This window comes from Natronococcus sp. A-GB1, from assembly GCF_029688845.1.
Classification (GTDB): Archaea; Halobacteriota; Halobacteria; order Halobacteriales; family Natrialbaceae; genus Natronococcus.
Window position 1 is genome coordinate 1 of the sequence record NZ_JARUKW010000025.1, and the last position, 45,487, is coordinate 45,487.

At 60.2% G+C, this 45,487-nt stretch carries 36 protein-coding genes and 3 pseudogenes; 23 read left to right on the top strand and 16 right to left on the bottom strand.

The window, feature by feature from the left end; translation table 11 throughout:
* Window positions 1–449: 449 nt before the first annotated feature.
* Window positions 450–953, bottom strand: a pseudogene (gene tnpA / locus QA600_RS20640) (IS200/IS605 family transposase).
* A 53-nt stretch (window positions 954–1,006) separates the two neighbouring features.
* Here tnpA and QA600_RS20645 point away from each other — a divergent pair.
* The 3 genes and pseudogenes from QA600_RS20645 (at window position 1,007) to QA600_RS20655 (ending at window position 4,099) form a co-directional block, all read left to right on the top strand.
* Complete coding sequence (locus QA600_RS20645; protein ID WP_278293814.1) at window positions 1,007–1,162, top strand: DUF2080 family transposase-associated protein; 156 nt, start codon at window positions 1,007–1,009, stop codon at window positions 1,160–1,162.
* Window positions 1,159–2,488: pseudogene (locus tag QA600_RS20650) on the top strand (transposase). Before QA600_RS20645 ends, QA600_RS20650 begins: the two are co-directional and overlap by 4 nt.
* Before the next feature lie 258 nt (window positions 2,489–2,746).
* Window positions 2,747–4,099 carry a polysaccharide deacetylase family protein gene (locus QA600_RS20655; protein WP_278293815.1) on the top strand — a complete coding sequence of 451 codons (1,353 nt, stop codon included), beginning with the start codon at window positions 2,747–2,749 and terminating at the stop codon, window positions 4,097–4,099.
* A 169-nt stretch (window positions 4,100–4,268) separates the two neighbouring features.
* Here the strand turns inward: QA600_RS20655 and QA600_RS20660 are convergent, their stop codons facing one another.
* Window positions 4,269–4,721, bottom strand: coding sequence for a hypothetical protein (locus QA600_RS20660; protein WP_278293816.1), 453 nt, complete (start codon window positions 4,719–4,721; stop codon window positions 4,269–4,271).
* Between the two features lie 129 nt (window positions 4,722–4,850).
* Entirely contained in the window at window positions 4,851–6,020 is a 1,170-nt protein-coding gene (locus QA600_RS20665; protein ID WP_278293817.1) for a mechanosensitive ion channel family protein, read from the bottom strand.
* Window positions 6,021–6,328: 308 nt separating this feature from the next.
* Here QA600_RS20665 and QA600_RS20670 point away from each other — a divergent pair, with 308 nt between their 5' ends.
* The 5 genes from QA600_RS20670 (at window position 6,329) to QA600_RS20690 (ending at window position 11,502) form a co-directional block, all read left to right on the top strand.
* The gene (locus QA600_RS20670; RefSeq protein ID WP_278293818.1) at window positions 6,329–6,682 is read left to right on the top strand and encodes a hypothetical protein; all 354 of its coding nucleotides are present in this window, start codon (window positions 6,329–6,331) and stop codon (window positions 6,680–6,682) included.
* Window positions 6,683–6,857: 175 nt separating this feature from the next.
* Window positions 6,858–8,180 (top strand): phenylacetate--CoA ligase family protein, encoded by a 1,323-nt coding sequence (locus QA600_RS20675; RefSeq protein WP_278293819.1) that lies wholly within the window; start codon window positions 6,858–6,860, stop codon window positions 8,178–8,180.
* A gap of 57 nt (window positions 8,181–8,237) precedes the next feature.
* The gene (locus tag QA600_RS20680) at window positions 8,238–9,653 is read left to right on the top strand and encodes a polysaccharide biosynthesis C-terminal domain-containing protein (protein WP_278293820.1); all 1,416 of its coding nucleotides are present in this window, start codon (window positions 8,238–8,240) and stop codon (window positions 9,651–9,653) included.
* A gap of 432 nt (window positions 9,654–10,085) precedes the next feature.
* Entirely contained in the window at window positions 10,086–10,301 is a 216-nt protein-coding gene (locus tag QA600_RS20685; protein ID WP_278293821.1) for a hypothetical protein, read from the top strand.
* A 103-nt stretch (window positions 10,302–10,404) separates the two neighbouring features.
* Window positions 10,405–11,502: a glycosyltransferase gene (locus QA600_RS20690; protein WP_278293822.1), complete on the top strand. Its 1,098-nt coding sequence runs from the start codon at window positions 10,405–10,407 to the stop codon at window positions 11,500–11,502.
* On the opposite strand, the gene QA600_RS20695 is transcribed toward QA600_RS20690, so the two are convergent.
* The 5 genes from QA600_RS20695 to QA600_RS20715 form a co-directional block, all read right to left on the bottom strand.
* A complete protein-coding gene (locus QA600_RS20695; RefSeq protein ID WP_278293823.1) occupies window positions 11,491–12,765 on the bottom strand; it encodes a hypothetical protein in 1,275 nt (424 codons plus the stop codon). The two genes, QA600_RS20690 and QA600_RS20695, sit on opposite strands and share 12 nt — an antisense overlap.
* 1 nt (window position 12,766) lies before the next feature.
* A complete protein-coding gene (locus QA600_RS20700; RefSeq protein WP_278293824.1) occupies window positions 12,767–13,879 on the bottom strand; it encodes a glycosyltransferase in 1,113 nt (370 codons plus the stop codon).
* A 79-nt stretch (window positions 13,880–13,958) separates the two neighbouring features.
* Window positions 13,959–14,804: a glycosyltransferase gene (locus QA600_RS20705; RefSeq protein WP_278293825.1), complete on the bottom strand. Its 846-nt coding sequence runs from the start codon at window positions 14,802–14,804 to the stop codon at window positions 13,959–13,961.
* Window positions 14,801–15,868: a sugar transferase gene (locus QA600_RS20710; RefSeq protein ID WP_278293826.1), complete on the bottom strand. Its 1,068-nt coding sequence runs from the start codon at window positions 15,866–15,868 to the stop codon at window positions 14,801–14,803. Before QA600_RS20710 ends, QA600_RS20705 begins: the two co-directional genes overlap by 4 nt.
* 668 nt (window positions 15,869–16,536) lie before the next feature.
* A complete protein-coding gene (locus tag QA600_RS20715; protein WP_278293827.1) occupies window positions 16,537–17,544 on the bottom strand; it encodes an O-antigen ligase family protein in 1,008 nt (335 codons plus the stop codon).
* Between the two features lie 940 nt (window positions 17,545–18,484).
* On the opposite strand from QA600_RS20715, the gene glmS reads away from it, so the two are divergent.
* The 3 genes from glmS (at window position 18,485) to QA600_RS20730 (ending at window position 22,707) form a co-directional block, all read left to right on the top strand.
* Window positions 18,485–20,272 (top strand): glutamine--fructose-6-phosphate transaminase (isomerizing), encoded by a 1,788-nt coding sequence (gene glmS / locus QA600_RS20720; RefSeq protein ID WP_278293828.1) that lies wholly within the window; start codon window positions 18,485–18,487, stop codon window positions 20,270–20,272.
* A gap of 53 nt (window positions 20,273–20,325) precedes the next feature.
* Window positions 20,326–20,550, top strand: coding sequence for a mechanosensitive ion channel domain-containing protein (locus tag QA600_RS20725; protein ID WP_278293830.1), 225 nt, complete (start codon window positions 20,326–20,328; stop codon window positions 20,548–20,550).
* A gap of 1,374 nt (window positions 20,551–21,924) precedes the next feature.
* Entirely contained in the window at window positions 21,925–22,707 is a 783-nt protein-coding gene (locus tag QA600_RS20730; RefSeq protein WP_278293831.1) for a hypothetical protein, read from the top strand.
* Here QA600_RS20730 and QA600_RS20735 read toward each other — a convergent pair.
* The 6 genes from QA600_RS20735 to QA600_RS20760 form a co-directional block, all read right to left on the bottom strand.
* A complete protein-coding gene (locus tag QA600_RS20735) occupies window positions 22,694–24,157 on the bottom strand; it encodes a flippase (protein WP_278293832.1) in 1,464 nt (487 codons plus the stop codon). The two genes, QA600_RS20730 and QA600_RS20735, sit on opposite strands and share 14 nt — an antisense overlap.
* 40 nt (window positions 24,158–24,197) lie before the next feature.
* The gene (locus QA600_RS20740; protein WP_278293833.1) at window positions 24,198–25,433 is read right to left on the bottom strand and encodes an O-antigen ligase family protein; all 1,236 of its coding nucleotides are present in this window, start codon (window positions 25,431–25,433) and stop codon (window positions 24,198–24,200) included.
* Between the two features lie 167 nt (window positions 25,434–25,600).
* Entirely contained in the window at window positions 25,601–26,494 is an 894-nt protein-coding gene (locus tag QA600_RS20745; protein ID WP_278293834.1) for a glycosyltransferase, read from the bottom strand.
* A 142-nt stretch (window positions 26,495–26,636) separates the two neighbouring features.
* On the bottom strand, window positions 26,637–27,542 hold the full coding sequence (locus QA600_RS20750; RefSeq protein ID WP_278293835.1) for a glycosyltransferase family A protein: 906 nt from the start codon (window positions 27,540–27,542) through the stop codon (window positions 26,637–26,639).
* A 268-nt stretch (window positions 27,543–27,810) separates the two neighbouring features.
* Window positions 27,811–28,938, bottom strand: coding sequence for a glycosyltransferase family 4 protein (locus QA600_RS20755; RefSeq protein ID WP_278293836.1), 1,128 nt, complete (start codon window positions 28,936–28,938; stop codon window positions 27,811–27,813).
* A gap of 1,191 nt (window positions 28,939–30,129) precedes the next feature.
* The gene (locus QA600_RS20760; protein WP_278293837.1) at window positions 30,130–30,951 is read right to left on the bottom strand and encodes an undecaprenyl-diphosphate phosphatase; all 822 of its coding nucleotides are present in this window, start codon (window positions 30,949–30,951) and stop codon (window positions 30,130–30,132) included.
* Between the two features lie 209 nt (window positions 30,952–31,160).
* On the opposite strand from QA600_RS20760, the gene QA600_RS20765 reads away from it, so the two are divergent.
* The 5 genes from QA600_RS20765 (at window position 31,161) to QA600_RS20785 (ending at window position 37,441) form a co-directional block, all read left to right on the top strand.
* Window positions 31,161–31,505, top strand: coding sequence for a hypothetical protein (locus QA600_RS20765; RefSeq protein ID WP_278293838.1), 345 nt, complete (start codon window positions 31,161–31,163; stop codon window positions 31,503–31,505).
* 387 nt (window positions 31,506–31,892) lie between these two features.
* Entirely contained in the window at window positions 31,893–32,543 is a 651-nt protein-coding gene (locus QA600_RS20770) for a hypothetical protein (protein ID WP_278293839.1), read from the top strand.
* Complete coding sequence (locus QA600_RS20775) at window positions 32,540–33,772, top strand: DUF393 domain-containing protein (RefSeq protein WP_278293840.1); 1,233 nt, start codon at window positions 32,540–32,542, stop codon at window positions 33,770–33,772. The genes QA600_RS20770 and QA600_RS20775 overlap by 4 nt, the downstream gene beginning before the upstream one ends.
* A 534-nt stretch (window positions 33,773–34,306) precedes the next feature.
* Complete coding sequence (locus QA600_RS20780; RefSeq protein WP_278293841.1) at window positions 34,307–34,774, top strand: hypothetical protein; 468 nt, start codon at window positions 34,307–34,309, stop codon at window positions 34,772–34,774.
* A 1,287-nt stretch (window positions 34,775–36,061) separates the two neighbouring features.
* A complete protein-coding gene (locus tag QA600_RS20785; RefSeq protein WP_278293842.1) occupies window positions 36,062–37,441 on the top strand; it encodes a hypothetical protein in 1,380 nt (459 codons plus the stop codon).
* Window positions 37,442–37,810: 369 nt separating this feature from the next.
* Here QA600_RS20785 and QA600_RS20790 read toward each other — a convergent pair whose 3' ends face one another.
* Both QA600_RS20790 and QA600_RS20795 read right to left on the bottom strand, forming a co-directional pair.
* Complete coding sequence (locus QA600_RS20790; protein ID WP_278293843.1) at window positions 37,811–37,939, bottom strand: hypothetical protein; 129 nt, start codon at window positions 37,937–37,939, stop codon at window positions 37,811–37,813.
* Between the two features lie 1,181 nt (window positions 37,940–39,120).
* Window positions 39,121–39,753, bottom strand: a complete 633-nt coding sequence (locus QA600_RS20795; protein ID WP_345782044.1) for a universal stress protein — start codon at window positions 39,751–39,753, stop codon at window positions 39,121–39,123.
* Window positions 39,754–40,698: 945 nt separating this feature from the next.
* Between QA600_RS20795 and QA600_RS20800 the strand changes: the two genes are divergently transcribed.
* The 7 genes and pseudogenes from QA600_RS20800 to QA600_RS20830 all read left to right on the top strand — a co-directional run bounded on the left by QA600_RS20800 (window position 40,699) and on the right by QA600_RS20830 (window position 45,411).
* Entirely contained in the window at window positions 40,699–41,358 is a 660-nt protein-coding gene (locus tag QA600_RS20800) for a helix-turn-helix domain-containing protein (RefSeq protein WP_278293845.1), read from the top strand.
* A gap of 66 nt (window positions 41,359–41,424) precedes the next feature.
* Window positions 41,425–41,775 carry a hypothetical protein gene (locus tag QA600_RS20805; protein WP_278293846.1) on the top strand — a complete coding sequence of 117 codons (351 nt, stop codon included), beginning with the start codon at window positions 41,425–41,427 and terminating at the stop codon, window positions 41,773–41,775.
* Between the two features lie 457 nt (window positions 41,776–42,232).
* A pseudogene (locus QA600_RS20810) lies at window positions 42,233–42,715 on the top strand (AAA family ATPase); the annotation flags it as partial.
* Between the two features lie 119 nt (window positions 42,716–42,834).
* Window positions 42,835–42,990, top strand: a complete 156-nt coding sequence (locus QA600_RS20815) for a hypothetical protein (protein ID WP_169331748.1) — start codon at window positions 42,835–42,837, stop codon at window positions 42,988–42,990.
* On the top strand, window positions 42,987–43,379 hold the full coding sequence (locus QA600_RS20820) for a PIN domain-containing protein (RefSeq protein ID WP_278293847.1): 393 nt from the start codon (window positions 42,987–42,989) through the stop codon (window positions 43,377–43,379). Before QA600_RS20815 ends, QA600_RS20820 begins: the two co-directional genes overlap by 4 nt.
* Window positions 43,380–43,700: 321 nt before the next feature.
* A complete protein-coding gene (locus QA600_RS20825) occupies window positions 43,701–44,921 on the top strand; it encodes an AAA family ATPase (RefSeq protein WP_278293848.1) in 1,221 nt (406 codons plus the stop codon).
* Between the two features lie 223 nt (window positions 44,922–45,144).
* Entirely contained in the window at window positions 45,145–45,411 is a 267-nt protein-coding gene (locus QA600_RS20830) for a hypothetical protein (RefSeq protein ID WP_278293849.1), read from the top strand.
* Window positions 45,412–45,487 lie beyond the last annotated feature (76 nt).

Below are 45,487 nucleotides of genomic sequence, written 5' to 3' on the forward strand. Positions count from 1 at the left end.
TTTCGGCCGAACAACTATGAGTCTTTCTTTAGGTCCCGAATATCTAAAATTGAAGCATCGTATACGAACCAGGATGAGATGCACCGGAAGCAAAACTCGGTTGAGGAAGTGCCGTCCGTTCCCACCTGGTTGGTAGATTCTTCCAATAAGCAGTGTTCAGGATACGTCTGAGTGATACAAGATTAATATTGTTTCTTACAGAAGTTATTAGTGTAGGAACGAGTAGAGTGTATACTGTCGGGGTGTCGGTGCCTGTTCAGGCGACCCGCCCCGACTACCCTGTCAGGTAGGTCCGAAAGCGAGGGATCGCGGTCAATCCCTCGCCCTCGGGCACCAACACTGCGATAGGCGTGCCGACTCGGCGACACCGGGCTTTGGTCGGACTTCTACAGGCGGAGCAGGCCGAGTGCCTCGGGGCTTGACCCCGAGGGTGAAGGCCGTACGCTCCGTTAAACGTGTTCCGTCCGCTCGATGTACTGCTCAATCGTGCCGGTCGAAACGTCACTTGCCGTCCCCACGTAGTACGATTCCTTCCAAAACCCACCGCCCCACAGGTACTTCTCCAAGAACAATTCGTATTGTTCCCACATTTCCCGTGCCGTGATACTCTTAACCGTTCGTACAATCTCACTCGGTGCGTGCTTCGGGTGGGCCGAAAGGAACAGATGTACGTGGTCGGGAGAAATGTGGAGTCGTTCGAGAGACGGAGTCTCTCGTGATCCCGAAAATCTTCGATTCTCGGACGATGACAGTATCTCGTATCCGTATTCGTCGCACACGTCGCGGAAACTCGCTTCCAGGGAACTCTCGATTGGTTCGAGAATCACGTGCCGGTACTAAGCGGGATCTCCGATCCCGCGAGGTACGCAAAGCTTCGCTTTGCTTGACTTCGGACACCACACGAAGTGATAGTTGACGTTGTACACCGTGTGGTTCGACCGCTTCTCACCCATATTGAGAACACTTTACCGACACAGTCAAGTATATCTAAAGGATATACACAGGTATGGCGAACCGCTTTGAAATCGAGGGTGAGGAAATTCTCGACGGTGAGGTCAAGCCGTTCGGGAACAGTGCCCACGTCACCGTCCCCAAACGCTGGCGAGGGGCCGACGTAAAAATCGTCCGGACCTCAGAACCCACCGAACAAGACGAAGAATGACCGACTCACAGGCTCTCGTCAAGACGTTGGTCTTCCAACTCGACATCCAGAGTGACAACGAGAGCCTACTGTACGACGCTACGCTCGAAGCCCGCCGGGTGTACAACGAAACCATCCGTCTCGCCAAGCAAGGCGTGGATTGGGACGCAATTCCCGACAGCGTGGCCGACGACGCCGACCTTGTGAAGAACACGACTCAGCGCGTCGTCGCCAAAGCACTCGGCGCGGTGGAGAACTACTACGAGTACGACGACTTCGGCAAACCCAGTCACACCAAGGACGGCACATACCCGCTTCGTGCGAACTACGAGGAAGGGTACAACCTGTCTCTCACCGACGACGGTGATGTGACGTTCCGAATCAGCGCGAAGCCGTACAAGCACGTCAAGGGCGTTCTTGAAGGCGACGACGCCCACCTTGACGTTCTCAAAACTGCGCTCACAGGTGACGAGTGGAAGATTGGGACTGCTGAAACCCTATTTCACAACGAGAACGCCGAGTTACACGTCAACGTCACCAATACCAAGCAGACCGTCCGAGACAAGCAGGACTCACGGACGGTTATCGGCGTGGACATGAACGAGGACAACGTGTCCCTTACCGCTCTCTCCGAAGGTGGCGTCGAGGACACGTTGGTCATCGACTTCCAGAAATCAAGTTCGAGCGACACTGCTACTTCACGATGCGGAAGCGCGTGCAGAACGCTGGAAAGGACAGCATCCACGACACGTTGGAAGGGCGTGAGGAACGGTTTGTCCGTGACCGACTCCACAAAGTGAGCCGTCACATCGTGGAGTGGGGCCGTCAGTTCGAGAAGCCATGTATCGTCTTTGAAGACCTCAAAGAGATGCGCGACAGTATCGACTACGGTACGCGGATGAATCGGCGCTTGCACCACCTCCCGTTCCGCGCCCTTCAGTTCTATACATCGTACAAGGCATTGTTCGTGGGGATTCCGACCGCGTGGATTGACCCTGCGTACACGAGTCAGCGGTGTCCGATGTGTGGTCACACGGAGCGTGCGAACCGCAACAAGAAGCGGTTCAAGTGTCGGTCGTGTGGGCATCAAGACCACAGTGACCGTAGTGCAAGCGTCAATATCGCTGTGCAGGGCGTGAAGAAACTCGATTGGAATGTGCCTGCTCTCAACAGCCTTCCCGTTGTTCGGAAGGTGCGACGTTCACAAGAGCGAAGCTCTTTTGCAGCCCGCAAAGTCGCTACGCGACTTTGAGACGGCGGGCATCGGGGGCTGTGGACGCCCCGTCCGTGACCCACGACACCGTTCGAGGGTATCAGACCGATGGTGTCGCGGGAGTGTCCGACTAATCCACGGGAAGCCTCGGGGTCGTACGGAAGATCTTCGATCTTCCGTGATAACGAGAGAGCTTTGCTCTCTCGAACCACTTGACCCCGAGGCGGTTCACTCGTGAGGAGTGGACGCGCCTGCAGCAGGTGACCCCAACCGGTCGTGTGGCGCGGTCGGGCTCTCGATGAGCGTTCTCTCCCAGTTGCCCAAGGGCACACCTTTCCATCTTCCTTCTAATTCCAAAATACTAAAATAATGCTTCTTCTAACACCTATTCAATGGTGGAACGTTCGCGGTTCCGACGACAGTTTCTGGCAGCGTCCGGTGGGACGATGGGGATGGCTCTGGCCGGTTGTATGGATCAGATCAGTTCCGGCTCTTCGGACGAGGAGGGCAACGAGTCGTCGAACGAGACTGACGGTGAGGACACCGAGACCGAAGGCACTGAGAGTGCGGACTCCGACGACGTCGACTCGCCCGAACTTACCGTCGAGACGGAGTACAACAGCCGCGAGGAGTACCGACAGCCCGGCGAGGCGTTCGTCGACTTCGAGAGCCTCGAGGAGTGGGAGCTACTGGAGGGCTCGGGTGACGCCGAGACGGACGTCGTCTTCGATGGGGACCAGAGCCTGCGGCTGACCGCCGAGGACGAGGACAACGCCGTCGTGGCGACGGAGTTCGAGGCGACGGACCTGAGCGACCGTGACGTCTCGATGGCGGTCCGGACGACGACGCCGGCGAACATCGCCCTCGAGATCCAGCTTCGGGATATCTACGGCGGCTACGCGAGCTACATGCTGCAGTCGGTCTCCTACGGCAGCGACGAACCCGGCTGGTTCCGAACCTGCCCCGGTTTCGCCGACGAGAGCACGACCCCCGTCGAGCAGGACGCGATCGACGAACTGCGTGTCGTGGTTCACAACACCGGTGACGAGGCCGAGGTCTGGGTCGATGATATTCGTACACACGAGAAGCCCGACCAGGGTTACGTCATCCTCTGTTGGGACGATGGGTTCGAGGACTTCTATGAGCCGGCGGGGCCGATCCACGACGAGTACGACGTCACCGCGGTCCAGGCGGCCGTTCGTCAGTGGACCCGCGATCAACGTGATGGCATCATGACGACCGACCAGCTCCTCGAGCGCCAAGAGGCCGGCGATCAGATCGTTGCCCACGGCACTCACACCGAGTTCGCCGACATGGAGCCCGACGAGCTGCGGGACTCGATCGAGACCGATAAGAACTGGGCGGTCCAGAACGAGTTTCAGGGCGGCCATTACCTCGTGTTCCCTCACAACAACTTCAACCGGGAGGTCCTCGAGTTGGTGTCGGACTACTATTATGCTGGTGGGTTCAACCAGGCCGGGAACGTCAACCTTACCGGCGTCACCGGCTACGATCCGCTCGTCCTCCCGCGGACGATCGGCCACGACCTCGAGATCGCGGCACAGTGTGTCGACGCCGCTGCCGCCCACCGGCAGTGTACAATCCTGAACTTCCACGCCTTCGATCTGGACAACACGATGGACGCCGACGACTACGAGGACCTGGTCCAGTACATCGCGGAGACCGACGGCGTCGAGGCCATCGACTTCGACGACCTCTGGGCGATGCGCCGGGCAGGACACTGAGACGGGGCGGCTCAGAACCGACCGATCCGTCCCCGATCGACTACGAACACGAGGTGATGATCGTCGCTGGTAGACAGCGACCTGCGAGAGTCGGGTATCCGGCTATGTATGAGATAGCGCTCGAGCAGTCGGTCACCCCGATGGCCAGACGGGTGGTGAGAGCCAGTCGCTACTGGAGGTCCGCGTTGTCAGGATGCTCTTCATCGGGTGCCTGTAATGCGTGGCGGAGCCGGTCCACCTCGGCATCGAGTTCCTCGATTCGTTGTTCGACCCCAATGAACCGTTCGGGTATCTTGCGCTCGAGGTCGGCGACCGGGAACTGCCCGCCCTCGCAGTCAGTGTAGTACAGCGTCCCGTCGAGGGAGTGGACTTTGAGACGCTCGTGCCAGGCGAGTTTTTCCAGTCGACATGCCACGAGCGCGATCCGCGATGCGTTGGTGGCGTCCTCGGCGAGCAACGCGTCCGGAAACACCTCGGGCGTCGTCTCTACGAGTGACTCCGTGATCTCTGCGGGCGTGTACGCCAGCCCCGAACGCGCCCGGAGAAACCACTCGAGTTCCACCTCCAGCGTATCGACCCGTGTACTCCGTTCCCACCGATCCGACTCGACGTCAACTGGCATTGACCGCCCGTTCAATGCCGATATATATTAATCCTCTTCCAGTAATCGAATTAATCATCATATCCTAGTAGATAGTATGGCGAACCAACTGTGGTCACGCAGGGTGTGACCGCCCTCACAGCCGTGGTCTCAATCCTGTTCGTAGCTGGAGACCATCTGCTTGTCCCTCGTCGGTTTCGCGTCCGGGACCGAGCGGAGGTGTGGGTACGGAATGTTGATTCTGGCGTCCTCGAGCGCCGTTTTCACCGCCTCGAGCACCTCGTCTTCGGCCTTCCACATCTTCTCCGTGTTGGGTCTATCGACCCAGAACCGGATTCGGAGGACGACCGACGAGTCGTCTAACTCCTCGATGCGGACCGACGGAAACGGGGTTTCCTCGACGATCTCGAGCGAGTCGACGGCCTCCCGTGCGACCTCGCGGGCGGTTTCGAGATCGGCGTCGTAGTCGACACCGACATCGACGGCGAACCGGAGCCGGTTTTCGTTGCTGCGGTTGCGGATCGTTTGGCTGCCGACCACCTCGTTCGGGATGATGACGTGTTCGCCGTTTGGCCCGCGGATCCGGGTGTGGACGATCGTGATGTCGGTGACGATCCCCCGGTCGTCGCCGACGACGATCCAGTCACCGATCTCGAACGGCCGCGAGAACATGAGAATAAAGCCCGCGATGACCGAGCCGAGCGTTTCCTGTGCGGCGAAGCCGAGAATCACTCCGATGACGCCCGCGCCGACGAGCAGTCCCGAGATATCGAAGTTCCACAGGGTGAGAACGAACAGCACCGCTGTGAGCAACAGCGTGAGCTGGAGGACCCGCGTGATTATCTCCCGGTCGTGGCGATCGATTCCGGGGGTGTTCGCCGAGAGCGAGTCCATCCACGAGGAGACCGCCAACCCCCCGAAATACGCCGTGATCAGCACGGCCCCGCTCGCGACCATCCGCGAGAGGGTCGGCCACATGACGGTGAGGATCTCGATCGTGTACCAGATGGGTGATTCGTACCCCCAGAGGTGAAGCACGCCGACGGTGCCACCGACCACGACGGCCAGCTGGCTGAGCCGCACGATCGCGTGGGTGAGCCGGCCGACCGGGAGATAGCCCTCGAGCGTCTCACCCCATTCACGTTCAGTTGCGTTCTCGAGTATCGCCTTCAGCCGCTGGATGCCACGCGGGAGTACCGCCAGGAGGAGCCCTGTCACGAGGAGGACCGCGACCGTCAGACCGAGGAGCTGTTCCTGGGTCGTGACGAACGGCAGGGAGGAGACCGTCTCGTCGGCGATCGTCTGACCGCTGTCGCTCATTGGCCGCGGTAGCAGTCACAGCCCCAAACATCTACTGAAACGAAGTGACTGGGATGGCGAACACTCCCGGCGACGATCCGTGTCGCTGGGAGTGAAGAGGTGACCGCCGGCTGGCCCGTTTTCACCCGCAGCTGACGGTGGGACGGCTGGGAACCATGGGGTGGTCCGGCAGCGAGGAGTTGGCCGCGCGTCGCGGATAGTAACGGCTATATGTCGCTTTGATGATGGTGAAGCTACAGCTTGTACCCACTTTCGAAGCGAACCCTGTGCGGCGTCGACCATCCCCATTGCGACCCCTGCCGGACGCCATGATCGAGCAACCACGACTGGCGGCGCTCGGCATCGCGATGATGCTTTTCGGGGTGCTCTGGATAGGTGTTTCGTACCGCTTAGGGAGCGATGCCGACTCCGAAAAGAGCAGCTCGCTCGACGACACAACAGACAGTGACCACGCTCCGGAGCCGGCTGCCGAGACGCCATCTGAAACCGATGCCAGTGAGACCGACACCGAGACGACGGCCACCCCTACTGAGGCGGACCCAGCGGCTGAGGGCCGGTCGGTCGGGGCGGACGATGTCCCGGTTGATACCGAATCGCTGGCGGCTACTGACGACTGCGGCCCTCCGGATACGTCGGCTTCGGCCTCCGACACCAATCTTTAGGCACGCAGCGTCCGCTTTGGCCGGGCGTGTACGATCCCCTCGAGTCTCTGTGGACGCGTTTGGCGGGTAGCGCCGAGTGGTTCCGGCCCGACCCGTCCGTTCTACGCCGGCGGACCGACGGCAGGTCCTGTTCAAAAAGCAGTACATCTAAGATCAGCTCTCCCCACGAACCAGTATGGCATTGAGAAAGTATTTATGGAAACCAATTCTTAATTATCGCCATTCTGTCATCGATAGATACACCACTATCGAGAGCTGGGAGTCTCTTTCGGAGGAAGAAATCGCCGCGCTCTCCACCAGACGACTGCAGTCGCTTCTAGATCACGCATACGAGAACGTGCCCTACTACCGGGAAGCGTTCGATGCACGACCGGCAGCGACGAACCTGACCGAGCTGCCGGTCCTCGAGAAGGGGGACCTCCAGCAGAACTTTGAGGGGTTGAAAAGTAACGACCTCCCCTCACGTGACTGGTATAAAAACGCCACCAGCGGATCGACGGGACAGCCGACGACGTTCGTCCAAGACAGCCACTACGCGTCGTTTCGTGACGGACTGAAACTGGTGTTCGACGAATGGGGCGGACGGGACATCTCGGACCCGAAGGTCAAGGTGTGGGGGGCGCAAGACGATCTCTCTACCGGTACATCTGTGCGGACGAAGGTAGGCAACTGGCTGCGAAACCTCACCTGGATCAACGCCTATTCGATGTCCGAGGACGATCTCCGGCGGGCTGGCAGGGTGATCAACGACGAGAAGCCGGTGACCGTACACGCGTACGTCGAGGCCGTCACGAACCTCGCCAGCTTTCTCGAAGATCACGACCTCTCGGTTCACTCACCGGCGTCAGTAATGACAACTGCGGGAACACTTCGCCCAGAGATGCGAGCGCAGATCGAGCGCGTGTTTGACTGTCCCGTTCACAATCGGTACGGCTCACGTGAACTCGGGACCGTTGCAAGCGAGTGCCGGTACGGAACGGGACTTCACTACTGTCCAATGCTCCATCATATCGAGATTCTGGATCCGACCACTCTCGAGCCCGTCGAGCCGGGGGAAACGGGTGAGATCGTGGTTACACTGTTGACGAACTACTCAATGCCACTCATCCGGTACCGTATCGGAGACGTTGGCTCTTTCCGTAAGGTGCAGTGTGACTGTGGCTGTCGCTGGCCACTGCTTTCGAACGTCCAGGGGCGGGTGACCGATCATTTCGTTACGCCTGACGGTACCCTCGTTTACCCCGGCGCACTTCGGAAAGCACTGTATCACTATGACTGGATCGATCGCTTTCAAATCCACCAGACCAGTACCGAGACCGTCGTCTTCCGGCTCGTCTCGAAGCAACACTCACCGCCGGAATCGGACCTCGAGGCGATCTCGTCCCGGGCCAAAAACGTCCTCGGTACGGATGTGACAGTCGAATTTGACTTTCCGGATGAGATCGAACGCGCGGATTCGGGGAAGTACCGATATACGATCTCTGATGTTTCGGTCTAGCTAATACTACCGGCGAGTCGGAATATATATCTAAGACACTCTCTGCAATTCTTGATAATGGATCTTCTCAGATCTGGTGCCAAGCTCCTATCCGCCCGGACGTTGTCTTCGATACTCACCTTTCTTGGGCTGGCGTACTTCGCTCGGACCGTCGGTGCAACGGAGCTTGGGGTCTTCTTTATGTTTCAGGCGCTGCTGTCCTTTCTCGTCATTCCCTCGAACCTGGGCCTGCGGTTGGCTCTCGAAAAACGGATCAGTGAATCCAGCGATAACAAATCAGCGTATCTGACGACTGGGCTACTGATGAAGGTCGCTCTCCTGGCTGGTGTCGCACTGCTGGTTCTCGCTCTCGATACGTATATCACCCAGTACCTCGGTGCGGATCTCACCCTTTATCTCATCATTGCACTCGTCTGCCGGGAGCTGGGCGAGTTGATGGTCGGAGTTATTCGTGGGGAGCTCAGAGTCGGAGAGACAGCGATCCTGCAGCTGGCATATTCGACTGGGTGGATCGGAACGGGTGTCGTGCTCACGACGATCGGGTACGGTCTTTACGGCCTCGTCTATGCCCTCATCGTCGGGTATCTCGCAAAACTTCTCTGGGCGATCCACCGACAACGAACACCGTTTGGGAAACCGAATCTCGCGCTCGGTTGGTCGCTTGCCGGCTACGGTGTCTACAGTATTATTCCGTCGATCGATGGCGAGGTTCACAACTGGATGGATATCTTCCTGATCAGCCTCTTTATGACGCCGGCAGCTGTCGCTGCGTACGAGTTCGCCTGGCGGATCTCGGAGGTGTTCAAGGTCCTCATCAGCGCGATCAGCGAGACGATATTCCCACAGATCAGCGCCTGGGACGCAGAAGGGTCCGTTCAGCAACTCGAGGAAATGATTCCACGAGCGATCACGCCCGGACTCATCCTCGTTATTCCTGCTACAGCCGGCGCGTGGCTCCTCGGCGAGGAACTGCTGGAAATAGTTTTCGGAGCCGAATACGCCGTCGCCGGCGGCGCACTCGTGATTCTCCTCGCCGGAAAGGCCCCACGAATGATTCGAGCGGTGGTCGGAAAATGTCTTCTCGGAATCGATCGAGCGGACCGCGTCACTATCGCAGCCGTCGTCGATATCGTCGCAAACGTGGTGCTCAACATTATTCTCATACAGTTGTTCGGGCTCGCCGGCGCGGCGCTTGGAACCACGCTGTCGCTTCTCATCGGCCTCGGAGTGAGATGGTGGTTCTTATCGCAAGAGCTGACCGTCTCGGTCGAGTGGCGGTCTGCCGTCTGGTCGCTGGGCGCCAGTGGCGTTATGTTCGTCGTGCTCTGGGCCGTGCTCTCGTTCGTCGAGATCTCTGGACTCGTGTCGCTTCTTCTCGCCGTTGCCAGCGGAGCGATGATCTACTTTGCGACCCTCTCACTGAACGATCGTCTCCGAACTGACGCTCGATCACTCTTCCAGGCGTTCCTTTGATGTGAACGAACAAAACCACACGTCGTACTCGTCCGTTCCGGGCTGTCGGTTCTGGCGGTGACACCGTACACTCACCTGGTCACCTCCGGTTTATCCGGCTGACAAGGAGCGTTCGGCCAAAGCCACACCTCCCGTCCGAATTCGGTTTTTACTCCCACAGGGGGCGGAGCCAGAGCCGTTTCGGCTGACGGTCTCATACAGCAACCCCCTCTAATTCATAGTTTCTTTCCATAATATTTTTGTATCTAAGTGATAGTGTATTATCTATTCAAACAAGATGGATATTCCTTGGTCAATAGCAGTCAACCGTATTATGGAACCGCCCCACGAACGGGGTCCGCTGTCGACCGGGACCGACAACCACCTGTGTCACTGGCGGCTCAGCCTCCGGTCTCGAACGTCTACGAGCGGGACCGCCCGCCAGAGGAGAGCATGACGGACTCGATCTCCCTCGAGTGGACGCCCGCGAACGCGCCTCGACGGCGGCTCGTCTTTAGATCGCTGGATGCAGGCGGCTGGACCTGCCTCACGATGGAACAGCGGGGTGATGGGTGGCAGCTTGCTGACCAGGAGATCGTCACCGACGTCGAGTTTGACCAGTCAGCGTCAGAAGACGGGTTTGGGATCACCGGATATCACGGACCGTAGCCCCTCGAGTGAGTAGCTTACGCGTTCGTGTTCGTTCTCGGTCCGCGTCACGGTTGGTAATCGAAACCCGTATGCATCCGATACGTCTCTGCACGAGCGCTCCATGGTGAACCACGACCGCGTCGCGCTCTTCGTTCCTGGACTGTTCGGTGGCGGAGCGGAACGGATGATGATTCATATTGCCAATCGGCTTTCAGAGGACTACACCGTCGACTTCATCGTGAATACTGTCGAGGGAGAGTACGCCGATCAGCTTCGAGACGGGATCACGGTCCACGAACTCCAAGCACCGTATCTGTTCGCCGCTGTCGGTCCCCTGGCTCGCTATCTGTGGAAGCAGCAGCCGTCCACTCTCCTCTCGACGATGGACTCCGCCAATCTGGTCTCGATCTGGGCTAAGTCTCTCGCCAGATCCGATGCGACGCTCGCGATTCGGATTCCAAACACCATGTCACAGCGGACAGCCGACTACGAGACGCTCCGGTACAAGCTGATCCCGCGGCTCGCGAGGCTGTTCTATCCGCTTGCGGACGAAATTATCGCGATCTCTGAGGGTGTCGCCGTGGATCTCGCCGAGATCACCGGACTGCCGCCTGAGGAACTCTCCGTTGTCTACAACCCGGTGGTGACCGACGAGCTGTATGACCTCGCCGCCGAACCGGCGCCACATCCGTGGCTGGCCGAGGACATCCCAGTTATTCTGGGCGCCGGACGGCTCGTCGATCAGAAGGACTTCGACACACTGATCCGCGCACACGCACGCCTCAGCGAGCGTCGAGCCGTCCGCCTTCTCATCATCGGGAAGGGAGAAAATGAGGACTCGCTCCGGAGGCTCGCCGGCGAGCTTGGGACCGAACACTCGGTTTCGTTTCCGGGCTTCGCCAGCAACCCCTATGCATATATGGCCCATGCAGACGTGTTTGCGATGTCCTCTGCGTGGGAGGGGTTCGGTAACGTATTGGTCGAGGCGATGGCCTGTGAGACTCCAGTCGTTGCGACCGACTGTGAAAGCGGACCGGCAGAGATCCTGGAGGACGGTACGTACGGCCCGCTCGTTCCGGTCGGTGATGCCGACCGCCTTGCAGGTGCGCTGGCGTACCTCCTCGAGAACCCGACCACCGACCAGCAACTAGCCCACCGTGCGGAGGACTTCACGCTGGATTCGATCATCCCCCAGTACAGGCGCGTTTTAGGTCTCTGAGCCGAACTCCACGACGTAGGTGTTCCGGGAGCCCTCATGGGCCGAGTCTATCGAAATCGCCTCTCCGGTCCGATCCCACCGAGGGTGTAGGTCGCATCTCGTTTCCCCCTCGTACTCCAGTGGGGCTAGAAACCTGCCGAGCGTGGCCGTCTCCTCCCGTACTCGATCGTAGAGCAACAGATGCCGCTGGCGTGCGCGGTCGGGATAGGTGTCCGTCACCACCACCCGTTCGTTGGGCGAGATGCTGGGATGGCCGTCCCCATACCGGTTCAGTTCGGCATCGCCGAACGGCTCGACCGTGTGCTCGGTGACGTCTACCCGGTAGTAGCCCGTTTCACCCTCTGGCCCCTGTCCCCAGACGACGAGCGAGTCCTCGTCGAGCCAGCAGTAGTGAGAGACGATACGGGTATCCAGCAGGAGGTCAAGCGACCCGCTTCGATCACCCAGATACAGCCTCGAGAAGCGGCCATCATCCCCCTCCCACCGGTGCATGAACACGAACCGGGCGCCACCGGGTGCGTAGAGTGCATGGTTGACCCAGTGGGTGGCGTCAGCCATCTCTGGGCGGGGTTGATTCCTTCGCAGGCGCTCGAGATCGACAAGCAGTTCCGACTCATCCGTTTCGAGATCGAGCCACCAGAGCCCATCTCTGGTGGGCGGCAACTCGGCGTCGAACCGCTCCGAAGGGGGGGTGTAGCCGTACTCGGGGCGGACCGCCGCGAGACGACGATAGTTGAGCGACAGCGCCTGGGATCCGTCCGGATGGACGGTCTGAATCGGGGTCGTCAGCTCGCGGACGGGCCTCCCACTCGGCGTGACGATTCGGCTTCCGTACTCGCCGTCGACCAGATCGTTGTAGATGAGCGTCGCATCCGGTCCCGGAAGCCACTGAGTCATCGCCCCCTGTTGGTAGTTCCAAAGAGGGGTCTCGTCGATAACCGTCCGCTCACCGTCGGCGAGTACGACGATCTCTGCGGTCGACCGGTCGTCCTGTACCCGGTGGACGACCGCACGCTCGCCGCTTGGCGACCACGGTACCTTATCGAAGTAGCCGAAGAACACCTCTCCTGAAAGCGGTGGACAGTCGAACGTCTCTGCAAGCGTGCGAACGGTGGCGTCCGGATGCGCCGTCGCCTCGAACCCCCGCTCACGAAAGAGGTGGTAGTTCGATCGTTGGTAGTATCGTTTGATTCGGGACTTGAGCGTCGGGTGCTGCTCGAGGAGCCGTGCGACCGAGCGCTCGATCGGGTTGTACGTTGCCATGTTATCTGCCGATAGCGTCTTTGTAGAGCTGCTGGTAGTTTTCCGACATCGACTTCGCACTGAGTTCGTTCTGTGCAATCTCGACCGCCGCCTGGGAGTGCGCGCCGTCCGTCTCTGCCAGCAGCGCGTCGAGCGCGGTCGCGAGTTCGGTCTCGGTTTCCAGGTGGAACATCGTTCCGGCTTCCGGATTATACTGGAGGATCTCCCTGTGTGGCCCAATATCGGACAGACACACCGGTAAGCCGGTCGCCAGCGCCTCCATTACCGAGTTGGGGAGCCCCTCGGCTTTCGATGGGGAGAGAAAGCAGTCGGCCGCACGGAGGTACTCCTTGACGTTGTCTACCCAGCCTTCGAGTCGGACGTTGTCGTGTGAGGCAGCAATCGATTCACAGTCGTCTCTGAGCGGTCCGTCGCCGAGGAGGACGAGCGTCGACTCTGCGGCGCTGTCGCTCCGTAGAAAGCCACGAATAGCCGTCTGTGGATCCTTTCTCGGAATCAACGACCCGGTGAACACGACGACGTTGTCCGCTCGTGTAAGCCCTAGCCGTTCTCGGATTTCGTGCCGTTTAGCCGCAGACGCTGGTTGGTACTGGGTACAGTCAACCCCGTTCTGGATCGCGTCTGCGGTGATCCCAAACTCGCTGACCTGGTCGGCGATCGTCTGTGAGCAGGCGACCGTTCGGTCTAACCGGCGGTAGGTGTCGAGGTGTTTCCACGCCATCACTTTTCCCTGCAGTTCGCCGTACTTTGCCGGATAATCCTTGTGCGGATTGTTTCGGATGGTCGTGAGTCGAGTGTATCCGCGGAGAAAGTGTGCCGAGAGCGTGTCCGCTCTGATCCCCTGTGTATGGATGAGATCCGGATCGATCGTCTCGACCGCCGACCGGAGCCGAAGCGGACCGACCGTCGCACCGGCAACTCGTGAGAGGTTCAGTGACCCGAACTCGGCCTCAACGTCTTTGAACTGTTCGGCTGCTGAATCGTCCGGTTCTGGGGAGAGTGTGAGGACGAACGGATCAAACTCCGCGGAGAGATGGTCGAGAAGGCTGTATAACTGATTCGTAGGGCCGCTTTGTCGGAGTGTTGAAACGATGTAGAGGGTGTCGATGGTCATAGATTGAAGTGCGAATCCACCAGTCTGCCTGTGTTGTTCCCTACAGTATAAATTAAATGTTTTATATGCGCACTGATCATTATCTCAATAAGTTATTGTAAATAAAGCCTCGAACCGGTTTCGGTGCAAGTCTGACCGGAATCCGATACAGAATGTTCACTATAAATGCTAAGAACGTGATGTAGCCGGACTGTAGAAACTCGTAGTAGAGCAAAAACTCCGTTTTGGCGTACTCGAACCCTCCCCGTCGATCGTACAGCTCCGCGCCAGCCCGAGCTTTTACCAGAACCTCCGGCAGATTTGTGATGGTGTATCCGTGATCGAGGAGGCGGATCCACAGCTCGTGATCCTGCATCGATCGTCGGTCTCCGTACCCGCCGGCGGCCAGAATAGCGCTCTTTCGGTACATGACCGTCGGATGATTGAGGGGACAGCGGTACGCTGCTCGCTCGGCAGCCTCCTCAGAGTCCGTTGGCACGGACCGGATGCCGTCGATCTGGTCGGGATCGTCACTGAACTCGGCGATATAGCCACCCAGAACGTCCACGTTCGGGTTCTCAGTCATAAACGTCACCTGTTTTTCTAACCGTGTCGGTACCGAGATGTCGTCCGCATCCATCCGTGCAACTAACTCGTACGAACAGTGTTCGAGGCCGACCTGTAGTGCCCGTCCCAGCCCCTGGTTCTCGTCGAGTACAACGATGTTGACCGTCTCCGGGTGTTTCTGTTGCCACGTCGTGAGTACCTCGGCCAACTCCTCATCGATCGGCCCGTCTTGTACAATTACGAGCTCCGTCGGTTGTCGTGTCTGCCAGAAAATGCTCTCGATAGCGGTATCGACGTGTCCGGGTTTGTCCCCCGAATATACCGAGAGCAGCATCGATATCTCCGTCCCCGACGCATCGTTCGTATTAGGCTCGTTCATTGCTCAGTTGAGTCAGTTTGCTCGTTTGATGATAGACTCGATTCGTCCTGTGGATCCTGGCCGGTGAGCAGGTCACAGCTATCGGTAGCGACCTGCCACAGTTGAAGTGCAACAATACGGAGATCGAACCACATTGATTGCTTTTCGATATACTCTAGATCGCACTGGAGCTTTTCCTCCGCATCGGTGCTATCGATATCGCGGATCTGGGCCAGTCCTGTGAGACCGGGGGTTACGGCCCACCGTTTCGACCAGCAATCGATGTCTTCCCGCAGTAGTCGTTCCTCTTCGGTCCACACCGGTCGCGGGCCAACGACGCTCATCTCTCCCGTCAGGATTGATAACAACTGCGGTATTTCATCGAGGTGTGTTTTCCGGAGCACGTGACCGACAGGAGTAATCCGGTCCCGACAGCAGCCCGGGTTCGCATCTTCGCTCTCCGGCAGCATCGACCGAAACTTCCAGACCGAAAACGTGCCGCCCAGTCGTGCTGTTCGTCGCTGTCCATAGAGGAGCGGACCGGGGGAGTCGAGCTTGATTGCGACAGCGATGAGCACCAGGAGTGGTGCTGTAACTACCAACGCTAGCGTAGCAAAGACCAGATCGAACAGTCGCTTTGCCAGCCGACCGTACCACGGCCAGGGCTGCAAATCCACCCGCAAGAACTCTCCAGTAGCGTTCTCGGTGGTAAGAACCTGTGTTGCGAGTGAGTCGCGGACCAGCGCGTTCACATTCTGCTCGCGGCATATCCGTAACGTTCCGAACCGCTCTGTCCGATCGTAACGCTCGAAGGCGAGCACGACAGTATCGATATCGGACTCCCGTAGAACGTATGGAAACTGCGAAAGTCCCCCAACGCGTTCGGTTCCGGAGATTCCCTCGAGTCGGTTCGTTGTTCGAACTCCACCGTCGGTCACGACAGGGGTCGTTGGATCAGATGTTTCTTCTTCCGAGTGGGTCATCTCAACCGATTGATCGACGAGCGCGGGGGAAAGGAATCCGACCGGGGCGGTCGGTGCGGACTGGATCGCTGCTCTGATGTGCCCGGGGTTGTTGCCGATCACCAGCACTCGGTGGTCTCCGGCGTAACGCCGACACACTACGTACCACACAGGTAGCGATAGGAATAGAAGAGTCCCGGTTACAGCCGTTGTTAGTACTCCCGGTGCAGTCGCGATTCCTACCGTACTAAGCCCCAACAGTGTGATACAGGCGATTCCAAGTTGCTTTCCGGTTTGCTGGAGTACCGTCACCACTGAACGTGGCTGCGGTGTATAGAGGGGCGCAAGCGACAGACCTACAACAACGCTAATCAGTGTGATGGAGGGAAGAGTGGCTGTCCCGGGGACGGAAAACGTCGGACTCGTTCCTAGAGAGCTACCGAGGAACCCTGCCCCGAATGCAAGCAGCACTGTCCCCCCTACTGCTGCTCCGCGATATTTCCACCCGAATACCATTCAATGTGTTTCCTCTGCAAAGGATCATATTAAAGCTTGTGAGATAGTTGTGGATGATAGAAATCGGCTCTATACAACAAGAAACCATGAGCGGTGTGGCTCTGCTACGTACTCGAGGAACATGTCGCGCTCCCCCTCGAATATGGTGTCACCGAATCTACCGGTCATGGGCTCGATGCTACCGTGCCCACTGCCCTATTCCTTCGTCTGACCGAGTTAGAACGCACACAGTTGCCTCCGGGACGTCGTCTCAGCTCTCCGTCTCAACCGCAAAATCATCCATCGGTTCCGGACAGCCCCTCTGTCAGTAAATAGCCGACGATCAGTGCATTGAGGACCGACGGCGCTTCGTAGCCGACAATCATATGCGATTCCATAAGTTGGATTACAAGGAAGCCGACGGCCAGTGCAACAAGCCCGGGGTCGAGCTCCGGACGACGGAGATACTCAATAAGGCTTCCGACAACGACACCGACATAGGCCGTAAGTCCGACGAGTCCACTGATCAGCCCCATTCGAAGGTAAGAGTTGTGAACACTATCGCCAGCAAAACGCTCACTTTCGTAATACGGTGCGATCATCTCTGCTGAGTCACCCAGCCCGTGACCTATAACTGGACGCTCAGCGATTGCCTGCGTAGCAGCGTCCCAAAGCAACGGGCGGGCACTAAAAACGTACTCTGCTCCCCCGCTGTAGAGCCAAATCACGACCGAGAGGAGACTCGCTAGTGCAACTGTCGCACTTCCGATAGCTCCGACAAGTAACCGTCGACCGCCGATTCGGTATGCGCACAGTAGTCCGGCAGCGAGAAGGGTTGCTGCCCAGGTCACCCGACTCTGTGTCCAGAACAGACCAATCCCATTGATGCCAGCCAGAACAGCGAAAAACGAGCCTCTAGAGGATTGAAAACGAACCACGGATGCAATAAAGCCGACAAAGAGGATTCGAGCGAGGATATTCGGGTTTTCAGTTATTGAGAGAAGATGAGAAAGTTCCCAGCCGTTGTACGAGACTGTAGCTGTCGTCCCATAATGAACAGTTGGAGCGAGGCTTGGAAGGGCAAACGCAGAGAGCCACAGTGGAATCGTCACAACCACGAGAAGTGCGGACACGGCTGCAGCCACCCCTAAAAACCACTTGAGCGGGATAATCCGAGGAAGAACGAACAGGTTCATCGAGACGATTACGATGGCGGCGATTCCAGAGATAATGTTGGTCGGACTTTGATAATTTCCGCTCAAAATATGCACGACATAGAGGGCACCGATTATCGCGATTGCCACAGTGGCATACCGTGGTGGCGGGTCCTGGCGAAGCCAATCAAACCAGCCGTGGAGTGAAAGAAGCCAAAGACTGGCTAGACCAAGTACACCGTACATCCCGATCACGAGGAGTGACCCGAACCGGCCGGGAACTATCTGAGACTGAGTAAGTATCGATGCCAGAATCGCTCCAAACAGTAGCCAACCCACCCATTCGGGAGGAGTCTCGATTTGATTGTGGCGGGAAGAAGACACAGCCACCAGTCAGCCACCAGTGATTATCAAGGATTCGGTTTTCACAACTGATCGCAGAAATGTTAGATGAAGCACTGATTAATGTGTTATTAGTGCTGGATCATGAGTCGATTTCTGTGCGTTCTAGCCGAACCAAATTAATTTTAGGTATTGTACCACCGTCTGGTTCAGCACCTCGTCGGCAGGTGTTTGCCTATTGAGCAGCTGATGCGGTCTTTGAGGTCGTATCAGTGATCGTGTCTGCTGTTAGCCAGACAAAAGTATCCGGTTCCAGGCCACGTCATGAGAGCGTTCAACGCCTAATTCAGCGAGAGTCGGTGGCGTCTCGCGAAGCGAACGACCGATCTGATGGATCGGACGGCGACCGTCCCGATGGGTGTCGCCGCCCGCTCGTTCCCCCGGGATTCTTCTACATTCGACCGTCGCTCTCGCTGAGTAGGTCTGTGAGCAATCTGGCCACTTACTCAACGACCTGTTCACTTCTCAAACTGGCTCATCTATACGGTGTCACTCGATCAAATATCTGTTCCGCAGAGTACTCTCCCTGCATAGGATCCACACAGACCAGGTACTGATTCTTCACTAACCAATGACCGAAATAAATAAACAACATCTCTCTCATTAGTATTGGTATGTCGATTGGACAGACTATCTGCGACTTACATCTTGCCACGAAAAGTCAACCAAATAATCGGGGAGAGAGCTGATGTGTGGGATTATCGGTTACACGGGTGCTGGAAACACGCTTGATATTCTATTAACGGGACTCGACGGGTTGGAGTACCGGGGGTACGACTCGGCGGGCGTCGCCCTCGCGGCGGACCCGATAGCCGTCACCAAACGCGAGGGCGACGTCGCGACGCTTGAGTCGGCCCTCCCCGCGGCGGGCCTCGACGGGGTGGCCGGCCTCGGCCACACCCGCTGGAGCACCCACGGACCGCCCGCCGACGAGAACGCCCATCCCCACACCGACTGCGAGGGCCGCGTCGCGGTCGTCCACAACGGGATCATCGAAAACTACCAGACGCTTCGGGACGAGCTCGCCGCGCGCGGCCACGAGTTCACCAGCGAGACCGACACCGAGGTTATTCCCCACCTGATCGAGGAGCGTCTCGCGGCGGGCGCGGACCGCAAGACGGCGTTTCGCCAGGTCGTCGACCGCCTCGAGGGGAGTTACGCCGTCGCGGCGGTGTTCGAGGATACCGACACCATCTACGCGGCACGCCACGAGTCGCCGCTGGTCGTCGGCCTCGGCGACGAGGGGAACTACCTCGCGAGTGACGTCCCCGCGTTCATCGAGTACACCGACCGCGTGATCTACCTCGCGGACGGCGAGTTCGCGACGCTGACGCCCGACAGCGTCACCGTCACCGACGCGTCGGGGAGCGTCGTAGAGCCGACGGTCGACGAGGTCGCCTGGGAGCCCGAGGACGCCGGCAAGGGCAGCTACGATCACTACATGAAAAAGGAGATTCACGAACAGCCCCGTGCGATCCGGAACTGCCTGCGGGGCCGGGTCGACGCCGCCGCGGGTCGCCTCACCCTCGAGGAGCTGGCCGATCTCGAGGCGCCCAGCCGGGTCCAGCTCGTCGCCTGCGGGACCTCATATCACGCCGCCCGCTACGGGGCACGGCTGTTGCGCGAACACGACGTCCCGGCCCAGGCGTTTCTCGCCAGCGAGTACCGTGCAGAGACCGTCCCGGTTGGCGGCGAGACGCTCGTCATCGGTGTCACCCAGAGCGGCGAGACCGCCGACACGATGCGGGCGCTCCGGGAGGCGAACAGCGCCGGCGCGGTGACGCTGGCACTGACCAATACCGTCGGGAGCTCGGCTGCCCGCGAGTGCGATCACGTCTGTTACATCCGAGCCGGCCCCGAGATCGGTGTCGCGGCGACGAAGACGTTCGCGAGTCAGCAGGTCGCGTTGGCCCTAGTTACCGGCACGCTGGTCGATACCCCCGACCCGGCGTTGCTTGATGCCCTGGCCGGGCTGCCCGCCCAGATCCAGACCGTCCTCGACGAGTCCCAGGCGCGGGCGATCGCCGACGCGTACGTCGACGCCGACGCCTACTTCTTCATCGGCCGGGAGTACACCGCTCCGGTCGCCCTCGAGGGCGCCCTGAAGATGAAGGAGATTTCGTACAAACACGCCGAGGGGTTCGCTGCCGGCGAGCTCAAACACGGCCCGTTGGCGCTGGTCACCGAACGAACGCCGGTGTTCGCACTGTTGACCGCGGGCTCGCGTCTGGAGAAGACCCTGGGCAACGTCAGGGAGGTCCAGGCCCGGGGTGCCCCCGTCATCGCGGTCACCGACGTCCCCGATCGGGTTCGTCACTCGGCCGACCACGTCCTCGAGGTACCCTCCACGCATCCCCATCTGACGCCGATTCTGGCCAACATCCAGCTGCAGCTGGCGTCGTATTGGATCGCGAACCGCCTGGAGCGCTCGATCGACAAACCACGAAACCTCGCAAAGAGCGTCACGGTCGAGTAACCGGCCGGTACCGAGCAGTGAGGATCATCTGTGTGAATCGTCGTTACGAGGCAGTGAAACGGATCGTTCTCGAGGTGTGTGCCGACACGCCGATGATTCAGGAGACGCCCCAACCACGGGTGTTGTTTACCGAGTTCGGCGACTCCGCGCTCGTTTTTGAGGTTCAGGCTTACGTGGCCCATCCGCTAACTGAGAACCGAGCAATCGATCAACTCAACCGCCGACTCTCTGACCGATTCGCCGCAGCGGGGGGTCACGATCCCGTTCCCCCAGCGTGAACTGTCCCTTCTCGAGCCCGTCGAAGACACCGGTCGGTCTCCGGGGAGCCGTGACTCGGAACCGACCGAACCGCCGTCCGATCTCGACCCTGACAGATGAGACGGAGTACTGTCCCTATGTGGTGATCCAACTGTGCTACTCGAACCACTCGGTGTACTCATCACAGGATTCACACGTTGCCTGAGTCACCCACTCGTTGCCCCGCTCATGTTCGCTCGGAGAGACTCGCACCAAATTCATCTCAGTCGAGTTACACTCAGGACACTGCGGCGGTATCGATTTGCTCATGCGAGTTGCATTTTCTGTATTAATATAAATAACTGGTCATAGCAAACATACCACGATTACCGTTACAACGATCACGATGCTGCTTGGAACCATTGTATACCGTAGAGGTCGAAAAGCGAGTCGACTCTTCGGCTATCGTCGCCGACAGGAGTGACCGGGGCAAGTGAGTTGTACGGACGAACGGAATCGACTACCCTCGTTGCGACTTCTACTTCCGGCAGAGATGTGCTACGTGACAAAGGCGTGTCCACCCAAGCAGCTGACCGGATGAGCTGGGTGTACGCACCCGCGTGCGGTTTCGGGCTGTCGTCACCGCCTCCCACAAACGGGACGACCGTCCGTAGGAGTCGACTGCCGGCGCCCATTCGGCCGAGACCGAAGGCGTCTGCTGGAAACTAGGTAGTGAACGGCGATACTCTCCGGGAGCGTATTTTGCAGAGCCGGTCTCGCTGTGTTTCGGTGGTGGGATTGGGGAACAAAGCCGACTGATTCGAACGGTCGCAGGACCCCACCCCTCGTTGCTGTCGCGGCCCGCGAGCGGAGCACGGGTCCGGCTGTTCAGCCGGGCACCGACCGACCGTGGTCGGAGCCACAGCCGAGAGCGAGGAGAGCCGGCTCGCCGAGCTGATCACCAGTCGTTTCCGTTGGCTGCACTCCGAAGTGGGGGCTTGGTCATCCGAACCATTCGGTGTACTCATTGCACCCCTGGCAGCTGACATGAGTTGCCCAGTCGGGACCCCGGTCGTGCTCTCCTGGAGCAACTTTTGTCACCTGGACGTCCAAAGAGTTACACTGAGGACACTGGGTGGGAATCGGCTGGCCCATTCTCTCTTCCTGTTCGTGCCCACTCATATACCTGTATCGGTCGGGCGGCTACACGGAAGGCTATCACGGCTCCGATCCGGTAGTATCGGGTCTGGCGGACCGTCTCAGCCGTCTTTCCGCACGTCGTGACCATCAGATTTCATGGCTACCGAAAGAGTCAGGCCCATTGGCACGATAGCCGTCAGTACTCCGTAATGCCGAGTCTTGCCTCAGTCGCTCGCTATGCCGATGCCGGTGGGTTATCATTAGTTGCAGCACGGATGGTCGAGAAGGCGGTCTTCGAGGGGCCGCTCTCGCTCACACCGCTCGAACGAGCGTACTGGGCGGCCGCGCCGCGCTACTATCGGGCGCTCAGCACCGAGGCGGAGCGGTACCCACGCGACGTCGAGCCCTTCGCACTCGCGTGGGTCGATCCCACTCACATCAGTCGCTTCACCAAGCGACCGTACCCGTTCTGGCTCGGTATCAAACACCGGTTCGGAACCGTTCGAGACGGAACGTGGGACCGCCGGGACGAGCCCCCGATCGAGCCGACGTACGACGGCACACCGCCGGAGCTCTACCTTGCGGATCGGTTCGAGGACACGGTGTTGCACCGCTCCCTTCGCGACCGGTTCTGTCATGGGATCCCATGGGACGAGACAGAGTTCGTCACCACAGCCACCCGTATCGTTTCGAACGGCGGCACAGTCTGGAACGGGTGTCAGAACGAAGCCGATATCGAGGCCACCTGTGCCGGTCTCGACCAGCTGTATGAGTCGATGCGAACGCAGGGTTGTCTGTCATACCGTCAGCTCCTCCGACGCCGCGACGCCCTTTCCGTGGATTTCCTCAAGTGTCTCGAAAACGAGATCGTCGTCGACATCGGACGGGACGGGAGCCTCCTCTTCGTCGACGGCCGACACCGGCTCTCGATTGCGAAACTGCTCGGGCTCGATCGGGTGCCGATCGCCGTTCTCGTGCGCCACGAGGAGTGGATGCAGTCCCAGGATCCCGGTGTTGCCCGGCAGATCACCGGGCATCCTGACCTCACCGACCGATAACCGTCCGAACGTGCTGTCTCTCGACGAACCCCAGCACGTAGCTGAGTGCGAGCCAGATCGCCACCCCGAGACCGACCACGCCGAGCAGTGAGAGCAGGCCGGCGATCGAACCACTGAGGATGGCGACGACCAGAGCCATAGCGGCCGTGATCGCGACGATCTGCCCGAGATCCCGCCCGATCCGCCGCCAGCTGAGCGTGAGTTCGAGATGCATGATATAGACGTTGAGCAGTGCGTACACGCCGTAGGCGATCACCGTCGAGATCGCCGCCCCGATGATCCCGATCGTCGGAATCAACAGGAGGTTCAGGACGAAGTTACCGATCGCGACACCACCCTTTGCGTAGGCTCGCAGCGTTGCCTGGCCGAGATAGTCCAACCCGCTACTCGTCACGTAGGTCACCGTCTGTGCCACCAGAAACAGCGAGAGCACCTGGAGAACGGGTACCGCACCGGTGTACTCGGTTCCGAACACCAGCTCGATCGTCGGTCCGGCGACGAGAATCAGCCCCGCCGTCGCCGGAACGTACACCAGGAGCATCCCGGTGAGGGCGTCCTCGTAGAGGCGAGCAGCCCGGCTGACGTTGCCCTGCTCGTACTGCTCTTTGTACCGCGGCGAGATCGCAAACCCCAGCGAACTCGCCGGGAACTTCGCGAACTTGACGAGCTGTTTGCTGATCGTGTAGTAACTCACGAAGACGGGCGTGAGAAAGAACCCGACCAGGATGATGTCGACCCGTTTGATGAGGATGTCGCCGCTGGCCGTCAGCGAGAGCGGCATCGCGTACTCGAAGAGTCGGCGCCGAAGTCCGTCCTCGATTCGTGTGCGCTCGTACGCACGGTACTGGCGATACGTGAACGCAGCACCGAGGAGTCCGGCAACGAGCCCACCGAGTACGTAGCCGAAAAACGCGCCGATCGGACCGTATCCCAGTGTCGCCAACGCGATCGCGACGATCGACTTCAGCACGGCGTCGGTGACCATCACCATCGCACTCAGTCTGATCTGTTTGAACCCCTGCAGGACGCGACGTGTGTATTTCACCGTCGTACTGCCGACGAGAAAGACGGTCCCGAGGAGGAGAAACGGTTCGAGACCGGGCTCGCCCAGAAACGTCGTGAGCTCGGCGGCAAAGAACAGGAGTACGCCGGAGATGATCGCTAGCGGCACGGCCGTATACAGGATCGAGCTCTCGATAATATGGGGAACCTGACCGGCGTTTCGTTCGTCGTACTCCGTCAGGTACCGTGCCGCGGATCGCCCGAAGCCGAGGCTACTAAGCAGGGTCCCAACGGCCAGAATCGAGAGCGCGAAGTACAACAGGCCGTAGCTCTCGGGGTCGAGCAGCCGTGCCAGGACGATGATGAGGATCCCGCCCGAGACGATATCGGCCGCCTTTGCGACCGCTTCCATCCGAAAGCCGGCAGCGATCTTCTCTTCGAGCGTCATTGTTTCAGCGTTGGTGCGGTGGGTGGGGTCTCGGTCATGGTCACTGAGCCAGCCGGGTTCGAAGCCGGCCTGCGGTCTCGGTCACCCGAACCGGAGCCGACGAATCGACGACCAACAACAGTGCTGTGCTGGCAAAGAGCATCCGGTTCGTGGAGATGTCGCCGGTAATCATCGCGTTGGCGAGCAAGTAGAGGTAGAGCGATACCGTTGTGCCGACGAGCACCGGGTCGGTGTCTGCGTTGAGCGCCACCCACAGACACCATGCGGAGAACGCCAGGAAAAGCACCACCCCGACTAACCCAGCCTCGACGCCGACCTCGAGGACGATGTTGTGAGGGTAGTAGCGTTCGTCCTCGCCGGAGTAGAGAACGGGAAAGCTCCCGATCCCGTGGCCGATCAGCGGCTGGTCGAGCCAGTACCGGACGGCGCTGGTGAACAGATCGACACGCGCCGCACCGCTGACCTCCTCGTCCCAACGGAACAACCGCAGCATCCGTTCGACCGTCGTCCCTGCGGTCACAACGAGGACGCCGAACCCGACGATCGAGCTGGCGGCCGCGGCCACGAGCTGTGAGCGACTCACCGAGATATCGAGTTGAAGATACAGCCAGCCGGCAAACACGACGAGCGCTCCGACGAGGGCGACCAACGGGCCCCGCGCTCCCGTCTGAAACATCGCAACCACCATTACGAACACGCTGCCGGCGAGTACGGCCCGCACCACTCGGCGATCGGTCATGACGAGGAAGTACGCCGCGAGGATGATGCCCACGCCGATCGGGCGGGAGCTGAGGATGTAGTTGACGTCCAGATACGGCGAGTTGCCGTAGCCCAGAATAGCAAGGGTGTAGAGGGTGTCGATCGTGACGAGTCCACCGAAAACGAGGGCGACAAGATAGAACCGGGGGAGTCGGTCGCGGCGGCCACCGAAGTAGAGCGCACAGCCGACGAACAGCAGCGAGATCACCGTGACCAGCCGCAACGCCTTCCAGTCGGCGTACGCGGTGCTACTGCTCCAAAGGATCGTCAGCGCGTAGTAGGCCGCGAACGCCCCGAACAGTGCGATCGCAGCGACCGTCTGTCGACGGATCGGCCGTGTCGCGACATGCCAGACGGTATAAATGCCGATAACCACCAGCAACAGGTAGTTGGGGTCGATCGGAGAGACGGCCACTACCGGCTCGAAGTAGATCGACGTCGCGTAGATCGAGTAGTAGATCAGCAGCGCGAAGATGATTTCCATCCCATAAGATCGCCAGCGCATAAAATCCGTCATTACACATCAGATACGCCGAGGTGTTAAAATACCTGTTCATTTTTGTCTGATAAAGGTTCGGCGTAGCCGACATCGAACCACGCCATCCGGAGGCCTACGACCGTCACCGGCGCTCTGTCGGCCGGATCTCCTACGGCGACAGCCGCCCGGTCCCGTCGGTTGGTCGCTCAGCGCCCCTTCAGTTTCCACCGGAGGCGACCGGCGAAGAGACTGAGTTTGCCGACGTACGAGAGGAGGTAGAACAGGGCGAGAGTCTGACCGGAGACGGGTCTCGAGAGACGCCGTCGGAAGTTCCCGGGGTGGGGTGGCAGGACGTTCTTTGGGTGGTACCACGGTCGGCTGTCGGCGGCCGCACCGGGGAGGCGGGCCAGTTGTTCCTGGCCTGCACCGACCCGGAGGCGCTTTTTCGTATAGTCGGCGAGCGTGGTTCGTGTCGGATGGTACACCACGAGATCGGAAGCGAAGTGTTGGTCGTAGCCCGCCCGAGCAACGCGCTGGCCGAACTCCAGATCGCCACTCGAGGTAAGCCGTGGGTCGAACGGGCCGACGTCCGCAACGAGAGCACGTGTCACCGCCAGACAGCAGGTCGGAGCGAAGTTCTGGGTGTCCAGATAAAACTCGACGGGAAACCCGAAGGCCCGGTCGTATTTCGCTACTAGCGTCGGTTCCGAGCACGGACAGTAGAGTCGGACCCGGCAGCCGAGATACTCGGCGCCGGTCCGCTCGAACGTGGCGACCAACTCCGCCAGCCAGGTTGTAGGCACGCTCATATCGGCATCGAGGAACGCCAGAATCTCGCCCGACGAACGCTCGATTCCGGTGTTTCGTGCGGCGTACGAGCTCTGGACCTCCCGTTCGTCGACCACGTACCCGTTGTCGACCTCGGCGAGCCGGTCACGGGCGACGGCACGGGTCGCATCGGACGAGGCGTTGTCGACGACGATGATCTCGAAGGCGTCCGTGGAGAGCGTTTGATCCCGCAGTGAGGAGAGCGTCGTTTCGATCCCGTCGGGGTCGTTGTAGACGGGGACGATGACCGAGACCAGACAGTCGTCACTCATACCGTTTTGCGGACATGCCACGTACAAAACTGTAGTGAGTTTTCGCCGAGGTCGCCGCCACCGCGTTGCTGACCAAGGGCGCCACCACGAACTTCGCTGGGTCCGTCGTCTCCCCTACTAGGTGATCGGGCCGCGGGCCACGCTACGACCAGAGGGCACGTCGGAGCCGCGAGAGTGCGGGCGCCGGCAGCAGTCGTGCTGCTGCCCCGACGGAAGGCCACCGCACGAGGCTCCGGGCGAGATACGGATACTTCCGCACCGACCGTGCGTTGTGGTATTTCATCCCGAGTGATTTGTACTGGTGGGCCGTCGCCCGCCGTCGGTCGAGGTAGCCGAGTTCGGCGAACCGATCAGCGTGCTTCTTTCGGAGCAGTCCCAACGCGCGTTTGTAGCGCTGGACCTGACTGCTCATCTGCTCTGTACCGTTGGTGTCGGTCCACTCGACGGTATGTAGGGGATCGTAGCCAACGTGGGTGTGTTGACAGAGCCGGATCCAGAGCTCCCAGTCCTGGAGCCCCGGCATCCCCTCGTCGAACCCGCCGACGGCGTCGAACAGCGCCGCATCGATCGCCGGACTCGAGGTCGTCCCGATGACGTTGTAGAGAAGGATCGTTCGGGAGAGATCGCCGCCCCCATCGCCAAAGATCTTGTATTTCTCATTGCCAGCGCTGTCGACCGCAACACGTGCGGAGTAGACCAACCCGGTCCGCTCATCGAGCGTGGCGAGCTGGCGTTCGACCTTCCGTCGGCGCCACCGGTCGTCGTCGTCGAGAAACATCAGAACGTCCCCCTCGGCAGCGTCCGCTCCGACGTTGCGCGCGTGGCACGCGCCGCCATCCGCGGTCTCGAGGCAGGTCGTCTCGATCGCCAACGAGTCGAGGTACTCACGAACGTCGGTGTAGTCGACGGTCGACCCGTTATCGACGACGAGCAGTTCAGCGACAGGGTGTGTCTGGTTTGCAACGCTCTCTGCTGCCCGCCGTAACCGACCCGGTCGGTTGTACGTCGGAATAATGACCGACACCTCCTGTGACTCTTTCCGCGACACGGTTTCACTTCCAGACTCCGTCTAATAAGATTATATGTTTCTAAGAGATGTTGAGAAGGGTAAAGCGCAGACTATTGGGTAACATGAAAAGTATAATAAGCCAATAGCCGGTCGCTTGGTCGACATACGGTGTACTACGGCCGGTGTCGGACGGTGCCGGTCGCGAGCCACCCGCTTTGCCTTCGGCGGAGGTACCGACGGCGCCCCCGGTCAACGGTACGCGACGGGACCGACTCGGGTCGAGATCTGGTGGCACACTGGAGCCGAGTCACGATCGAACTAGTTGCCGCAAGCGGTCGGTGACGGCCGTTACGGTCCGGTGCCACTCGTAGGTTGAAGCCCGCGAGGGTCGATCGGCAGTCGGTACCGAGAGTTGATCCCGGATTGCGGCCGCGAAGGCGGGAACGTCACCGACGGGAGCGACGGCACCGGCGCCGTCGACGATCGGGCGGAGCTGTTCGAGGTCCGAACAGACGACACGGGTGCCGGAGGCCATCGCTTCGAGTACCGTCCGTGGAACGCCCTCCGCCCGGCTTGGTAACACGAGAACGTCCGCCGAGCGGTAGACACGCGGCATCTCGTCGTACGGGACGTGGCCGAGGAATACGACGTCCTGGCCCGCTGTGTCGCCAGCTTGGCGTTCGAGTCGGCCGCGCAACGGACCGTCACCACAGAGATAGAGCGTCGCCTCCGGGTGGCTCTCGCGGACGGTGGCCATCGCCTTGAGGGCGTCCTCTGGTCGCTTGCCCTCGACCAGTCGACCGACGAACAGGATAACGGGGCCCGTCGCCTCGAGCAGCGTGCTCTCGGGACCCGTCGGGCTGAATCGGTCGGTGTCGACCCCGTTCGAGACGACGGCAACGGGTGTGGTAACGCCGATTCCACGGAGGTGTCGCTTCTCGACGTCCGTATAACAGAAGACGAGATCGGCTCGGTTGAACGTCCAGCGCCCGATCGTCCGGAGGTACCACTCGAACAGCCGTTTTGAGGCCGTCTGGGAGTACAGCCCGTGGTTCGTGATCGCCAGTGGTGGCCCACCAACTAGCCGTTTTAGCGCCGCCAGATTCGTCGAGAAGTACAGATGTGAGTGAGCGTGCACGACGTCGAACGCCGCAGCCGTCCGGAGGTGCTGTGCGACGCCGGTCGAGATCTCGTTGCCCAGAACGGCGACCGAGGGGTCGTACCGAACGACCGTATACCCACACCGTTTCTCGAGATGTGGTGCGGTGGGATCGTGCCGTACCGTCAGGACCGTGACGTCATGGCCCAGTGCCGCCTGATCCCGACTCAACGCATGGACGTGGTAGGCGCCCCCACCCTTCACGTCGGGATAGATGGTCTGTGCGACCCGAAGGATCCGGAGGGAGTCGCTCGAGCGAGGAGACTCAGCTGGCATCACAGTGCTCGCATCGTCGGTAGCTCAGGGACCGTCTCGGCATGGACTCTCCGATCTGAGACGAACTTTAGCATTCTCTCTGAAAAGGCTAGCGAAGTGACCTCTTCTGTGGCGTGGGAGCTCACTCCGGGACACAAGGGGGTCCGACGGACCGTTGTACAAGGATGGAGTAAGCAAGTGACGCGCGTTCCCCTCACCCAACCGGCGTGATATCCACGCTGTGGTCGGTGTGAGTAGCGAGCGGGTGAGACATCGGCGAGACGCCAGGGTCGGACGGCCCAACGCACTCTTCGCGTGGCAACGAACCCGACTTCTGGTCGCACTCCTCGTGCTTGCCTACCCGCGCGTGTCCCTCGAGAGAACCCCACTCATGACCGCGACACCGACAAGAAACGCGAGAAGACAACCTATGCCGATTCGAGCGTTGCGGACTCGTCTGCGGCGATGGATCGCAGCGAAGACACACTCGAGTTGCTCGCGAACGATGACCTACTGTGCTGGCGGGATCTCGTAGTGGTGTCGTGTTCCGTCGGCTCGCTGTGGTCGGTTCTCGTCGGTCCTGCTCGATGCAGTGGGGCACTCAACTTGCCGTCCAACGGTTTCGAACACCCGCCCGGTCTGTCGGTGGCGCCGCCGGAGCCCTGCCTCGAGGGAGCCCGAGTCTCGATATCGGGGCTCGTGCCGACGGCCGTTTCGGACTCGAGTTGACGGTGGGTCCGTCGGTACACCGTCTGAAGCTGCATCCGCGCTTTTCGAGCACTCGCTTCCGGTTGACCGAGCGGGAGGGGCGGTCGGCGTCCTGTGAGCCGCGATGACATACAACTGGTTTTAGCAGACATAGATAACTGTTTCCTTCAGGTAGGCCCACTGGCAGGGGTATGCTCCTGAGTGCGGGTGTACTCGGCGATGGAAAGCGAAGCGCGATGAGTGACTTGGACGACCAACGCGGCGGCGGTCGTGTGACCGAACCGATAACGTCGACAGACAGCAACACGGTCGGCGTCACTGCCAGTTGTAAAGTCCGGGTTTCGCACCGAGATCTCGAGACAGGGCCTCTCTCACTGAACCTCGTGGTGCCCAGTGGTGGAATTCCGGCTACGCCGCTGGCCGCCGTCCCCGACCGCACTGGACCGAGCGACTGGCTTTCCGAACGACAGCCACCCAGTTCACAGCGGTAGCCGAGGGCGTCCGTCAGACCAGTAGCGCGACCGCTCCGCCCCCGACGATCGCCACCCCACCCAGTCCGAAACAGACCGCCGAGAAGGGGACTCGCTCGACGAGGCGCATGAGCGTCGCGATCGTCACGTAGCCGACGGCGGCGCTTACGACGAGGGCCGTGATCGCCGGGCCGAGCTCGATCCCCGGAAGCCCGCCGGCTCCCACCATCGTGAGTGCGGCCGCGCCCAGACTCGCCGGAATCGAGAGGAGAAACGAGAGCCGGAAGGCACTGGGTGGCTCGTAGCTTCGGAACAGGAGCACGCTCGTCGTGACGCCGGAGCGGGAGATCCCCGGCAGGATCGCAACCCCTTGGGTCGCCCCAACCAGCATCGAATCCAGGAGGGTCGGCCGCTCACGACCCCCCATCGACACTGATTCTGCCGAGCGCTGGAGCAAGCCCGTGAGTATCAACAGCACGCCGATCGCGGCGATGAAGACGCCACCGGACACCTGGCCGGCCAGATCGACCGCAAAGATGTACAGCGGGATGCCGACGATACCGGTCATCAGACACGCAACGAGGATGTAGGAGGTGATCGCGTTCTCGCCGGTGTACGCCGTCCCAGGCTGCCAGTCGGGGAGCGTCCGGAAGACGGTCATGATGTCGTCCCGGTAGTACGTGGCCGCGGAGATCGTCGTCCCCACCTGGAAGAACAATGCGAGCTGGACTGCGATCTCGGGATCGACCTGCAGTATCGTCAGCACCATCGATAGATTCCCCTGGCTCGAGACCGGCAGCCACTCGACGATTCCCTGGACGATGCCGGCGATGATCGCGATAAGATAGTCAAGCATTGCTACGTGTTGTCGCTCCGTTTCGACTGGGAGTATATTTGTATTTACATCCCGACTGACGATCGGATCACCCGCAGCTCGGTCAGTGGTGCTTGCGCTTCCGATGCATCGACGCGCATACTCAGCGCATCTCGTCGTCACTCGAGTCAATTATGAGGACAGTATGATTGCGAAAGAAGATTTTTGAGGGAGTACGCGAAACGCTGGGTATGGTCAACGAGCGCGAGTCCCAAGGCGACGACACTGGCGTCGAAATTCTGGCGGACGAGGGCGACTCCGGGCAGTTCGGGGAAACGATGGAGTACCTCGACCAACGACAGGAGGCGACCGAGGCGGCGGAGCAAATCGATCGCCTGATCGCAGTCCTCCGGATGAGGGGACTCGTCTCGAAAGCCGAGGCCGAGTACATCAAGACCGGGCAGCTGGACAAGGAGGCGTTCTTCGACGATATCACGTTCGAGGAGATGGAGCCCTTCCTGCTCGAGATGAAAGAACAAGGAAAGTACACGGAGGACGACATCGGCCAATGGAAAGGGTTTCTGGGAGCCGAATAGGTTCACCGAGCGGTCAGTGGCCCGGAACGACATAGCTCAGGCCATGACTCGACTGCACCGTGTCGGCGCGCTCCCGTCCTGACACTCCGGCCCGACGGAGCCTGACTCCCCTCGGAGGGGCGAACTTCTACGACGCACTGCCCCGGTTTCGACGGCGGTCGTGAGTTGACCCCGTCAGGAGGAATCGAATCCAATGCGATGCCGGCGTGTCTATTCGTTCACAGAGCCGCCGCCCGCTGGCGATGGGGCCGATCACCTTCCGTCCGTCGACGGACAGCGTTCGAAGCGGGAACTTCTTTCTAATACGGATTTGCTATTCATACAGTGGAATTAGTATCCCAAAAGTATATATTACGTCTCCTAAAACGATAGGAAAGTGACGACACCTTGGTAGCTGTCCTCTCCGAGGGAGCGCGACTCCTCTTTCCGGTGGTGTACGTACTGTTTTTCCTGGGCACGCTCGGGATCCTCGCGCTTGCTCGCCGCCGATACGCTCGAGAGGTCTGGCTCGCGGGGTTCTTTACGACGCTGCTGGCGGTCACGCTGGTGGGCATGCCGCTGTTGCCGGTCGTCGACATGCATAAGTTCGCCCAGCCGTCCGAGGAGGAAGAAACCTACTACGAGATTCGGATGGTTGACGCGTCGGGCGAGGAGCTCAGGTTCGACGACCGTGCGACGCCGCCGGTGACGGGGACGCGAACGTCGACGGTCGGCGGGCAACTAGCCGACGAGTACACCGACGACCAGCGCCTCGAGATGGGTGAGTTCTACCTCGAAAACGCCAGGGAACACCGCCAGACGGTTGAGGCCGGCGAGCGGTCGGTGACCGACCGGCTCCAGCCGCCGCGGTATGTCGACGACCGGGCCTGGACCGCCGCCGAACTCGAGGAGTACGAGGCGTTCGAGGCGATCCGGATCTACGAGCACACGGTGGTTTACAGCGACGACAACACGGCGATCGACTCGACCGAGGAGCGACCCCGGGTGACGATCGATCCGACCGACGGCACGGTTACCGAACACGAGGAGAGCCGATGAGCGCGTTCGTCAACTACGTCGCCGACGACGGCCGCGCCTCGCCGCTCAACCTCGCCGTCGTCCGCGTGTTGCTCGGGACGTACGTCATCTGGCGTGTGCTCTCACTCGAGTGGGCGGCCTACGGCGAGTGGCCGGACTTCCACGTCGACGAGACGATCGGCTTTCTCCACCAGGATCTCTTCTTCGCGCTGTTGCCCTACCAGCAGTGGGTCGTTGCCGGGTTACTACTCTCGTTTATCGTCGGCTACCGGACCCGCTGGACCGGTGGCCTCGCGAGTCTCCTGTTGATGCATATGCTGTCGGTCAAGGCAACGATCTACCTTGCGGGGACTGTCGAGTCGCTGTTCGTCTGTGCGTATCTGCTTCTCCTCTTTGCGTTGTTCGCCGAGGACGACCCGCTGTCGGTCGACGGCTTTCGCCGGACGGACGAGCGCTCGCTCACGGAGCTGAACGCCGTCCTGACCGAGGGGACCGACCGGGTTTACCGGCTGCGTGCGCTCAAGTGGGGGCTACTCGCGGTCGCGATCATCTACGTCGGGTCGGCCTGGGGGAAGGCGCTGAACGGCCCGCTCGAGATCTGGCTCTCGGGTGCCGAACTCCAGCGGGACATCCTCTTTTATGGCGAGCTGACCGGTATCGACCGAGCGCTCGGCGCCCCGCTCGTCGAACACGAGTGGCTCGCCTGGGTCGGGTTCGTCGGGACCGCGCTGGTTCAGGTCTCGCTGTTCGCTGCCGTCGTGCTCGGCGTCTCGGTGACGCTTCCGATCCTCGGGATACTCGGCTTTCACGTCTCGGTGATCCTCACGCTGGGGCTGTACTTCATCGACATGCTCCTCGTCCTCTCGCTGTTTGCCGCCTGGGACGGGGCCTACCGGCGGCTTGTTTCGGCCACCGACGAGCCGGTTCGGGTGGGCTACGACGACCACTGGTCGGGCTGTGTGCGGGCGCTCGTCGTCCTGGCTCATCTCGACGTCACCGACTCGGTGGAGTTCGTCCCACAGTCGGATGCGCCGCCAGCCCTGACGGACCGGGAGAAGGGACTAGTGCTCGTTCGGGACGGAACGGGCTACCGTGGCTACGAGGCGGGTCGCCAGCTGCTGAGCCAGTTTCGGTTGTGTGCCCCACTGGCGGTCGCGATGGCGATACCGCCAGTCAGAGCGCTGGGAACGCGACTCTATGCGGCGGCGGTCCCCGCCCGGACTCGCTCCCTCGGCAGCGAGACCGACTGACGTTCCCGGATACGCCAGTCGGGGCCTGGACTCGGTCCTGTACGTATGAGGCGGATATAGGCCGCCCAAATCAGGTGGAGGCGACGCATCAGGTCCCGTCTCGTCGGCGAAACCCGGCGAACGCCGCGAGGGACGCGGGCTCGTCGCTGCTCCGACCGGCAAGGAACGTGTTCGTTGCGGCCGACCACTACGGCGACCGACCGACTGGAGCGTCGCCGATCGCTCGGGTTCTCGGAGATCCGTGCAGGAGGCCAGCACTGGGGACTCGAGGCGCCGACGGGTGACATGCGTTCGAGAACACCCCCGTGGGCGAGCACCACTGCCAGTGCCGCCGACGGCGTATGAGAGGACGAGGGCGCGTTGCTAAAGCGGGTGCGGGCGCCCTCTCTGGGTCTTCCCATCAGCAGCCGGCCAACCGAGAGCCGCTCCGATGAGCGCTCACGACCGGGAATCTGCCTGCCGGGCATAAAGGCACTGGTCGGTCCGTCAGACGTACATCTATTTATATCATCTCGATATCTCTCCGGTTGGAATATGTCAGAGAACTCGTTAAATCGACGACGATTTGTAACGATCGCTGGAACCGGTGCTGCAGTCGCCCTCGCCGGGTGTGGCGATGAGGAGGAAGAGGAGCCGGAGGACGACCCTGACGAGAACGGTCTCGACGAGAACGGTGACGACGACCTCGAGGAGGATGACGATCTCGCGGAGGACGACGAGGACGACCTCGATGACGACGAAGACGATGACCTCGACGAGAACGGCGACGACGAGGACGAAGAGGAGGATGACGAGCTCGACGACGAGGACGAGGAGCTCGATGACGAGGACGAGGAGAATGGGCTCGAGGAGGACGACGAGCTCGACGAGAACGGCGACGATGACCTCGAAGACGACGAGGACGAAGCCCTCGACGAGAACGGCGACGATGACCTCGAAGACGACGAGGACGAAGCCCTCGACGAGAACGGCGACGACGCCTTCGACGACGAGGACGAATAACCACTAGAGCCCCCCTCACTGTACGGCCGCCGTGTTAGGGGGCCACGCGGCTGCAGATTTCTGACGGTGTAACCAGGAAGCTTCTTGAGTCGAGACGGGAGTCGGTCCAGCCAGAGCGACCACTGGAGAGCAGCGCCCCGCTCACCACACAACGAGTTATCCCGACGAACAGACCGCGGACCCGAGGAGTGGCTGGCGAGTGCGCTCTCTGCGGTGGTTCGTCATGCCCAGTTGCGAGCGGGCCGAGACACAACGCAGCGGCTGATCAACCGAGGCGGTGTCGGGTCGAACACGGCGGTATCGGGTCGTCGACACTCTCGCTCAGTATTGCAGCGATGGGATGAGGGAAGGAAGCGCGCAGTGGATCGGTCCATCGCACGCCACCCGTATCTTTCAGCCCCAGTCGTTTAAAATTCACTATTTCTCACAAGGATGGTGCGGGCACCGCGACACTCGGGGTGAACCAGACAAGGGAGTGGCGCCGGGGGACGGCCAGGTGTGGGGAGGTCGTCGACGCCGTTCCACCCGACGAGAGCCCGGTCGTCGGCCCGGTCCGCTCGAGCCGGCCCGGCACGGCCGACTTGGTGGGTGAACTGCACTCGAGCAGTTACTTCTCGAGACCGGTCGCTGTCGTGGGTCGAGCAATCGGAACCTCATCGGCGCTGTCATCGACGACGTTATTCGTGTCGATCGTCGACCGTTCAACTGGACGGGGATGGGCTCCTATCCGATCTCCCGTCCAGGCTGCCGCCTCTCCGGGTGGTAGCGTTTTCAGCAAGCGATCAGTATCTGTAGTGGCATCTCGATCGTACAGACGACCGACCATTCCGCGGTTCGTAGGGCAATTCCGATCTGCCCCGGCGTCTTCGTTTGGCCCGGCGTTTGAACCCTCACAGGAGTTGGAAGCCAGTTCGCCGTGGTCCAGCCCGGTGGGCGTCTTTCTGTCTCCCGATCGGACTTGGCTTTCAATCCGGGCTCCGTCTAGGTAGCACCGTTTGAGGAACGAGGCAGATTGTGATGTTGGCTTGAAGCGGAAGCTGACAGAGCTACTTAAAGAGTCTTACGCAGCGGGTTTAAAGAACGTCAGGGAGGTGAAAAGCAATGAGGTCCGTCGGTGCGGGTATGACTGACTCCTAGATCGGCCGTTGATGGTGTAGTGTTCTCTATTAAATACGAATTTGCTTGACTGTGCCTTTGAACTCTAAATTCAAAATGGCATCAGCAATACGAATGTCTCCCAATACGCTTTGGGACTAGGATTATCGGACAGTACGATAGATATGAGTTATGCACAGACGAACTATTCTAACCGGGTCTGGTGCTGTGGTTTCTGCAACTCTTGCCGGGTGCTCTCAATCACCTGCTGACGATGAGTCGGACGCTGAGGAAACAGGTGATGACGAAGATAACGAGTCTGCCGACGATTCTGGAGGGGGACTCGAGAGTGATGAGGAAGATGAGGAAGAGTCAGATGACGAATCTGCAGCTGAAGAAGAGGAACCCGAAGAATCTGGAGAGGACGAGGAACAACCCCAGGAGGTAGAAGAAGACGAACCCGAAGAAGATGAGCCCGAGGAAGGAGACGAGAGAGAAGAAGACGACGAGGAGCCCGCTTCCGAGGAAGGGGGTGAAGACTCTGAGGAACAACTGGAAGAGTCTGAGACCGAAGAAGATGAGGACGCTGCGTCAGAGAACCAAGAGGAAGAACCCGACGAGACAGAAGACGAGGAGTCGGAAACGGAGGACCCAACCGAAGAACCTGAAGAGCCCGAGGAGGAGCCAGAGGACCAAGACGAAGAACCCGAAGAGGCGTCCGAACCAGAAGAGCAGGACGAAGAAGACGAGGAACCTGAAGAAACAGGCGACGGAGAGGAGGCCCAAGACGAAGAGTCCGAAGAGGCGTCCGAACCAGAAGCCCAGGACGAAGGAGACGAGGACTCTGAAGAGACGGACGAGGAAGAGGAGCCCCAAGACGGGGAGGAAGCAGACGAGGGAGAGGAGACCCAAGACGAGGAGGAATCAGAAGAGGAGACCGAGTCGGAAGACCAGGACGAAGAAGACGAGGAGCCTGAAGAAACAGACGACGAAGAGGAGACCCAAGACGAGGAGGAATCAGAAGAGGAGTCCGAGTCGGAAGAACAGGACGAAGAAGACGAGGAACCTGAAGAGGATAGTGACGAGAGTGGGGACGACAGTGATGAGGACACGGATGAGGACGGGGCGGATGACTCCGATGAGGGCGAGGAAGGAGACACGGGCTCGGATGAAGACGGCGACGAGGAGAGCGAGGACGACGACTCCGCTGAAGAGACCGGTAATGGAGTCTCGCCCGAAGACATGGAGGGACAGATCCAGTACGCCGATGCGGAGGACGAGGAGGTGCTTGAGGTTACCGACCACGGGATAGAGTGGGCCGATTCCGATGTACAAAACGATTGTCTGATTAACTATTCGCTTGAAAATGTGTCCGACTCCCAAGAGATGAATGTTCACTACGCAGGGGAACTGCTGGATGAAAACGGCGGAGTGGTTAGTAACATGGATGATATGGTGTTTTTGGAGCCTGGTGAGGCTTCAAGTGGCCATCTTGAAGCATACGGATGCGATGAGGCAGCTGATTACCGGATTTCGCTCAGCATCGCCCACCGCAGTGACGTATCCGGTTAGAACGAATCTGACCGATACGACTAATGGGGTTACTTATCGGATTACCGAGAGCACCCGTGTGCTTTCAATTCAACACACGCTCAGATACCCACTCATGTTCTCCACTGCGTGAGATCACCTCTGTCCACTCGATACATGCCTACGGACTGCGGTTTCGCTATCCGTCTGTGTATGACAATTGCAGGACCTGAACAGAGGAGATGACAGGCAAGTAACCTATACACTGTGGCTGACTGATAGGCGATCAGACGTGTCGGAGGCGGCAATTGGTGCAGGAAGTGTCACGGGAGACACGTCGCTACCTCCGACGTCCCCCGACTTTCTGCTTACACTACTAATAATTTCCCAATATAGAATACTAGCAACAAATCACCAGTCCGCCGACGGGCTACGCGCCGATCGAGTGGCGAAGACCAGTTCGTGGCTGAGGGCGTCGACCATGTCGTGGCACTCGTTGATCACGTCGAGCCCACCGTCCTCGTCGTCGACGCAGAACACGTTATGATGCCCGCCTACTGGGTTGCTCTCGACATGTCAGACTCGAACTCGAGATTCGCTCCGACACCGGTGTCCCGCTGCTCTAGGCGGCCGTCGTCGATGAGCCGACCGAGACGCTCGGAAACTCGCTCTGTCTGACGCTCGACTCAGGTGGTCCGGCCGAGAGCTGAGCGTCACCGCTGTGGACCGAACCGTCGGGACGAACGCTCAAGGCCGACCACCTGTGCGAGCGCTGTACTGAACGGATCGAAGCGCACCACCCGTCTCGCGGCGTTGCTCAACACTCGCTCGGGGAGTGGGCTTCCTAGTTCCTCCACCCCGCATGCAAAGTGAAAACACACCTTCAACTCCTCTCCGAAAGGCCGACGTCGTCGGTGTCTGATCGCGGCCGTCTGACCGAGAGTAACGCCGTCGAGACCGACGGGTGTCCGTCCCCCGGCTGCTCGAAGTCAGTACTGGTGGTGGTACAACAACCAACCAGACCCCCTACAAAGAGGGCCACACGCCGTCGAATGCCGGGGAATGCGAAGGCCAGAGGGTGAGTATGGCCTTCGTGACGTCCACGAGATCGCGTCGGTGTGAGGTTGGTGGGTAGGGAGACCAACCTGTCATGTCCTGAAGGGATCAGGCAGGCCAGTAGTACTCCCCAAGGGTGCTAATGGGATAGTCGGATCTACCAGCCATGTAGCCATCTCAGTCTCACTGACTACTACGTTACTATAGCATGAATGGAGGAGCATATCGGTGCAGATCACGGTTTTTTGATGGTCTCGCCAGTATCACCTTCTTCCCGACCGCCTCTCGAGCAGGAGAGGAACGGACACGGGAGGTGACTGAGCTGAGTGTAGACGGTATTGATATCGTCTCAGTCCGATTCACCCTTGATTTCACCCGACTTCTCGGAGGGAGGACTGTCGTCCGTCTGCGCGGCATGTGTCCCATAGGGTAAGAGTCGGCAGAAGTCAGAGATAACGGCGAGCGGGAGTAGAGCGATTATGATGGCGTACGTAATGCCGAGCAAGAGGATCCCCAACCTACGTTGAGCTAAGAACTCACGGGATATGAAAGAATGGCGGGCGGCATCGGTCAACTTTACTGTTTCTTGGAACATGGCCCCTTCCTTGCTCATTGTCGACCCTCACCACTGCACAGGTGAGCTATCTACTATAAATACAGTAGTTTTAGGTCCCTACACACAGTCCCTTGGTACGGTGTCCCAACCCTCCCGAACGCGGACGAGACTCCCGCGAGCGCCCGGTTACAGTGCTCAGTGAGAACGACCCGGAGGCTGAGGGGGACGGGCTGGGTTCACGGGGACTGGTGACTCTGTACTGTCGGCACACGGCGGTTGATCTCATGGGTATCAAACGGTTTGGCGGGGGTATGGCTTTCCCAGGCGCAGGGGAACAGACAGGGGGAAAGCCGATGGTCAGAGAGAGTACTCCAACGGTACCCCACCCCCTCAGCCCATCGCGACCACCGATGTGGACCGGAACTGGTGATGTCGGGACCACTTTCTCTGCGACACGACCGAGCACGTAGCGCTCGAAGCCCGTCTTGTCGCGGGTCCCCATCACGATTCGATCGAGATGGTTTCCCAAGCGTACGTACTGAAGCGCTTCTGACCGCCGTGCACCGATTTCGGTCTCGACCGGGTACGAACGTATTCGTCCGAAACCTGCCGAGCGGCTACTTGAGGACGAACTCGAATTCAATGCCGCAAGATACGAACTACGGTTGGAGTGCGGAAGCGGTTCAGCAAGGAGCACACCTCCTGAACGAATTCTGCTCGCATGGAGCGTGCGCAGGGTCACTGAGTCCGATCACTCATGTTGCCTTGACTGAGAGCTCCGAGACCGATAGCAACACCAGCAGCGACAACGATCCCCCAAAGCCCAATGAGCACGGTTCGGCGAGTTACTCTCATTTCGTTCCCATTATCATTTCGTCTCACTGTGTCCTGGAAGTAACCGGGCTGTCCTCGCTCAACTGGACGAACAGCCTGGCCATCTCCTTGACGCAGGCACCGACGATATCGGCAGGCCTGCGACTGTCCGCGAGACAGGGTCGAACACCTAATGGCCGCAGTTCGTCTGTGCGGCTACGGCCCGCTGTACGTACTGACGCCACTCGCTCGGAGGAGCGAGCGATCACTGCCAGTGGTCTGGGGTCGGTGCTCGACAGGCGTCGCGTCGATCAGGTCACCAAATCTACCCATCTACCTCTATACTAGTAAACATCTCACATAAATCTAGTGTGACTTTGAGTTAAGTGCGGATGCGCATTTGATATTTCGATGATGTGTATCTCTCTACGGCGACTGCCGCCGAACTAGGGGAGTGCCCTACTCAGACGGACAGCCGTGATACCTCGTCCAGGATGCGGACGGGTAGCTCACCCTCGTTACGGCCGATTGGGGATGAGTTGTTCCTGTGGAAAGACTCCTCTGCGACCGCCGTCGACCGGCTCGATGCCCTCGCAGTTCGTGACCGCATCGAGTCCCGATCGGCGGCCCTCGAGGGCCAGGCCAGCAGCGAGATTCCGACCGGAACAACGACGGGAGACGTCCGTGTCGTAGCCAGTATGGCACACACCGTCGGTGAGCTTCGAAACGCAATCAGGGAAGCGGTCGGTCGGTTTGAACGGGAGGGCTCGCCAGCGTTCACGAAAGAGGCCCTCGCCGCAGTCTGTGATACGGTGGGGTATGAAGACCCTATTGCGGGAGTGTTATTGGCCCACAGGATCAACCATGCAGAGCCATGGCTACCGAAGCGACGTTTACACTTCCGCCGGATGAGTTCCCATTGGGGTGCGTGTTCGAACGATTTCCGGAGGTGTCTATCCATCTGGAGCAGGTGATTCCCGCAGGTGAGGTGGTGGTTCCCTACTTCTGGGTGAAAGGAACCACAGCAGAAGTCATCGAAGATGAATTCACCGGCCAACCGGGTCTACAGTCCATACGACAGATGGACGCCGTTCAAGAGCAGCGTCTGTTGCGCGCCGAGTGGGAACAGGCCTATTCGGGCATAATGCAGGCGCTGATAGATTCGGCGGTCGTCCTGATCAACGGTAACGGCACCAACGAGCAGTGGACGTTTGAGATTCGTGGCAACGATCGAAGCGAGATCGCTGACTTCCATCAACGGTGTCAGCAGTTAGATGTCCAGTTCGAACTCACGGCGCTTCACGCGCTGACCCCGCTTAATTCCGCGACCGAAAAGGCACTGACTGAAACCCAACAGGAGGCATTGATGCTCGCGTACAAGCACGGATACTATCGGACACCACGCGAAATCACCTTGGAAGAACTCGCTGTCGAACTCGGCATCACCCAACAGGCTGTTGCGTCCCGACTCCGGCGCGGAATCAATCAAATCCTCGGAGAGACACTGCACGAATTAGAGCCGAAGAACGAGTGAGCACGTATAAGCGCATTGAATGCGAAAAACCAAGTCTCAACCCGGCCCGTCATCTGATCTTCAGTAATGAGCGACGACTTCGATCTCGTACTCGACCTCTGTCAAGACAAACATCGGCGCATCATCCTCGGGGTACTCGCCACGGAACGACGGCCGTTGACACTCAACGACCTCACGAAGACGGTGCTCAAACACAACCATCAGATGCCACTGACGGAAATCTCCGAGGAAGCGCTCACACCCATTCGCGTATCGATGCATCACCAGCACATCCCTCGGTTAACAGCGGCAGAGATCATCAGGTACGATCCGAAGCGCCGGCTTGTTGAACCGACAGCAGAGTTTGAGCGAGTTGAACCCTATCTTTCAGTGATCCTCGAAGCGGATCCCGATCTGGAACCGCCCGTCGATCTATGACTGCTGAACCCACTCTCGCTATTCAGTAGGCTTCTCTTGACCGCTATCGGAGGAATTGATCGCGGTACCGTTCCCCACTTGCCCTGTCCCTATCGTTCGCCGGGTAGTCCCAGCGGGGGATACCGAACCGTGCTTCGACACAGCCGCCACCTGCTCGCGGTCGAGCTGTGCCCGGACAGCCGCATCCAGAGTGTGATGAGCGACGAGGCCGTGTTCTTCTTGCCGGAGGACGGGAAGAACACAGGGTGAGAGTCCCGGACCGGTAGCGGACGGTGTCGGTACCCATTGCACAGGAAGGGCAAGGCGAGCCCGGGAACCGTGGTCTGACAGCGTTGGGTACTGGCCGACGTTTCGTCGGGACCGCCGTCACTCCCGGGCGGCCGCTGGCCACCCGCGTCACCGACGCGTGCGATACGTTCATTACTGTCACACGGCTACCACTAGCACCTGCGATCGTATGAGCAAGTACGACGACCTCTTCGAGGCGACGGCGCCCGACGACAGCCCCTTCGCCGACAAGGCCGCCCCCGATCCCCTCGCCGACCCCCCGACGATCCACGCCCGCGACGACCAGGAACGCGAGCTGGCGACGATCTTGAACGGCGTCCAGGAGGGGTATCTCCCGCCGACGGTCTCGATCTACGGCCCGCCGAGCACCGGCAAGACCCTGACCACGAGGCGGGCCTGTCGGGAGTTCGCCGTCCGGACCGAGTCGATCGCCGTCGAGTACGTCAACCTCAAGGAGTGTCGCACGCTGTTCAGCGTGGCCAACGAGATCCTCGTCGAGCTCACCGGCACGAAACGGAAGGCCTACGAGGGGTTGAACGGTGTTTTCGAGGCGATCTGGACCGCCCTCGAGGCCTCTCCCGAGTGGACAGTGCTCGTCCTCGACGAGATCGACCACGTCCGACACGATTCGAACGACGATCCCAACGAGTTCTCTGCTAGGTAACCATCCCGAAGGAAACGCGCCCGCAGGCATGGCTCTCGGTTCGGCGGTCGAATCGTCGTCCGCCGCGCTGCCGAACTGTTTTACCCGTAGCGCTCGTTCGGCTACTTATGGGAGTGTATGCCGACGACGTGGCCGAATTCGCCCGCTCGGACGACGCCGGCGATGACGACCGCGAGCCACTCGGCGAGCGGCTTCGCGGACTGGCATCCGAACTCGACGTCGATTCCGTCGACGAAGTTCGGGGCCTTCGTGAACGGCGATGAGGCTGTTTCTCGATACGAACCTCTTTGTCGCTGCCGTCACCGATGAACCGGAGACTGGGGAGCTCGCAGCCGAGCTACTGAACACCGATCACAACTTGTTGACGTCGACGCTCAATCTGATGGAGCTGCGGACCGTCCTGACGAAAAAACAGCGTCTCGAACTATCCCGGGCGAACGCCATTCAGACGGAGATTACGCGGGACGTCTCCGTTGTCATCCCCGACGCCTCCGATATGATGGACGCAAACCGCCTCCAAAAGGAGACGTTACTGTATCCGCTCGATTGCCTGATTCTCGCGTGTGCACAGGGACACGATGCTGACCTCGTTTCCTTCGATTCCGAACTCCAAGCGGCTGGCGCCGTGTCCCCCGCAGACCGTATCGACTAATCGCCCCTGCTGCTGATCGGAGACCATCGCTTGTAGGACGGCGCTTCGGTCCGACGATCGCGTCTTCTCTGCCCCTGCACCCGATGCCGACTCCGATCTGGACTGCCGAGGCCTGTTCGAAGTACGATACCGGCAGCGACAATCACAGAAGCCGCGCTCGTAGCGGCGTTTGCGGACCACTCCGCAGGAGAGCCCGCGACGACCGCTGATGGACGCTTCCCGCGAAGCTACCCCTGAAGTAACCGGTTCTACGATCCAGGCGGGCCAACGGGCGGGCGATACGTTCATTGCTGACACCCCACTACCACCGATACTCGCGGTATGAGCAAGTACGACGACCTCTTCGACGCCACTGCACCTGACGACAGCCCCTTTGCCGACAAGGCCGCCCTCGACCCCCTCGCCGACCCGCCGACGATCCACGCCCGCGACGACCAGGAACGCGAGCTGGCGACGATTCTCAACGGCGTTCAGGAGGGGTATCTCCCGCCGACAGTGTCGATCTACGGCCCGCCGGGCACCGGCAAGACGCTGACCACGCGACGCGTCTGTCGGGAGTTCGCCGCCCGGCACGATCGTGTCGCCGTCGAGTACGTGAATCTCAAGGAGTGCCAGACGCTGTTCAGCGCGGCCAACGAGATCCTGGCCGCAGTCGGCGGGGAGAAACAGGGCGCCTACGCGGGGCTGGATGGCGTCTTCGAGGCGATCTGGGACGCCCTCGAGGCCTACCCCGAGTGGACCGTCCTTCTCCTCGACGAGATCGACCACGTCCAGTACGACGCGAACTACGACCCCAGCGACTTCTTCTATCGATTACTGCGCGGCGAGGGCCGCCTCCAGCGGGGAATCGACCTCTCGGTGTGGCTTGTCAGTAACGAGTTACTCGAGGTCGACCTTCGACTAGATAGCCGCGTCGAGAGCGCGATGAGCGACGAGGCCGTCTGCTTTCCGCCCTACGACGGGGAGGAATTGGAGGCGATCCTCGAGCCCCGCCTCGAACGGGCCTTTCGGGAGGGAGCGGTGCCCGACGGCGTACTCGCCGACGGCGTCCGCGAGGCCGCCCGGCGGTGGGGCGACGCCCGGAAGGCGCTCACCCTGTTTCGCCAGGCCGGCGAGTACGCCGCCGACGATGGCCGTCAGCGGCTGACGACCGAGTGTCTCGAGGCAACCCTCGAGACGACCGAGCGGGCGGCGATCATCGACAGGTTATGTAACCTGCCGGCCAACCACTTCGTGGTGCTGACCGGCATCACCGCCTGGAACGACGCGACCGGTCTCAAACAGCCCGTCTCGACAGGCGAGATTTACGACTACCTCCACCAGGACGGCTACCCCGAGGAGCTTCAGCTCGGGACGCGCACGATCCAGACCCTCGTCACCGACCTCGAGACGATGGGCCTCGTCGAGACCTGGATCGACTCCCGTGGTGACAGTGGTCGGGTCAAGCAGATCGAAACGACGTTCGAACCGCGCTGGGTCCGCGAGGCGATAGACCCGTACGCCGCCGATTCAACGTATCTGGACACCGTTTTCGAGCGGTAGCCGTCCGTGAATCCGGTCGACAGGGGCTGAAATGACACCTCATACGTTTCATATGCGGGCCGGCATCGGAACGGAACCGGTTTCGCTGCGCTTCCCGGCAATTTATACCGGAAGGTCCCCAACGCCTCCACAGCAGTCGTCGTGCCAACACATCACGAGAGCGGTAAACTGCCGGCCGACACCGGTCAGGTGCCCGAGGTGGTATCGACGACGCGCACCCAGTATGAGAACCGAAACCGATTTCGAGCCAAGCCGCACTGACCGCGAGCAGATCCTCGAGATCCTCGCCGAAACGATCGACGAGATGCAGGAGCGGATCGATCCCCCGGCGGCCGACTCGCCCGAGGAGCAAGAGCTTCAGATCAAGTGGATCCGCGCGCAGGGGTATCTCGCCGGTCAGTACCGCAAGCTGTTGAAAGATGAGGACCTCGATGTCCTCGAAGAGGAGGTCGATCTGCTCAAGACGGTCTCCGGCCTCGAGAAGCGATGACCAAACGCCGACTCGAACGCGATCTCGAGACGCTCGGCGACGAGGTGCTCGCCGAGCTTGATCCAATAGAACGCAA

Excerpts from the sequence above, each read along its gene's own strand:
- QA600_RS20690 (WP_278293822.1), top strand. The coding sequence starts at position 10,405 with ATGGTGAACCACGACCGCGTCGCGCTCTTCGTTCCTGGACTGTTCGGT.
- QA600_RS20680 (WP_278293820.1), top strand. The coding sequence starts at position 8,238 with ATGGATCTTCTCAGATCTGGTGCCAAGCTCCTATCCGCCCGGACGTTG.
- glmS (WP_278293828.1), top strand. The coding sequence starts at position 18,485 with ATGTGTGGGATTATCGGTTACACGGGTGCTGGAAACACGCTTGATATT.
- QA600_RS20780 (WP_278293841.1), top strand. The coding sequence starts at position 34,307 with ATGTCAGAGAACTCGTTAAATCGACGACGATTTGTAACGATCGCTGGA.
- QA600_RS20775 (WP_278293840.1), top strand. The coding sequence starts at position 32,540 with ATGAGCGCGTTCGTCAACTACGTCGCCGACGACGGCCGCGCCTCGCCG.
- QA600_RS20760 (WP_278293837.1), bottom strand. The coding sequence starts at position 30,951 with ATGCTTGACTATCTTATCGCGATCATCGCCGGCATCGTCCAGGGAATC.
- QA600_RS20815 (WP_169331748.1), top strand. The coding sequence starts at position 42,835 with ATGGGAGTGTATGCCGACGACGTGGCCGAATTCGCCCGCTCGGACGAC.
- QA600_RS20740 (WP_278293833.1), bottom strand. The coding sequence starts at position 25,433 with ATGACGGATTTTATGCGCTGGCGATCTTATGGGATGGAAATCATCTTC.
- QA600_RS20745 (WP_278293834.1), bottom strand. The coding sequence starts at position 26,494 with ATGAGTGACGACTGTCTGGTCTCGGTCATCGTCCCCGTCTACAACGAC.
- QA600_RS20800 (WP_278293845.1), top strand. The coding sequence starts at position 40,699 with ATGGCTACCGAAGCGACGTTTACACTTCCGCCGGATGAGTTCCCATTG.
- QA600_RS20675 (WP_278293819.1), top strand. The coding sequence starts at position 6,858 with ATGGCATTGAGAAAGTATTTATGGAAACCAATTCTTAATTATCGCCAT.
- QA600_RS20655 (WP_278293815.1), top strand. The coding sequence starts at position 2,747 with ATGGTGGAACGTTCGCGGTTCCGACGACAGTTTCTGGCAGCGTCCGGT.
- QA600_RS20685 (WP_278293821.1), top strand. The coding sequence starts at position 10,086 with ATGACGGACTCGATCTCCCTCGAGTGGACGCCCGCGAACGCGCCTCGA.
- QA600_RS20670 (WP_278293818.1), top strand. The coding sequence starts at position 6,329 with ATGATCGAGCAACCACGACTGGCGGCGCTCGGCATCGCGATGATGCTT.
- QA600_RS20700 (WP_278293824.1), bottom strand. The coding sequence starts at position 13,879 with ATGACCATCGACACCCTCTACATCGTTTCAACACTCCGACAAAGCGGC.
- QA600_RS20830 (WP_278293849.1), top strand. The coding sequence starts at position 45,145 with ATGAGAACCGAAACCGATTTCGAGCCAAGCCGCACTGACCGCGAGCAG.
- QA600_RS20785 (WP_278293842.1), top strand. The coding sequence starts at position 36,062 with ATGCACAGACGAACTATTCTAACCGGGTCTGGTGCTGTGGTTTCTGCA.
- QA600_RS20695 (WP_278293823.1), bottom strand. The coding sequence starts at position 12,765 with ATGGCAACGTACAACCCGATCGAGCGCTCGGTCGCACGGCTCCTCGAG.
- QA600_RS20705 (WP_278293825.1), bottom strand. The coding sequence starts at position 14,804 with ATGAACGAGCCTAATACGAACGATGCGTCGGGGACGGAGATATCGATG.
- QA600_RS20665 (WP_278293817.1), bottom strand. The coding sequence starts at position 6,020 with ATGAGCGACAGCGGTCAGACGATCGCCGACGAGACGGTCTCCTCCCTG.
- QA600_RS20735 (WP_278293832.1), bottom strand. The coding sequence starts at position 24,157 with ATGACGCTCGAAGAGAAGATCGCTGCCGGCTTTCGGATGGAAGCGGTC.
- QA600_RS20825 (WP_278293848.1), top strand. The coding sequence starts at position 43,701 with ATGAGCAAGTACGACGACCTCTTCGACGCCACTGCACCTGACGACAGC.
- QA600_RS20820 (WP_278293847.1), top strand. The coding sequence starts at position 42,987 with ATGAGGCTGTTTCTCGATACGAACCTCTTTGTCGCTGCCGTCACCGAT.
- QA600_RS20755 (WP_278293836.1), bottom strand. The coding sequence starts at position 28,938 with ATGCCAGCTGAGTCTCCTCGCTCGAGCGACTCCCTCCGGATCCTTCGG.
- QA600_RS20645 (WP_278293814.1), top strand. The coding sequence starts at position 1,007 with ATGGCGAACCGCTTTGAAATCGAGGGTGAGGAAATTCTCGACGGTGAG.
- QA600_RS20660 (WP_278293816.1), bottom strand. The coding sequence starts at position 4,721 with ATGCCAGTTGACGTCGAGTCGGATCGGTGGGAACGGAGTACACGGGTC.
- QA600_RS20730 (WP_278293831.1), top strand. The coding sequence starts at position 21,925 with ATGGTCGAGAAGGCGGTCTTCGAGGGGCCGCTCTCGCTCACACCGCTC.
- QA600_RS20765 (WP_278293838.1), top strand. The coding sequence starts at position 31,161 with ATGGTCAACGAGCGCGAGTCCCAAGGCGACGACACTGGCGTCGAAATT.
- QA600_RS20805 (WP_278293846.1), top strand. The coding sequence starts at position 41,425 with ATGAGCGACGACTTCGATCTCGTACTCGACCTCTGTCAAGACAAACAT.